This is a genomic window from Marinobacter profundi, from assembly GCF_002744715.1.
Classification (GTDB): Bacteria; Pseudomonadota; Gammaproteobacteria; order Pseudomonadales; family Oleiphilaceae; genus Marinobacter; species Marinobacter profundi.
The window spans coordinates 172,079-228,700 of record NZ_KZ319370.1; the positions used below are offsets into that span (position 1 = coordinate 172,079).

Here is a 56,622-nt window from a genome sequence, read left to right on the forward strand (position 1 = left end):
CCGCCGATCTACCTGGGTTTCATCGCCGGCGTGGAGAAATACGGCAAGGAAATGCTGGCGTTCAGTTCCGCAACTTCCGCCCAGGGCCAGTTCCTGCATTATGGCCGGCAGCCGCTGTTCCTCAACGTCGGAGCCGCCTCTGCGGTCTGGCGGGGGCTGAGTCTGGGGGCGTCGGCCCGGGTGACCCTGCACGCCGGTGCCGAGTTGCGTACCGTCAGTGACCTGGCGGGCAATACCGAACAGGAGAAGCTGTCGGTCAACGCCGAGCCGTCCATTCGGATGATCTATTCCGCCAGTGCCGACCTTGGTGACACCTTCTGCCCGGATCGCGATTGCCTGCTGAGTGGCTGGGAAGTGGCCGCCAGCTATCGTACCAGCTCTGATACCAATACCACGGTGGATGCCGGGGTGGTGATTCCCGGGCTGATTCCGGCTTCCGATCCGCTGGAATTCACCATCAGGACCTACGACTCCTACCAGCCGGAAACGCTTGCCCTCGGGGTGCAGTACCGGGGTGACGGCTGGCGCATCGGCGGCAGTGTGGAGCAGCAGAACTGGTCGGGGCTGAGCGACAAGTTTGACGGCGACCAGGTCCGTGACCAGGCCAATGTCCGCTTCGACGATATCCTGGTGCCGCGGATCGGCGCCGAGTACCAGCTCAGTCGCCATTTTTCGCTCACCACCGGCCTCGCCTTGCAGCCGTCACCACTGGAAGATGGTCTGACCCCGGATGTGAACTACTACGACAATGACCGGCTGATTGCCGGTATCGGTCTGGCGGCCGAGTACGACAGGACCCGGGTGCTGGCCTACCCCGTGCGCCTGGATATCGGCTACCAGTACCATCGGATGGACGATCGCGAGTTTACCCTCAGCACCATCGGCCAGGACAACGCCACAGTCACCAACGGTGCGGTCACCGCGGGCGGTGACGTCCATGTGGTTGCCGGCTCCGTCACCCTGAAGTTCTGAGCCGGAGGCCCGCACCATGACATTCCGTACCCGTGTTTTGCTGAGCACTGTGCCGCTGGCCCTGCTGGCCGGCTGTGGCGGCGAGTCGTCCTCGATGATCATGCCTGAGGCCGCGCCCACCCTGACCTACAGTTATCCCGCCGATGGCCAGCGCGAGGTTGCTACCCGTGCCGACCTAGTACTGCGCTTCTCGGCACCGGTCCCGCAGCCGGTGCTGGTGCTGGAGGATACTGCCGCCGGTACGCCGCTGAGCCATACCCTGACGCCGGTTGATGACGGCCGTAGCTGGGTGATCAGTCCCGACCAGCCGCTGGCGCCGGTCCAGCAATATCGCTTGCGACTGGCCGAGCCGCTGCAGGCCGGCGACCACCAGATCGACCGGCTGGACCACGACGGTGAGCTGGTGTTTACCACTCGCGCCAGCAGCAATACCTTCCGCAGTATGACCGCCACCGGCAGTGGCTTTGCCGTGGAGCAGATGATGCCCGACGGCGATCACTACCCGGTGATGGACTTCTCCACCCTGCGACTGACCCTGAGCCAGGCGATCCATCCCGATGCGGTGGTCTACGGCGAGTCGGTGCGGCTCGAGGACAGCACCGGCAACCTGGTGCCGGCCTTTGTCATCGCCCGCGGCCGCCACCTGGTGATTGACCCGCTGGCCGCGCCTGGCGCCGACAGTGACGAACTCACCGCCGGTGAGCAATACACCCTCATCCTGCAGGATCTGCCCAATCTCTATGGCGACGAGCTGGTCAGCATGGCGCGGAGTTTCGTGCCGGCGGAATCCGGTCCCACCGAGGTGCTCTACCAGACTGCCACCGTCAACAGCAGCAGCCAGGACCTGCGTTCGAAACTCAATGGCCAGCCGGTCAACGGCATTGCCCTGAGCTCGGTGCTGCTCGGAAACACCCCGAATTCCTGGCAGACCGGGGAGATGTGGGCGGAACTGGCGTATAGCCCGAATTTCCCGGAAATGACGCCGCTGCGCATTCCCCGGGGCACCCTGCTGAGCAGCACCTCGCTGGACGTCAACGTGGGCGGCGTCGTGCCGCTGATGACCGCCGCCGGCGTACAGCAGACCGGCGACATCCATGTCACCATGACCACGGATGCCATTGGTTACCTGTATCGCAACCCGTTCAGTGACGCCGACGATGCCCCGCGCCATGTCCGCCTGTTCATGGATGTGGCGATGAGTACCGCCGAGGGCCAGCCCAACTCGGCGCTGTCCCAGGACCTGCTCGGCCTGGAACTGGTCGGCGTGGCCATGATTCGCAACGGCACGCTGGAGATCGATGCCCTGAGCATGGTGGAACCGCGCCTGCTTGGCCTCGAAGACGCCGCGGCCCAGCTGGCGTTCAGCATCCGCGCCGAAACCGTTGATCGTGCCCAGCAGAATGCCCCGGCGCCGTTGGCCGACAGTCGCGGCCCCGAATTGCTGAGCTGGATGCCGGATGAGACTGGCAGCGGCGTGGTCGCCGCGCACCGGCCGGGGGATCCGGTCAGCCTGTTCTTTGATGAACCGGTGGATCCGGCCTCGGCCCGGCAGGGCGTGCGTTTGCTGGTCGACGGTGAGGAACCGGTGGAGGCGGTGGACGTCAAGGTGGATGGCACCACTGTGACCTTGCAGCCTGCTGGCGGGCTCGATCATGGCAGCCACTATACCGTGGCGGTCAGCAGTGCCCTGACCGACCTGGCCGGCAACGCCAGCCGAGAGCACAACCTGAACTTTACCATGCCTGCGCTGGCCAGCCAGACGGAGGCCTCGCCGCTGGCGGTGACGACCTACCCCGGTTTCCCCTGTGTGACGACCGGCCTGGACCTGGTCAACCACCGCCATGGCCGCTGCACCGGTACCCTGGACGGCTATGGCAATCCCCATAACGGCGCCGACGACCCCATGCCGGTGACCGAGTTGCCGGCGAACCGGCCAATCCTGGTGACCTTTTCCCAGACCATGGACCTGGCCTCTATCCGGCTGGGCGAAACCCTGCGGGTGGAACGGGTGACCGGGCTGGGCAACGGGAGCGGCAGTGATGTGGAGGCCGAGCCGGTCCCTGGCCGGTTGGAACTGAACCACCAGAAGGTGCGCTTCTATCCGGACCAGCCCTGGCAGCCGGGCAGTTTTTACCGCTATACCCTGGTGTCCGAGGCGTCGGCCTCTCCCGACTGCGGTCAGGCCATCTGTTCCCGCGCCGGGCAGTCACTGGAAACCAATGCGCTGGAAGGATTGAGCAAACGGGGTGGCCCCGACCTGACCATCTATTTCCGCGGCGGCGAGGCGTCGGAAACCGTGTTCCTGCCGTTGCGTAACCTGCCGGTGCGGGACGTCAACGCCGACAATGTGATTCAGTGCGGGATCGTCGACGAAACTAACAGCGATGGCGTGGTAATTCGCCAGCGCTACGCCCGCGACTGTACCGAGGCACCGGATGTAGTGTTCGACGGTGCCGGTAACCCGCTGACACCGCCCCAGGCAACCCGGGTAATCAGCCCGAGCCGGACCGATGCCCGGGTGGGCTGCAACCGCGACCGGGAAAGTCTCTTCCACGGCTGGATCGAGACCGACTGCCCCGAGTTCAAGTTCATCTACCAGACCGGGGCGCTGAATACCGAAGTGGTCGGACCGGTAGATCCGGACAATCCGGCCGCCGGCGTGCGTGTGCTGTTACACCCGACCCTGCTCACCACCACCTCGCTGACGGTCAATGCCAAGGTGCTGTCGGACCTGATCTGGGCGGAGACCCCCACCGGTCCGCAGGTGATCCGGATGCGCTATGCCGATGACGGTCAGGGCAACCGGACTGCCCTGATTCCCGGGGTTATCCGTACCGGTGAAGATGGTTACCCCGAGTTCAAGACCGAAGTGGACCTGTACCTGGATGCTCCGGACCTGCACACGCCGCTGGGCCTGCCCCACAACCAGCACAGCATCCCGCTGTTTCTCGACCTGCTGGGCCGGGTCCGGTTCCTGGAGGATGGGCGCCAGGTGATCGAACAGTACAATCAGCTGGCCCAGACCATTCCGGTCAGCGTTGGCGGCCTGGTGAACTTTGACCTGGAGATCCCGGTCAACGGCCTGCGGCTGACCTACCTGTCGCCGCCGGTGAAGGAGCTGTCCGGTTTCGCCGGTACCCGTTAGGGTAGAGCGCCTGATCGCTGCACACTGTCCTGATTTATGGACAGTGTGCGGCATTCCGGACATCCGGTTGCCGGCCACTCTCCACCGGCGTCACGAACGCCGCCGGCCGGTCCTGTGTCCGGAAATCCGGAAGCGGGCTGCCCGGAAAGGCCATCATTGCTGTTAAATCCCTTTTGTATCAATGGCCTGAAGAATTGGCATGGCAGCCGCATGGGCCTCCCTGGCCAAGGCTGCCGGGCGGGGCTGACGTGGTGCTCCCGCCGCCAACGAACAACAACAAAAGGGATTGATTATGAACCGATTTCTGCAGGGTTCGCTGCTTGCAGCGAGCGTCATTGCCAGCACGCTGACCGTTGCGGACGAGGTCCGCCCTCCGTTCAATCAGCGCCCGGCATTCCTCCTGGGCGAGGTCAGCCAGCATTACTATGACGGCATCACCGACGACCTGCTGACCGCCGGCCTGGGTGCGTCCGGTCTGGCGAGTCCGACACCGCCCGGGTTTGTCGAGCCGTTGCAACCGGGCCCGCAGGAGCTGCGGCGGCTGGCGATCTACAACAATTACCGCGCCCTGGTGGATACCGTGCCCGGTGGCGGTTATGGCGTGTTTTTTGGCCCCCAGGTGGGAGGCAGTGGTTCCGGGCTGATACCCGGTCATGAGTATGTCGCCTACATGACGGTACCCGGCAGTGAGGTTTCGGTGACGGTGATGGCCCAGGTACCAGACAGCTTTGACCCGCGCCGACCGTGCATGGTGACAGCGCCTTCATCCGGTTCCCGCGGCATCTACGGTGCTATCGGCACGGCCGGCGAATGGGGCCTCAAAAAAGGCTGTGCGGTGGTCTACACCGACAAGGGCACCGGTACCGGTGCCCACAACCTGGCCAGTAATGCGGCCCAGCGCATCGATGGCACCCTGAGCCAGGCGGACGAGCCGGTGCTGTTCCGTGCCGGGCTGAATGACCCGGCGCGGGCGGATTTCAACGCTGCCTGGCCGGACCGATTTGCCTGGAAGCACGCCCATTCCAGGGCCAATCCGGAAGCCGACTGGGGGCGCCATGTCCTGCAGTCCGTGGAGTTCGGCTTCTACGTGCTGAACCGGCGCTTTGGCCGTGAGCTGGGCAATAACCAGACCCTGATGACCATCAACCCCCGCAACACCCTGGTAATTGCGTCCAGTGTGTCCAACGGCGGCGGCGCTTCGGTGCGGGCGGCGGAGTTGGACGAGCGCGGCCTGATCGACGGCGTGGCGGTGTCCGAGCCCAACGTTAACCCCCGCCCGGATTCCGGCTTTACCATTCGCCAGGGTGACGGGCCGGTGATCAGCGGGCACAGCCGCAGCCTGCTCGACTACACCACGGCGCTGGCGCTGTACCAGGGCTGTGCCAACCAGGCCCCGGGCATTCGTGATATCGCCCCGCTCAACGGGGTGTTCAACCCCCCGGCGGTGGGCGCCAACATCTGCAGTGCGCTGGCCAGCCGCGGCCTGGTGAGCGGCGTCGGCACGGATGAACAGGCGGCCGCTGCGCTGCGCATCCTGAACGAGGACTTTGCCATCCAGCCGGAACAGAACCTGCTCGCTCCGGTGCATTTCGGGCTGTCAGTGGCCCAGAGCATTGCGATGACCTACGCCAATGCCTATGGCCGGACCGGGGTTGACGATCGCCTGTGCGGCCTCAGCCTGGCGGCGACCGATGCCTTGGGCGCGGTGACCCCGCTGGACCCGGTGCGCGAGGCGGCGCTGTTTGCCACCAGCAACGGGATTCCGCCCACGGCGGGTGTTAACCTGGTGTACGACGCGGCCGCCGGTCAGCCAACCCTGCTGGCCGCCAGCACGTCGCCCGGTACCGGCTTGCCCGACCACGGTTTCGAGGCCCTGCTGTGCCTGCGTGCGCTGGCGGCCGGGCAGGATCCGCAAACCGGCGAGCCCCTGCAGGGTGAAGCGGCCGACCTGGCCCAACGTATTGCCGCCGGCATCGATGCGGTCCGGGCCAGCGGCAACCTGCGCGGCAAGCCGGCGGTGGTGGTGACCGGCCGTGCCGACGCCATCCTGCCCATTAACCACACCTCGCGGCCCTACTTTGGCCTCAACCGGAGGGTGGAAGGAGAGGCCAGCGGGTTGTACTATTACGAAGTGCTGAATGCCCAGCACCTGGACGTCCTCAATGGATTTCCGGGTATCGCCGAGCGCTACATCCCGTTGCACCACTACTACTTCCAGGCACTGGACCTGATGTACGACCACCTGCGCCACGGCACCGCACTGCCGCCCAGCCAGGTGGTGCGGACGGTGCCCCGGGGCAGTCTCACCACCCCGCTGGCAGCCGCCAACCTGCCCGCCATTGCCGCCACGCCGGCGACAGCAGACCTGATCGAGTTCGCCGACAACCAGGTCCGCATCCCGGACTGAGGAGCGGCTTCTTCGCCCCCGGCGGGACGCCCGGACGGGATTGCGGTCCCGCCCGGGCGTTTGCCCGCACCCGGGGGGCTTCATATACTCCGAATGGCAGGCGCCTGGCACTTCCGGCGCGCAGCAGGTTCTGTATCATGCACAAGACACTTCCCGGCGGTACCCAGCAGATGACACAGCTTTTTGCCAAGAAGGACAAAACCGGGCTGACCCGCGACCTTATCGAAGCCCTGTTCCCGATGTTCGAGGAGGCCAGTGCCGGTGCCATCGCGGTGGACCGCGAGGCGCGCATCACCTGGATCAACAGCAGCTACTCCCGGCTGCTGGGGATTCCGGAGCCCGCGGCGGTGATCGGCTTGCCGGTTCGCCAGGTGATTCCCCACACCCGGATGCCGGAAGTGGTGGAGACCGGCAGCCCGCTGCTGCTGGACATCATGGAACACGACAAGCAGCAGCTGGTGGTGACCCGCCTGCCGTACTTTGACGATGCTGGCACGCTGATGGGGGCGGTGGCCTTTGTGCTCTACGATGACCTGCAGCCTCTGACCCCGCTGGTGAGCAAGTACCGCCGCCTGCACCAGGATCTGGTCGCCGCCCGCAAGGCCCTGGCCCGGCGCAGCCGTGGTACCCGCTACAGCCTGGGGGACTTTGTCGGTGCCAGCCCGGGCGCGCTGGAGGTCAAGCGGCGGGCCCGGCTGGCAGCCGGCCGCGATATGCCGGTGCTGCTGCTGGGGGAGACCGGCACTGGCAAGGAGGTATTGGCCCAGGCGATCCATTCGATGTCCGGCCGCGCCGAAGGACCCTTTGTCGGCGTCAACGTGGCGGCGATTCCGGAAAATTTGCTGGAAGCAGAATTTTTCGGGGTCGCGCCGGGCGCCTATACCGGTGCTGATCGCCGCACCCGCGACGGCAAATTCCAGCTGGCAAACGGTGGCACCCTGTTCCTCGATGAGGTCGGCGATATGCCGCTGCCACTGCAGGCCAAGTTACTGCGCGCCCTGCAGGAGGGCGAGATCGAACCGCTGGGTTCCAACAAGGTGATCTCGGTGAACGTACGGGTTATTGCGGCAACCAGTCGCAATCTTGAAGCCATGATCGCCGAGGGCAGTTTTCGCTCCGACCTGTATTACCGCCTCAATGTCCTGGAGATCGGCATTCCGCCATTGCGGGAACGCCTGGCGGACCTCGGCGTTCTGTGCGAAGCCCTGCTCGAGGATATCTGTGAGGGCCCGGAGTTGCGGGGCGAGATGACTGATACGGCGATTGCAGCCCTGTCAGGTTACAGCTGGCCAGGCAATATCCGGGAATTGCGCAATGTGCTCGAACGGGCGCTCACCATGAGTGAAGACAGCGGTCTTCTGGATGCCGACGCCATCTTCAAGGTGCTGCCGCGCAACGGTGTCCGGCTGCCGCCGGCCCATGCCAGCCGCCCGGCCCGGCCACTGGCCGAGGTGCTGGCGGAAGCCGAGTCCGATGCCATCGAGGCTGCCCTGGTGGCCTGTCGTGGCAACCGGTCGCGTGCCGCGCGTGCCCTCGGCATTTCCCGTTCCGCGCTGTACGAGAAACTCAGCAAGATGTCCTGATTTCAGGACACCTGTCTTCTTTTCCGCACAAAAGTCTTCGACCTTGGTCTATAACTGTTCGGAATCCCGGACGGTCGCTCTTGCCAGGGTCGAGGCAGCTATTCCTATCTCACTGATTTACCGCTATTTATTGCCGATGGCATGGACCCTGCTTTATCCACTGCGCAAGACGTCAGAACAACGCAGAAAACAAGACTGGCGCTTACTGTTGGACCCAGGACCCTGTCCGTCCTGTTTCCTGCGTTTTCTGGCTGAACTTCAGACCAGGCCTGCCCGTGCGTAGCACCGTCAGGCCAAAGACAACAACAAGAAGGACTCTCTTCATGTCGATCAAACAGAAGCTTTCCCGTCTGGCCTGTGGTGTGTCTGCCGCAGCCGTTCTCTCTGGCAGCCTGATCGCCACCGACGCCCTGGCCGCTGAAAAAGTGCGCTGGCAGGTGCCGCTGGCCTTCCCGTCTCATCTGGTTGGTCTCACCACGCCCGTCAAGCATCTGTCCGAGAGCCTGAAGGCGATCTCCGATGGCGATGTCCAGCTGCGGTACTACGAGCCGGGCGAACTGGTACCGCCGTTCGAGATCATGGACGCGGTGGGCAGTGGCAAGTATCCCGCCGGCTATACCTGGGTAGGTTATGACCAGGGCACCATTCCGGCACTGCCACTGTATTCCGGTGCGCCATTCAACATGGAGCCGCCGGCTTACCTGGCCTGGTACTATGAGGGCGACGGCCGTCAGTTGCTGGAGGAAATCTACGCCGAGCGCAACATCCATCCGATGCTGTGCAGCATCATCGGCCCGGAAGGGGCCGGCTGGTTCGCCAACAGCATCGACGGCCTGGACGACTTCAATGGCCTGAAGATCCGCTTTGCCGGCATTGGCGGCAAGGTGCTGGAGAAGCTGGGCGCGTCGGTCACCATGGTGCCGGGTGGTGAAATCTACCAGGCCCTGGAACGCAAGACCATCGATGCCACCGAGTTCTCCCAGCCGGCCATCGACAAGATGCTGGGCCTCGACCAGATCATCAAGAACTACATCATGCCGGGCTGGCACCAGACCCTGACCACCTCGCACCTGCTGGTCAACAAGGATGTCTGGGAAGGCCTCAAGCCGGAAACCCGCGCCCTCGTCGAGATGGGTTGCGAATCAGCCACCCTCAAGGGGTTTGCCCAGAGCGAGTGGGCCCAGCCTACCGCGCTGCGGGATTATCAGAAGGAAGGGGTGAAAGCCCAGACCCTGCCGGAGCCGGTGCTGCGCGAACTGCAGAAAGTCACCAACGAAGTGCTGGATGAGATCGCCGCCAAGGACGAGATGTTCAACCGTGTGCTGACCAGTCAGCGCGAGTTCATGGAACATCACTCCATCTGGCACGGCAAGGGCTACCTGCCGCGGGATTTCTACCAGTACGACTGATCAACGGAAGATGATCATGGCGGGCAAGGCGCTGACCTTGCCCGCTCCTTCCCTTTACTTCCGGAATCTCCGAGGTTGTTGTGACTGAGACCAATCTGCCCCAGGGGGCGCCGTCGGCGGTGCCCGATGATGACTATTTGCCTGCCAATGCGCTGTCCTGGCGGCTGGACCGGCTGGTGGTGGCGGTAGGCCGCCTCAGCTCCTGGCTGTGGATCGGGGTGCTGGTGGTGGTGCTGGTGAACGTGTTTTCCCGCTACGTGCTGTCGGCGGGCTCGATTGCCCTCGAGGAATTGTCCTGGCACCTGTTCGGGACGGCCACCATGCTGACCCTTGGCTACGCGGTGGTACGGGATGATCACGTCCGGGTGGATGTGCTCAAGGAGAAGTTCTCCCTGCGCGCCCAGACCATCATTGAACTGGCCGGTATCCTGCTGCTTGCCCTGCCCATCATCTACCTGATGATTGACGCCCTGGTGCCCTATGCCTGGAAGGCGTGGCTCTATACCGAGCGGTCCCAGGCGCCAAGCGGGCTGCCCTATCGCTTTATCTTCAAGAGCATGCTGCCGCTGGGCCTGGTCTTCGTGATGATCGCACTGGTTTCCCGTGCGCTGCGTTGCGCGACCTACCTGTTCGGTTTTCCCCGGGCAGTCCGGCCACCGAAAGATGACCGCGTCAGCGGCCATCCCAATCCCTGAGCGAAGAGGCTGCAGTCATGGGAATTGAAGCCATTCTTGTTATTGCCATGTTCGCCAGTTTCATGGTCCTGCTGCTGCTGGGCTTCCCGGTTGCGTGGTCGCTGGCGGGTATCGGGCTGGTGTTCGGGGTGATCGGCCATGTCATGGTCGAGTATTTTGACTCCGATCTGTGGTTTACCTGGCAGGGCACCATCGGCGTGCTTGACGCCAGGATCTACGGCATTGTCGCCAATGAACTGATGGTGGCGCTGCCGATGTTCATCTTCATGGGGATCATGCTCGACCGTTCCGGCATTGCAGAGAAACTGATGCACAGTCTGGTGCGGGTGCTGGGGCCGCTGCGTGGCGGTTATGCCATTACCGTGGTGATCGTGGGTGTCCTGCTGGCCGCTTCCACCGGCATTGTGGGGGCCTCGGTCGTGTTGCTGGGCATGTTATCCCTCGGGCCGATGATGCAGGCCAACTACAACAAATCGCTGGCGGTAGGCACAGCCTGCTCGGTGGGTACCCTGGGCATTCTGGTGCCACCGAGCATCATGCTGGTGTTGATGGCGGACCGCATGGGCACCGCCGAGGCCTCGGTGGGCAAACTGTTCATGGGAGCACTGGTGCCCGGCGTGATGCTGGGGGTGATGTATATCCTCTACATTGTGATTGCGTCCTGGATCAGGAAAGACCTGGCACCGGCCCCGAAGAACCGCCAACCCCTCGATGGCCGGGCGCTGGTTGACGTGTTCTGGGCCGTGATGCCGCCGATGGTGCTGATCATCGCGGTGCTGGGTTCGATCTTCTTCGGCATCGCCACCACCACCGAGGCTTCGGCCGTGGGGGCCGGTGGGGCCTTGCTGATGGCACTGGTGAGCAAGCGCCTGGATATGGCCACCCTGAAGGAGTCCTTGTACCAGACCAGTCGTACCACCGCGTTCATCTTCGGCATCTTCATCGGCGCCACCGTGTTCGCCTCGGTGTTGCGGGGCCTGGGTGGTGACGGCGTGATCGAGGATGCCATCACCGGGTTGCCGTTCGGCACCACCGGGGTGCTGCTGACGGTGTTGTTCATCACCTTCCTGCTGGGATTCTTCCTCGACTGGGTGGAGATCACCCTGATCATCCTGCCGCTGGTGGCCCCGGTGCTGTTCAAAATGGGTGTCGAACCGGTGTGGTTTGCCATCATGTTTGCCATTTGTCTGCAGACCTCATTCCTGACACCGCCCGTAGGCTTCTCCCTGTTCTATATCAAGGGAGTGTGCCCGCCAGGCATTACCACCCGGCATATCTACCTGGGCGTGTTGCCGTTCATAGCCCTGCAGTTGCTGGCCCTGGCCCTGGTGTTCTGGTTCGAGCCACTGGCCACCTGGCTGCCGAATGAGGTTTATGGCGGGCCCTGACCGGGGCCCGGCTTTTTTTCCGCTAGACTTTCCATAAATAACAACAAGGAGACAAAACCATGCGTCTCGAAAACCGCATCGCATTGATCACCGGCGCGGGCCGGGGTATCGGCCGGGCCATCGCCGAGGCCTACGGCCGTGAAGGTGCAAAAGTCGCCGTCGCCGACCTGACACTCGAGTCCGCCCGGGAAACCGTGGCGGCCATCGAGCAGGCGGGCGGTACCGCCATGGCACTTAAAATGGATGTCACCAACGAAGAAGAAGTTGACGTAAACGTAAACTATGTGGTTAAACAGTGGGGCGGTCTGGACATCGCTCTGGCGAACGCCGGCGTCCAGCACATCGACCCGGTGCACAAACTCGCCTTTTCCGACTGGAGCAAGGTGATGAGCGTGCATCTCGACGGTGCCTTCCTGGTGACCCGTGCCGCGCTGAGGCACATGTACCAGGGCGGTGGCGGTACCATGCTGTACATGGGGTCGGTGCATTCGCTGGAAGCCTCACCGCTGAAGGCGCCCTATGTCGCGGCCAAGCACGGCATGCTGGGACTGTGCCGGGCGGTGGCGAAGGAGGGTGCCGAACACGGGGTGCGGAGCAACATCATCTGCCCGGGGTTCGTGCGCACGCCCCTGGTGGACAAGCAGATACCGGAACAGGCCAGGGAGCTGGGCATTTCCGAAGAGGAAGTGATCAGCAAAGTCATGTTGAAGAACACCGTGGACGGGGAATTCACCACCCTGGAAGACGTGGCGGAACTGGCCGTTCACCTGGCCGCTTTCCCGTCCGCTGCCCTGACCGGCCAGTCCATCGTGGTCAGTCACGGTTGGCATATGCAGTAACACTCAGGAGAGACGGATGAGCAATACAGAACAATCACCGGTAGTCTGGTCTCCCACGGAAGACACCCTGACGCACTCCCGCATGGGCCGGTTCAAGGCCTGGCTGGAGCAGCAGGGCTTCGGTCCGTTTGCCGACTACCATGCCCTGCACCAGTGGTCCATCACTGAGCTTGACACCTTCTGGCAGAAGGTCTGGGACTACTGTGGCCTGGTCTGCGACACCCCCGCGGACAAGGTGCTGGGCAAGCGGGAAATGCCCGGCGCCGAGTGGTTCCCCGGCATGGAGTTGAACTTTGCCGCCAACCTGCTGCGGCTGGCGGACGGTGACCATGCCGGCCACGAGGCCGTGGTGGCTTACTGCGAAACCCGCCCGGTACTGCGCAAGACCTACGCCGAACTGAAAGCCGACGCCGGCGCTCTCGAAGCCTTCCTGCGCAGCAAGGGCATCGGTCAGGGCGACCGGGTAGCCGGGGTGGTTACCAACGGCTACGAAGCCCTGGTGGGCATGCTCGCCACAACCAGCATGGGTGCGATCTGGAGCTCGGCATCACCGGACTTCGGCATTGGTGCCATCCTCGACCGTTTCGGCCAGATTGAACCGGCGGCGCTGATCGTGGTGAACGGTTACGGATATGGCGGCAAGGTCTTCGCCCGCCAGCAGGACTTTGCCGGACTGATCGACGGCCTGTCTTCCCTCCGGTGTGTGGTCAGTGTCCAGCAGCTGCCGGACCAGGCCCCCATCCCCGGCCCCCTCGTCACCACCTGGGATGACGCCCTGGCAGCCGGTGCCGGCCAGGCGCCGAGCTTCACTCCGCTGCCGTTCAGCCATCCGGTCTACATCCTTTACTCCTCCGGCACCACCGGCAAGCCCAAGTGCATCGTTCACGGTGCCGGCGGTCTGCTGGTTAATCATGCCAAGGAACTGATGCTGCACGGTGACGTCGGCCCGGAAGACCGCTTCCTGTACTTCACCACCTGTGGCTGGATGATGTGGAACTGGCAGGCTTCGGCCCTGCTGACCGGTGCCGCCGTCATCACCGTCGATGGCTCCCCCGGTTACCCGAACCTCAACTTCCTCTGGGAAACCGTAGCCAAAGAGCGGGTCACCCACTACGGCACCAGCGCCCGTTTCATCGCGGGCTGCCGCAAAGCCGAACTGCAGCCGGCCAGAACCCTGGACCAGAGCCCCCTGCGCGTGGTGTTTTCCACCGGTTCACCGCTGCTGCCGGAAGACTACGACTGGGTCTACACCGACGGCGCCCCGAACGTCCTGCTTGGCTCCATCGCCGGCGGTACCGACATCTGCGGCTGCTTCGTTGGCGCCACCCCGTTGCTGCCGGTACGCCGGGGCGAAATCCAGTGCCGCTTCCTCGGTGTGGACGCCGTTGCCTACGGCGACGACGGCCAACCGGTCAGCGACGGCCGCGGCGAACTGGTCTGTCGCCAGCCGATGCCCTCCATGCCGGTGTGTTTCTGGGATGACCCGAACGGCGAGCGCTACCAAGACGCCTACTTCAACACCTTCCCCGGGGTCTGGGCCCACGGCGACTTCATCGAGTTCACCGAACACGGCGGCGCCATCATCTACGGCCGCTCCGACGCCACCCTCAACCCCGGCGGCGTAAGAATAGGCACCGCCGAAATCTACCGCCAGGTGGAAACCATCGGCGAGGTCAAAGACAGCCTCGTGGTTGGCCGCCAGATCGACGGTGACGTCGAAGTCGTCCTGTTCGTGGTCCCCGCCGACGGCCAGGCCGTCACCGATGACCTGGTCAAAACCCTGAAAACCCGAATCCGCGAAGGTGCCAGCCCGCGGCATGTGCCCAAATACATCGTTGAAGTCCCCGACATTCCCTACACCCGCAGCGGAAAGAAGGTGGAACTGGCGGTGGCCCGGCTGATCAACGGCTCGAACAAAGCCGACAACCGGGATGCCCTGGGTAATCCGGAAGCGCTGGACCTCATCAGGGAGAGGTTGGCTGCAGTAGGCTTGTTGCCGGAATGATCAGGGTTGTTTTGTTGACAAAGTGACGGCTTTCATCGCTGAGCAAAGGGTTGCGGAACCCCGCTCAGCAGTCCGATGAGCGGTGGGGCAAAGGCCTCCCAAAACTGTGCGGAGCCATGGATGGCGGAGCCCAAGCGCCACATGGATGTGCCGCAAGGAGCGTGTTTTGGGAGGCCTTTGCCCCACCGCGACCGCACCAAAGTCGGAAAACCCGATAAATTTTAGAAAGTTTCGTAAATTCCCGCCATTTCATGAGCCGGTAACCGAAGATCCGGTATTATCCGTACGTTCTTATACTAAGATCGTAATCAAAATTCAGTAAAAAATGCTATCTTAGTAGCCCTATCAAAAGTTCCGCATCAGTCATTGCTCCGGTCGGACGTTCACAAGACGCCTGACTGTGCCATGACCGTCCTGAACCCACCCAATAGCCTGAGGACGAAAATGACATCATCCAAAGCCAAGATTGTCTACACACTGACCGACGAGGCGCCTGCCCTCGCTACCCGGTCACTGCTTCCCATCCTGGAAACCTTCGCCAAGCCGGCTGGCATCGAGTTCGAAACCAGCGACATTTCTCTCGCGGCGCGTATCCTGGCGAACTTCCCGGATTACCTGGAAGAAAATCAGCGGGTTCCGGATGCTCTGGCCGAATTGGGCGAATACACCAAGGATCCGGACGCCAACATCATCAAGCTGCCGAACATCAGCGCCTCCATCCCCCAGCTGCGGGCAGCCATCAAAGAACTGAACAAGCAGGGCTACAAGGTTCCGGAATTCAAGGAAAACCCGGAAACCGACGAAGAGAAAGACATTCACGCCCGTTACTCCAAAGTGCTCGGCAGTGCCGTCAACCCGGTGCTCCGGGAAGGTAACTCAGACCGCCGTGCCCCGGCTGCCGTCAAGGCCTTCGCCCGCAAGTTTCCCCATTCCATGGGTGAGTGGAGCCCGGCCTCCCGTACCCACGTGGCCCACATGCGCGGCGGCGATTTTTACTCCAGCGAGCAGTCGGTAACCCTGGACAAGGCGACCAACGCCCGCATCGTATTCGAGAACAAAAAGGGCGAGCAGACCGTTCTGAAGTCTGATCTGCCGCTGCTGGAAGGCGAAGTGCTGGACGGCATGTTCATGAGCAAGAAAGCGCTGGTGAAATTCTTTCAGGATGCCATCGAAGACTGCGAAAAGACCGGCGTCATGTTCTCCCTGCACGTGAAAGCCACCATGATGAAAATCTCCCACCCGATCGTGTTCGGTCACGCGGTGAAGGTTTTCTACAAGGAGTTGTTCGACAAGTACGGCGAACTGTTCCAGGAAATTGGTGTTAACCCCAACAACGGCCTGTCTTCGGTGATCGAGAAGATCAAGCAGCTGCCGGAGTCCAAGCAGGAACAGATCCAGGAAGACCTGCACGCCTGCTACGAGCACCGTCCGGAAATCGCCATGGTCGATTCCGTCAAAGGTATCACCAACCTGCACGTACCGAGCGACGTGATTGTCGATGCCTCCATGCCGGCGATGATCCGTAACTCCGGTAAAATGTGGGCCCGTGACGGCAAGCTGAAGGACACCAAGGCGGTGATGCCGGAGTCCACCTACGCCACCATCTACCAGGAAGTGATCAACTTCTGTAAGACCCACGGCGCGTTCGATCCCACCACCATGGGTACCGTGCCGAACGTGGGCCTGATGGCGCAAAAGGCTGAAGAATACGGCTCCCACGACAAGACCTTCGAAATCAAGGAAGACGGCGTTGTGCGTGTGGTCGCCGAAGACGGCACCGTGCTGACCGAACACAATGTCGAGCAGGGTGACATCTGGCGCGCTTGCCAGACCAAGGACCTGCCGATCCGTGACTGGGTCAAGCTGGCGGTCAACCGTGCCCGCTCCAGCGGTATGCCGGCCGTGTTCTGGCTGGACGACGAGCGTGCCCACGATGCCCAGCTGATCCAGAAAGTCGAAAAGTACCTGGCAGAGCTGGACACCGAAGGCCTGGAAATCCACATCATGTCTCCGGTTCGTGCCATCCGCTGGACCATGGAGCGCCTGATCCGCGGCCTGGACACCATTTCCGTGACCGGCAACGTGCTGCGTGACTACCTCACCGACCTGTTCCCGATCCTGGAGCTGGGCACCAGCGCCAAGATGCTGTCCATCGTTCCGCTGCTCAATGGCGGTGGCCTGTACGAGACCGGTGCCGGCGGTTCTGCGCCGAAACACGTGCAGCAGCTGATCGAGGAAAACCACCTGCGCTGGGATTCCCTCGGTGAGTTCCTGGCGACCGCGGTGTCCCTGGAAGAGCTGGGCGAGAAGCAGCACAACGCGCGTGCCCGCCTGCTGGGCCAGACTCTCGACAAGGCCACCGAGCGCCTGCTGGAGAACAATCAGTCGCCGTCACGGGTGACCGGTGAGCTGGATAACCGTGGCAGCCACTTCCACCTTGCCCGTTACTGGGCCGAGGCGCTGGCCAACCAGGACGAGGACAAGGAGCTGAAAGCGTTCTTTGGCAAGTTGTCCAGCCAGCTGGAAGCCAACAAGGACAAGATCCTGGAAGAGATGAGCGTTATCCAGGGTCATCCGGCGGACATCGGTGGTTACTACCACGCGCCGGCGGAGAAGGTGTCGGCGGTGATGCAGCCGAGTGCCACCCTGAACGAGATCCTTGCCGAGGCCCGTGCTGCCGTGAACTGATTACGGTAACGCACCACCAGAAACCCGGAACGCAGCGATGCGCTCCGGGTTTTTTGCATCAGGGGCGCGGGTCATCGTCGTCGCCGTCGGCTTCCTCTTCGTAGCCTTGACCGGTTTCGCCGGCATGGCGCAGCTGGACCAGGGTCAGCGGCGGACCCACCAGCTCGAAAATGACCGTGGCTCCGATCACCAGCGGCAGGAGATAGGTGAGCTCAGGCAGTCGCTCGGTGGCGACCAGCGCCAGCCCCAGTGCAACCCCGGCCTGGGGCATCAGGCAGGCGCCAATGCGCTTGCGGGTATGGCCGTTGGAGCCGGCCAGGTAGCCACCGATCTGCCCGCCAACCAGGCGCCCGGCCACCCGCGCGCCGACATAGGCCAACCCCAGCATGCCCAGCGTCGGAAGCAGGGACCATTCCAGCTGATAGCCCGCCATGAAGAAGAACAGCGCAAGAAACGGCTCGGAAATTCCCTCAATGGAGCGGAACGGCCGGATATGGTGGCGAGCCTGGTTGGCAACCACCACGCCGAGGGTCATGCAGGTCAGCAGGTAGGACAGCTCGAGCAGACCGGCAATGCCGGCGGCCACGAAAACAAAGCCCGCGGATTCCAGCAGCATGGGCTCGCCGGGACGCAGGCGGCCGGTCAGCCAGGCCATTGGAAATCCCAGTACGATACCCAACAGAACAGAGCCGCCGACCTCGATAAACCCCTGGGCCAGGCCCTCGCCGGTGCCATTGTGGCTGCTTCCCGCCAGCAGCTCCGCGGCCACCAGGGCAAGACTGAACAGGATCGCGCCCCAGGCATCGTCAATTGCCACGACCTGGTAGACCAGCCGGGTCAGTGGCCCCCGGGCACCGGCCTCGCGCATCACGTCGAGGGTCGCCGCCGGTGCGGTAGCGGTGGCAATGGCCCCGAGCAGCAGTGCCGCCGCCGGACTACCGGTGACCAGCCACACCGCCACTGCGACGCACGCGGCTGTGCCCACGGTGACTGCCAGGCTGACGATGAGCGCTTCCCGGCCTTCGGCGAGATTCCTGACCGACATCCGTTCGCCCAGCAGGAACCCCACCATCGCCAGCGTCAGCTGGGTGATAAAGCCGAAGCTCTGGTCGCTGCCTTCCGGCAGCAGCGCCAGCATGTCCGGCCCGGCCAGGGCCCCTAGCAGCAATAACAGGGTTACCCTGGGAACATGAATCTTCTGGCCCAGGCCATGGGCGGCCAGTGCCAGCAGCAGGGTGCCGCCAATCAGTAGCAGGTCCGTGGCGTGTTGCACTCAGGCCTCCTGTTGCAGGGGCGTAAGGCGACCGCCGGTCAGGGTCGCCAGGTCCGCGGGCGCCAGCTCGATTTCCAGGCCCCGGCGACCGGCACTGACGAAGACGGTGGCAAAGGCTTCGGCAGAGGCATCGATAAAGGTCCTCAGGCGCTTCTTCTGGCCCAGCGGACTGACCCCGCCAAGGACATAGCCGGTGCTGCGCTGGACCTCCTGGCGGTCTGCCATGGCGGCCTTCTTGGCGCCGGCGGCCCGGGCAATCTGCTTCATGCTGAGCATGGCGGTGACCGGAACCACCCCGACCACCAGTTCCCCGGTTTCGGTAGCGACCACCAGGGTCTTGAACACCCGTTGCGGGTCGACAGCCATTTTCTCGGCGGCCTCGGTGCCGTAGCTTGCACTGGCCGGGTCGTGGTCGTATTCGTGGATACGGTGGTCGATGCGGGCTTTGCGGGCGGCGTTGATTGCAGGGGTCATGGTGACGGTAGCCTGTTTTCGGTCGGTGTCCTGTCGGATGATACGTTACCCGGACGTCACTGCGTATCCCCGCTGCCGTTTGATCAGCGCCGTGCGGCAATGATCGACGGCAGGCCGGCCGCAGGCTATGGTTGCAGAAGAATCGATGACGGATTGCAGCATGAAGGAAGCAAGAGGCCACTACACGCCGTTCTGGCGTACCCTGTGGATCGTGTTGGTATACCTGCTGGCGGCGGGTGCCTGGATTACCTGGTCGGACAACCTGGCCGAGCGCTGGTTCACCGACCCTCATACCCTGTCGCGGGTGCAGACCTGGAAGGGCGCGCTGTTTGTTGCCGTAACCGCCGGGTTCCTGTTCGCCGCGCTGTACCGCCAGCTCCGCAGGGACCGCCTGGTGGAGAGGGTGCTCAAGGAGCGGGAGCGTCAGCTTGCTACCCTGATGGACAACCTGCCGGGTATGGCTTACCGCTGCCTCAATGACCGGCACTGGACCATGAAGTTTGTCTCCAGCGGCTGCTATGAACTGACCGGTTATCGACCGGATGAATTGCAGGATAACCAGCTGCTGTCCTACGCCAGTCTGATTGATCCGGAGGATAACGCCCTGATTCAGTCGAACATTGCCGAGTCGATTGTGCAGCAGCAGGCGTTTTCCCTGGAATACCGGCTGACCCGCAAGGATGGCCGGCAGATCTGGGTCTGGGAGCGGGGCCTTGCGGTCGAGGATGGCAGTGAAACCATTCTTGAGGGCATCGTGCTGGATAACTCGGAGCACAAGCGGCTGGAACAGGAACTCGCCGAGCAGGCCATCCGCGACCCGCTGACCGGGCTGATCAACCGTCGCGAACTGTCCCGGCTGCTCAACGAGGAGATCCGCCGGGCCGAGCGCTACGGCCGCCACCTGGCAGTGGCCTGGATTGACCTCGACCACTTCAAGCGCGTGAACGATCACCACGGCCACGCTGCCGGCGATACCGTGCTGCAGTGGCTCAGCCAGCTGCTGACGGACAGCATCCGCAGTGTCGATGTGATCGGCCGGGTGGGTGGCGAGGAGTTTGTTGCGCTGTTCCCGGAAATGGATCTGGAAGAGGCCATGGAGGCCGCCGAACGGCTGCGCAAACTGGTCAGTCACCAGGGTGTAACCCTGGCCGACGGGCTGGAAGTACGGCTGACCATCAGTCTCGGAGTGGCGCTGTATCCCGATCATGGCGGTACCGCCGAGGAACTGTGTATCGCCGCCGACCGGGCCATGTACCGGGCCAAGGAAAGTGGCCGCAATCGCGTGGTGCTGGCCGGGCCGGAGTCCTCTGCTGCACCGGCCGGCATGCGGGAAGTGTGAACAATGACGCAAACCGCGGACCGCTTCGGCCAATGTTCCGCGGTAGCGGGGCTAGAATGATAGTCAGCCAATAACGATATTCGCCAAGGTGTACCCGATGAACCAGCTTGCCCGCCGCGCACTGCATACCAGCCTGATCCCGGATGATCTTTCCACGGTGACTTTCCGTGATACTGCCGGCGAGAATCCGGCAGCGGTCGGGGTCAGTGAAGAGGCGGTTGAGGCGATCTGGCGTGGTGTTGAACGGGTTTACCGCAGCGGGGTTCATCCCGGCATCCAGCTGTCGATCCGCCACCGCGGTGAGCAGATCCTGCACCGGGCCATCGGCCACGCCAGTGGCAACGGCCCCCACGACGGCCCCGGGGTGGCGCGGGTGCCGATGACCACCGACACCCCGATCTGTTATTTTTCCGCGTCCAAGGCGGTGACCGCCTTGCTGATGCACATGCTTGCCGAGCAGGGCCTGGTCAACCTGACCGATCCGGTGTCCTATTACTGTCCGGAGTTCGGTCGCAATGGCAAGCGCACCATTACGGTGCACCAGATTCTGTCCCACCGCGGCGGTATTCCCGCCATTTCGCGGGAAACCCCGATCGACGTATTGTGGGATCGGGAGGAAATCTGGCGCCTGCTCTGTGATGCCCGGCCGGTAGAGGTGGACGGTGCCAAGGTGGCCTACCACGCCATCACCGGAGGCTTTGTACTGCAACGGGTGCTGGAGCAGGTGACCGGCGACACCATCGAAGCCTTCCTTGACCGCCATATCCGTAAGCCCATGGGAATGCGCTGGTTTACCTACGGTATCGAACCGGACCACGTCGGTGACCTGGCACTGAACTATGCCACCGGTCCCACGCCACGCTTTCCGCTGTCCTGGATTGTCAGCCGGGCGCTGGGTGGCGACATCCATACCGTGGAACGGGTCGTCAACGATCCACGCTTCCAGGAGGCGGTGGTGCCCGCCGGCAATCTCTGTGGTACCGCGGAGGAAATGGGCCGGTTTTTCCAGATGATGCTCAACGGCGGGGTGTGGAATGGCCAGCGCATCTGTCGGGAAATTACCATTCGCCGGGCCATCCAGCAGTTCGGTTCGTTGCAGATCGACCGGACCATGATGGTTCCCATGCGCTTCAGCGCCGGGATGATGCTGGGCGGCAATCCGTTTGGCCTGTGGGGGCCGCAGAGCCGCTACGCGTTCGGCCACATCGGTCTGATCAACAAGCTGTGCTGGGCTGACCCGGCGCGGGATACTTCGGTCAGCCTGCTCAATACCGGCATCCCCATCCTCGCCCATCACCTGCCCGCGCTGGCACGGTTTGTCTACACCGTCTGTGACCGGTTTCCGTTACTGCCAGAGCAGAGCCGGCCGCTCGCCGTGGCCTGAGGGCGGCGCTCAGACGGTCCGCAACTGGGCTTCCAGAATCCCCAGCACTGAGGACAGGATGTCACGGAAATCGGTCAGGGTCTGGGTTCGCTGGAGAACCTCGTCCCGCTGGTCATCCAGTTGCTCAAGCCTCGGGACCACCCGCCGGATGCCTTCGGTAATTACCTCGTAGGGGTAGTGGTGATCCATCACGTCCAGCTTGTTGAGCTCGGCAACTTCCTGGTGAAAGATGCTGATGATGTCATACAGCATATCTTTATGGCGGATGCTGCTGGCTTCCCAGTAGGCGTCATCGAGCAGCTCCAGCAAGGACAGGTATTCCCTGAGGGTATCGGCTACGGAGGTCTGGTTCATCGGCTCACCCTGTCTGGCTTCCGGCCCCCGGGAGGGACTGGTTGTGGCGGTGTTTTCGGCAACATCTTCCGGCAACTATAGCAGGGGCGGCCGGAAGTTGGATTCCGGGCGGCAGGCAATATATGAAACTCTGTTCATTGTTATTGTGTTCTGTCAGACAATTGGGCAGACTCTGAGCAATGGAATTTTCTCATTGGATGAGCAGAATTATGGATAAATACCCTGAAGGGCTGCCGCGGCCCGAGCGACAGCGCGACGTCAACCTCGACCACCATGACAGTGTTCGCTGTCATGTCCAGCAACGCCTCTGCGACGAAGTCGCGCAGCTTGAAAAGCGCATCGAAACCCTCCGGCTGACCCGTTCGCCCCACGCTGCCATCATGATCTCTGCCTATGAGCGGATGGTCGACCGCAAGCGCGGTTTCATGAAGAGTTGGGACCTGCCCGACTAGCGTCCCGCCGGCAGTGCGCTACTGACGCTCCGCCACTGCCACCGTGGCATAACGGAGCCATTCCTCGCCCGGGACCTGATGGCTGCAGTGGGCCGGATTGTCGGCACCGCTGGCCAGTGTCGCCGGTTCGCCTTCGGACATAAAAACCACCAACTCTGCCTGTGGATAATCCAGTGTGACCAGGACGCAGTCCGGATTCTGGCCGGCGACTGTCAGTCCTTTAGTGTTGCTCAGGTAGAGGGTATCGGTTTTCAGTCCGCTGAACTCCTGGCGCAGTTCCATGGAGCCGTAGCTGCGGCTCAGGTAATCCACCGTTGCGAATTCCGGGCGGTTATAGCCGAACGCGGAAAAACTGGTGGCGTCGAACTGCGAGCCGGCCAGCAGGCTGACCAGTTCAGGAGGTTCGGCGGTTTCGTCGTCCGCTGCCGGCTGCGCCACATACTGGATGGTGCGGTAAACCTTCTCGAAGCCCGGTTCGTTGTCCGGGCCCAGCGGGTTGTAGGTCCAGGCCAGGGTTTGGTAGAGCCAGACCCGGTCTGCCAGCGCCGCCCGGGCAAGGGTTGCCTGCTGGTCGGTAAAACGGATCATCGCGCCCGCGGGGCGGGTGTTGTAGGTGGCGGCCTCACCGGCGTCGATGCGGTCACTGATGTAGCTGCGGCCCTCCTGGAAGTTGGTCACCTCAGCGGAGGCGATCACCTGGTTCATCAGGTCGAGGGGGTTGCGGACCCTGTTGTAGTCGATGCCGTTGGCGGACCGGACGCCGCCAATGAAAACATCAATGTGGCTGCGCAGGGCCTCCGCCAGGGCGCGGGCATCGGCATTGCCGGGGTCGGCCGGCTCGATGCCCCGGTAGAAATCCCGGAACCGGGTATGTTCCAGGTTCGACGGCCGGCCCTCCACGTCGGTCAGATCAAAGGTGGAGAACACCAGATCCACGTTGGTGGCCGGGTTGAAGGCGCTGTCGCCACCGTCGTCCGGACCGCAGCCGGCCAGCAGCAGGGTAAACGCGGTGATGACCGCAAACAGGCGGTTATGTCTCATAATCTGCGGCCTTGTAATGCGAAAATGGCGCTAACGGGTTAGAGTAATTCGTACGGTACGGGAGGCGTTCCCCCGGGCTGGCAAGGCTGTGGGCCAGATGATCCATGACAATAACCAATAACACAGGCGCATACCCGCGCGGAGATCACATTTTGCGGCAACGGCCCGCGGCCAGCGCTGCCCGGAGACTGACCGCTGCCGTTGTCGGCCTGCTGCTGTGCCTGTTGCTGGCAGTGGCGGCTACACCGGTGCGGGCGGTGGAACCCTGCCAGGATGCGGTGGTTACCGTCACCGGTGCTACCCGGGTGCTGGATCTGGCGGGCTGCCTCTGGTACCTGGAGGACCCGGGGCACCGGCTGACCCTGGCCGACGTCCAGGATGGCGCCAGTCACCCGTTCACCCGCCATGAGACCGGGGTGCTCAATTTCGGTTACACCGAGTCGGCCTACTGGGCGCGCTTCGATCTGCGGGCGGGGGCCCAGGCGGACAACACCGACTGGATCCTCGAACTGGCCCTGCCGCTGGTGGATGAGGTGACCCTGTACCTGGTCCGGGATGGTTATCTGATCGACCAGCGCAGTGCCGGCTATGAAGGGGACTGGTCACAACGGGATCTGGCGGTGCCCAACCCCACCTTCCGGCTGACCCTCGAGCCGGGCTCGGATACCCGGGTCTACCTTCGCATTGTCACTGCCAACACCTTCCGCCTGCCGATAACCCTGTGGCACCTGAACAGTTACATTGAGAAGGTGTCGGTGGATGAGGCGGTGCGCGGCCTCCTGCTGGGCAGCATTCTCGCCATCCTCGCCTACAACCTGTTTGTCGCCGTGTCGGTGCGTGAGCGCAGCAACATCTACTACGTGCTGTACCTGGTGTCGGCCACGGTATTCATCGCCACCGAACAGGTGCACGGTACCCAGTTGCTGGACGGCCCGCCGGCGCTGCTGCACAAGAAATACCTGCATTTCCAGATCATCATGACCTGGTTCTGGGGCCTGCTGATGGCGCGCTCCCTGCTGGAAACCCGCGAGCGGGCACCCGACCTGGACCAGATCATCCGGCTCTGCATGGCCTCGGTGCTGGTGACGTTTGTGCTGGCGCTGTTCCTGCCCTACCACATTGCCATGGAATGGATTGTAGTGGGTTCGGTGCTGCTGAGTTCGCTGATGATCGTGGTGAGTTATCTGTCCTGGCGTTACTACAACCCGGCGGCCAGGGCCTACTTCTTTGCCTGGACCATCGCGCTGGTCGGTTTCGGGGTCTATGCCCTCACCGTCATGGGGTACCTGCCACTGAACATTTTCACCGGCTATGCTCCGCAGGTCGGGCTGACCGGGCAGATCATCCTGTTTTCCTTCGCCCTCGCCGACCGGATCAAACAGGTCCAGGGCCAGGCCCTGAACTGGAGCGAGCGGGCGCTGGCCAACCTGCGGCGTTACCAGTCGCTGTTCGATAACGCCATCGAAGGGGTCTTCCAGATGTCCCTGGAGCGCCGTTTCCTGACCGCCAATCCGGCGATGGCCGGCATGCTGGGGTTTACCAGCAGCCGCGAGATGATCCGGGCCACCGGTGACGTGCTGACCGCCTGCTTTGCCGACGAACGGGTCCGGCACTGGGTGATCGACCAGCTCCAGCATACCGGTACGGTGAAAGGCATCGAGGCCGCCTACCGCACCCATCAGGGCCAGGAACGCTGGGCCACCATCTCGCTGCACACCGTGTACGATGCCAGTGGCGTGCCGCTGCACCTGGAGGGAACCTGTATCGATGCGACCGAGCGCCACCAGCGCCAGCGCATCGAGAAGGAGCGTGAGAACGAGCGCATGGAAAAAGAGCTGGCTCGCAACTCGGCGGAGGCCAAGAGCCAGTTCCTCGCCAATATGAGCCACGAAATCCGCACTCCGCTGGCGGCCATCATCGGTTATGGCGAGAATCTGCTCGACCCGGAGCTGGATGAGGCGGAAAAGCGCACCAGCGCCGAGACGGTGGTGCGGAGTGGTCGCCATCTGCTGGATCTGGTCAATGACATCCTCGATCATTCAAAAATTGATGCCAACAAGCTGGATGTGGATATCGTTGCGGTCAGTCTGCCGGAACTGCTCGACGAGATCCGCGCCTTTTTCATGCCGCGGGCGCGGGAGAAGGGGCTGGATTTCCGCATTGTCTGTGAGTACCCGTTGCCGGAACGGATCCAGACCGACGCTACCCGCTTCCGGCAAATCATCATCAATTTGTGCGGAAACGCGCTCAAATTTACCGAAAAAGGATCGATCTCCCTGATTATTGGTTGTGAGGCCGAGGCCTCCCTGTTGCGGGCCCGGGTGGTGGACACCGGTATCGGGATGAAACCGGAGCAGCTGGCCCGGTTGTTTGACCCGTTCGCCCAGGGCAGCGCTGCCATTGCCCGCCAATATGGTGGCACCGGCCTTGGCCTGAGCATCTCCCGTCGCCTCGCGCAGCTGCTGGGTGGCGACATTACCGTCAACAGCCGTTACGGCGAAGGCAGTGAGTTCGAGGTTACCATTGCAACCGGCCCGCTGGACCGGGTGCGGTTCCTGCACGACGGCCAGGAGCTGGGCCGGCGCGGTACGCTGCTGTCGACGACGGTGCCGCCGCGGCTGCGGGGGCGCATACTGTGTGCCGAAGACAATGATGTGAATCGCAAGCTGGTGTCGCTGCTGGTGGGTCGTACCGGCGCCACCCTGGAGCACGTGGCGAACGGCGCCGAGGCGCTGGAGGCGGTGACCCGCGAGCCGTTTGACCTGATTCTGATGGATATCCAGATGCCGGTGATGAATGGACGGGATGCGGCGGCGGCAATACGTGAAGCCGGCATCAATACCCCGATCATCGCTCTCACCGCCAACGTGATGGCGGAAGATATCCGGGATTACCGGCTTGCCGGCTGTAACGAGCATCTTGCCAAACCCATCGACAAGGCCCGCTTTTACGATCTGCTGGCCCGCTATCTGAGCCAGGAACGGGCCGGCGAGGTCGCTTCCGGAGTGCGCTATCACGGGCGGGTGTTGCTGGTGGAGGGCGACCCGGCGGACCGCAGCCTGACCGGGCAGATATTGACCGGGCTGGGGCTGCAGGTCACCCCGGTTGCCAGCGGCGCCGAGGCCGTGCGTAAGGGCCTGGCCCGGTCGTTCCAGTTGGTACTGATGGCCCGCAACTTGCCGGATATGGACGGCGTGGCCGCCACCCGCCTGCTGCGCCAGGCGGGTTTCCGTGCGCCGGTGATCGCGGTAACCAATGGCCATGGCGACGGGCTTGATGACATGCTGGCCGCCGGCTGCGACGGCAGCCTCGCCCGCCCGCTGGCGCGGGCAGCCGTCGAGGTGCTGCTGGCCCGTACCCTCGGCCCGGCGGACGATCGCCTGGCGGCGACGGAGGAGGACGTGGCGGCGATCCGTCAGCTCAGTCAGCAGTTTCTGGCTGGCCTGGGTGACCGGCGCGAGGCGCTGAACCAGGCCCTGGCGCAGCGGGATGCCGAAAACCTGCAGCGCCAGGCCCACCAGCTCAAAGGTACGGCCGGTGCCATGGGGTATCCCCGGATGACCGAGCAGGCGGCTGCGCTGGAGGCCGCGGTAAAATCCGTCAGCCCGGACTGGGAGCAGGTTCGCAGCCGGCTGGCCGGACTTGATGCGATGATTGACCAGGCGATGCGGACCGGCGCGGTCGAAACCTGAAGTGATGATTCACAGGACGCAGGAAGGTGTTATGTCAGACGAAGCAAGCCGCAGTGAAAGTCAGTCCCTGAGTATGATGTACGGTACCTATGCCGATGTACTGTTTGTCCTGTTCCCGTTTCTGGTCATCGGCATGCAGCGCCTGTGGGAAGGTGACCTGTACGACGTGTTACTGCGCCCGGACCTGAGTATCGCGGCGGCCATCCTGGCAGGGCTGGCTATCGGCAAGTTTGTGCTCGGCCTGGTCGGTGAGCGGGAACTCGGTCCGTTCAAGGAGCGTATTGTTTTCTTTATCGCCCTGACCCTGTTCGTGGTGCTTGGACCCGCCATCATCCTGATCCTCAGTATTGTCGGAGGAGGCCAGCCGCCGGGATTTGTGGCCTTCGTCCAGCCGGTGTTACTGATCATTGCAATTTCGCTCTACACCACTGCGATCAGTATCAGTAATATTCTTACCCGCAGTGGCCGCCATAGCCCGGTTGTCCGACGCGACACCGCGCCCGCTGGCGGTCTGTCCGGCGGGCCCCAGAGCCTTCCGGAGCCGCTGGTGATACCCCGCCGCTCGGCGGAGGATTCGGCATGACTGGCCAGACACGGCGACCGCCGTCCGGAAGACAGGAGACGTACCATGGATAACCTCAGCGTATTGCTGGTGGAAGACGAGCCAACCATGCGGGCGGTATTGCGGGAAATGCTTTTCAATGCAGGCGCATCCCGGATCGAGGAGGCCGCCGATGCCAGTGCTGCCAGAGCGGCCTTCCAGGACCAGGTGTACCAGATCGTCATGCTCGATTTGGGGTTACCGGATGGCGACGGCCATGAGTTGATGGCGGAGTTCAAGGCGCTCAGGGCCAGTCAGCACATCGTGCTGGTGACCGCGGATGACTCCATCGAGAGCATTCAGCGCGCCATCAGTGCCGGCGCCAATGGTTACGTGGTGAAGCCGTATTCCCAGGAAAAAATCCATGACGTGGTGAATAACTACATCATGGTCCATGGCGGGGATCCCGCCTTGATCCGGGGGCTGAGCCGCCATCACTGAACGGCACAGCCCCGGTCGGCGGGTCGACCTGAATCAGGCAACCTGGCGGGCAATCCAGGAGTTGTAGCGGGTTGCCAGGGCGCGGACGTAACGGGCTTCGGCGCCGTCGAGATTGCCCAGCACACCCTTGAAGATCCAGCCGCGTTCGTAAAGTCCGAGTACCCGCTGCTCGTCATCCAGGTTGACCCGCTGGTTCAACTTTTTGCAGATTGCATCCAGCAGCGGCAGTTTTTCCGGGCGCTTGATGGGCCCCGGGCGGTTGCCGGCCGGCTGGTTCGCTGCGCGTGTAGGTGGATGTCTTCTCATGGTGTTCTCCTTGTCGTTTTGCCACTGCAAAAACAAAAAACCCCGGGACTGGGCGGACCGGGGTTCATCACGGAGAGTTCGACCCGGTCGCTCATATGGCTCCCGGGACTGACCGAAAGCCGTTAGCTGTCTTTCACCATTGCACACACAACCGGCAGACGGCGGCTATGGGCGCCCCGGTGGGTGATCTGGACAGTGCAAATAGTTGGCATTGCTACCTCTTCTGAAACCGGTCGACGGAGGGCTGGAACAGCGCCCGGCAACCAGAACGTCAAGCTGCTGAAAACGACTTCGATACTTGCCACAGTGTATAGCCTGGCCGTGGCTTTGCAAGAGCGATCATGGCAAGAGTGATCAGGCTTCGGCAAACCCCTACAGACGCTGTGGTACGGTGTGGTCATAATTCTCACCGTCACGTGTTTTACGTTGTGCAATCCTCAGCACCAGCCACCGGTTGTGGGGTGTTGAGTGGATCTCTCCTATTTTTTTCGAGCGGCCTTCGGGCCGCTCTTTTTTTTGCCCCGGCTGACCCTCTCCTGCCCCCTTCGGAAACTTCGTAGCGGCTAGTCCCTACAGCCCTGAAGCCGCCGATTGGCGATAATTTGCACACTAACTGATCATTCATCCTGATGATATTGCAGAGGTTGAAACCGAAGAAAATGCCTGACGAACCCGGAGCTGCCAGAAAACTTCGTTCGCACATTGTTGTTGAAATCGTGCTGGTTGCCGCCTTGCTGGTCTATCTGGTGATGGCCCAGAGCCGTGTGGTAGGGGATGACCTGTCGTTTACCGTGGTGGGTGCCAGCCTGATGGCACTGGTGACTTACTGGACCCTCAATACCCTGCGTGATGGCCTCGAGCTGATCGCGGTACGGGCCCGGCGCATCCGGCACTGAGCCGGCAAGGGCATCCGGTCAGGCTGGCCGGCTCTGCCCGGGTACCTGCAGGGCCGGCGCCGGCTGGCTGACCTGTTGCCAGGTTTCCCGCAGAATCAGTGCATCATTGGCGGCCCGGTGGACCGGGAGGCCAAGATCACTGATGACCTGCTGGCGCACGGCGGGCCAGCTCTGGACCTGCGGCGAGGTCAGCAGCATCGATACCGATTCAAGCTGGAAGCTGGGAGTGAGTTCCGCCGCCCGATACAGGCGGTGCAACCAGAAGCTGTCAAATGTCCAGGCGTCACAGTACACCTGGCCAGCCAGCAACTCGTTGAGACCCTGCGCCACTTCCCGTACTGCAATGCCTTCCCGCTCCAGAGTGCTGCGGCTGATACCGTGGATACGCTCGGCGCTTTCGGACCAGTCCTGCCAGATGACGTGGGGGCGGATCAACCAGCTGTGCAGAGAACCGTCGCCCAGGCACACACCGACTTCGATCGGGTAACTGGCGATCAGATCAAGACTGGATGCCTCGAAATCGATAAAGGACGGAGTGGCTTCGGTTATCATGCCGCCTGGTTTTTGTTGGTGTTCGGATGTCAAAGTGTACCCCTACGATCCCGCCGACGCGAACCCATCGTGTCATCGGACTGTTACAATACGTCCATTGACTGTTATCCCAGCTGAATTCGGGTCCGGAGTATTAAATGTCTGATACCGTTGTTGTGATCTACTCGGGAGGTATGGACTCCTTTACCCTGCTGCACCTGGCCCGTGCCCGGGGTTACCGGGTTCATGCCCTCTCGTTCAACTATGGCCAGCGCCATGTCCGGGAACTGGACTGCGCCGCTGGGGTTTGCCACCAGCTCGGCATTCCCCACCAGGTGCTGGACATCACCGCGCTCAGTGCGGTGATGGCCGGATCGGCGCTGACCGGCGGCGATGAGGTGCCGGAAGGCCACTATGAAGAGGCCAGCATGAAGGCCACCGTGGTGCCCAACCGCAACATGATCCTGTTGTCCCTGGCCACGGGCTATGCGGTGACGGCAGGCGCCGGGGCGGTGTGGTACGGTGCCCACGGCGGTGACCACGCCATCTACCCGGACTGTCGTCCGGAGTTTGTCGAGAAGATGGATGCGGTATGCCGGATCGCCAACTATGAGCCGGTTGCCATCGAGGCGCCATTCATGGCCATGGACAAGGGCCAGATCCTCGGTGAGGGCCTGGCGTTGGGGCTGGACTACAGCCAGACCTGGACCTGTTATAACGGCCGGGAAAAGGCCTGTGGCCGTTGTGGTTCCTGTGTCGAGCGCCTGGAAGCCTTCGCCAGCCATGGCCTGACGGACCCGCTGAGTTACGAGGTGGAAGCCTGATGTACCGGGTCAAGGAGGCGTTCTATACCCTTCAGGGCGAGGGTGCGCAGGCCGGTCGGGCGGCGGTGTTCTGCCGTTTCAGCAAATGCAACCTGTGGAATGGCCGCGAGCAGGACCGCGAGAGCGCGGTATGCAACTTTTGTGATACCGACTTTGTCGGCACCGATGGCCAGAACGGCGGCCGTTTTGCAACGGCTGACGAATTGGCGGATCACATCCGCCGCCTGTGGCCGGATGCTCCAGGGCGACCCTATGTGGTGTGTACCGGTGGCGAGCCGCTGTTGCAGCTGGATGATGCCCTGATAGCGGCCTTCCATGCCCGCGGCTTTGAAGTCGGCGTGGAAACCAACGGAACCCTGCCGGCACCGGCCGGCATCGACTGGCTGTGTGTCAGTCCCAAGGCGGATGCCGAGGTGGTCATCCGCCAGTGCGACGAGCTCAAACTGGTGTTTCCCCAGCCGCTGGCGCCACCGGAACGCTTCGAAGGCATTGCGGCCAGTCACTACTTCCTGTCACCGATGGCCACACCGACGGTAACCGAGCCTGAGCTCGATCCGGTGCGACAGCGCAACACCCGATTGGCCACGGATTACTGCCTGGCCCATCCGCGCTGGCGGCTGACCCTGCAGATGCACAAGATCATCGGTATCGACTGAACCCCGCCGGCGAGGACCGGGCGGGCGCTTCAGGCCATGGCCCGCAACCGGGTGGTGGCCGGCGTTACCGGAATCCGCGACAGGGTACGGTGATGACTGGGACTGATGCCGGTCCAGCGCTTGAAGGCGCGGGTAAAGTTGGCGGCATCGGCGTAACCCAGGCTGTCGGCAATCTGGCTCAGGTTCATGCCGGTATTCTCCAGCAACTCCCGCGCCCGCTCCAGCCGCACCTGGTCCACCAGATTCTGGAAGCTGGACTCCTCTTCCTGCAGGCGTCGCTTCAGGGTCCGCTCCGACACGAACAGAGTACCGGCAACCCGCGCCAGTTTGGGGGGGAACGGGTGGCTGGTTTCAATGACCCGGCGAACCCGGCAGGCGAAGCCGGCGTCTTCGGTGAGCTGGTGCAGGGCCTCTTCGCACTGGGCTCGTGAGGTGGCAGCCAGCTGGTCATCGGAGAACTTCAGCGGGGCACTGAGCTGGGCGGTGGGGACCAGGAAGGCATCTTCGGTGGCGTTGAAGCGTACCGGGACGGCTATCCGCTGGCGGAAACGCTGGAAATAGGCCGGTTCCGCACCACGGCGGCGGATCTCCGAACCAGGAACCGCCACACCGGTCAGCTGCACTCCCATGGTGACGCAGCCAAACAGCATCGCATCCATGATGAACCCCTGCAACGGACCCAGGTCGATGCTGCAGGACACCTGGAATACCGCGTGACGGCCCTCGGTGCGGCGGGTCACCCGCAGATGGGGAGCCCGCAGTGTGAGGTAGCGGCTCATCAGGTCCAGCGCTTCGCCCAGGGTGCGACTGCTCATGACTGCGGTGCCCAGAGCGCCGTGCAGCGGCATTTTCATTTCTCCGGCCAGCATGATGCCCAGCCCCGGCTCGCCACTTTCGATAATCGCCCGGGTCACGAACTCACTGGCCTGGGCCTGGCTGACCCGCAACTCGGTGGATTTCAGTCGGACCGGGTCCAGTCCCACCCGCAGCAGCAAGGCCTGCTCGTCAACGCCGATGGTGTTTAACAGCTCAGCCAGCAAGTGTAGATAGATAGCGGGCAGGCCCAGATCCTGGTTATGCGAAGCTGAGGCGCGCATGTCTCTTTCCTCGTTGGTTCTGATTTTTATTGTGTCGCTAACAGGCAGGAAGTATGACCGGATTGGCCATGGCTACCCATGGCTTGGTTGACGGGTCAACAGGATACATAGGCCAATTGGCGGATAAAGCCGGTCAGTGCCCGGGCAGAGGCACCGGGGGCCTCGATCATCGGCAGGTGACCGACGCCACGGAATACCCGGATGTCGGCATGGGGCGTGTGGGTGCGGAAGTAATCCACACAGCGGGTCGGGGTGATCACATCACGGTCGCCCCACTGCACCTGCAAGGGGATCCGCGATTGGCCCAAATAACGGGCTGGCGCCAGGGCATCCGCCACCATGTCGGCAAAGATATGGCGCAGGCTCTCGGTGCGCCGGAGCAGGTCAGGCGCCAGCAAGCCGGTCATCGCCACGCCCATCGGAGTGGGCTTGCCGTTACCGACGCTGTTGAACATGCGATAGACGCTCTTGAAGTCCCCGGGTATCAGTATGGCGTCACGGTCCGAGGTAAAGGGGGCGTCAATGTCGACGCCGGCATGTTCCGGGATGCCGGCACTGTTGAGGAGGATCAGCGAGCGGGCCTGTGGTTCCATGCGATGGGCCAGTACTGTCGCAATAGCACCACCCATGGAGCTGCCAACCAGGTGCACGGCGGTCAGCCCGAGGCCATCCAGCCATTCCCGCAGCCGCAGTGCCTGGGCTTCAAAGCGGTAGCTGGCGTCGGCGCGGTAGTCGCTTTCGCCGAGACCGGGAAGGTCAGGGACCAGCAGGTGCCAGTCCATGGGGAGCCGCGGCAGCCAAAGGCCCCAGTTTTCTTTCATTGCGGCAAAGCCGTGCAGCAGGACCACTGTCGGCCGGTCCTGGCCGGGTGAACCACGCTCCAGCCATACCATGCGGTGGCCATCGACCAGGGTTTCTCGACGTTTGGCCCGGGCCAGCCAGCGGTGACCGGTGCGGGCCAGTGGCCACAGATCGGGGGTCGGCAACATAGCAGCGTGCTCTCAATTAGGAATGGTTTGCCGAGTTTACCCCGTTGCCGTGGGCAGACCTTGGCTGCCATGCCGCCTCGGGCGGGCGTTTCAGCAAGCTGGCGACGGACCGGTTGTGGCGTCAGAGGGCCAGGTCGGTAATCAGGGGATCGTGGTCAGAGGATCGCCAGGGGCCGGTGGCGGCAACGGCGCCGCGATAATCGAGGTCCGCCGACTCATCGGCATTGATCCGCCAGCTGGTGGTCTGCAGCACCCGATCGGCCAGTCCGGTGGACGCCAGGCTGTAATCCAGGGTGCCACTGCGGCCCCGGTAGCGGTAAGTGTAGGCAGAGTCACCCTGGAAGTGACGCAGCAGGTCGGTATAGCCGGCATCGGTAAACCGGGTGATGGCAGTTTCCCGGGCATAGGCGTTGAGATCGCCGGTTACCAGGGTTCCCGCCAGGCCCCCGGGGTCGGTCAGGCTATCGAGCCAGCGTATCATCGTCTGGGCCGCCCGCTCCCGGCGCCGGGCATAGCAGCCCTGGCCGTCCTGTTGATCGCGATTCGCACCGCTGGCGCCACGACAACTCTTGGATTTCAGGTGAACCGCGACAATTCGCACGGCCTGCCCGCCGCCGGCGGGGCGGAAGGCCTGCGCCAGCGGTGGCCGGCCCAGTCCGGCCCAGATCCCTTGGCCGGGCTGCTGTGGCGTACTGACAGGAACGATCCGGTCTGCGCGAAACAGCAGGCCGTTGCGGATGGCGTCGCCGCCATTACGCTCTCCTTCACTCCCTCCTTCAGCCCCGGCCCGGACAAAGCGCCAGTGTTGCCCCAGTGCCTGCGCCAGTTCCGCGATGGCACTGTGCTCGCCGTAGCCGTCATTTTCCAGTTCGGATAGTGCAATGACGTCGGGATCGGGCGCCGTCAGGGCGGCAACCAGGCGCCGGCGCTGGTCGGCAAACTGACTCCCGGTTTCTGCGCCCCGCGCGGTTGGAAAACCACCGTCGCGGCCGTTGCCGTTAAAGAAGTTGTGCAGGTTGAGACTGAGCACCCGCAGGTTGCTGCCGGCAGGCCGGGCTGCAACCTGCTGTTCAACCGCGGCGGCGCGCGGATTGGTGGGGTGAAACACCGGCGCCTGCTGCGGTTGCAGGCGCCAGCCATCGAAGCGGTAGTCGAGGATGCCGGTCAGGCCGCTGATCCGGGTTCCGCTGCGTACCCCGTAACTCGACCAGGGCGCGGGAGCCGGCCAGGCCAGTGACTCCGGATAGCGGGTGGCGCGGTTGTCATCAAGGTGCAGGCGCTGGCGTTGCTGTTGGCGCAACAGCTCGGCGGCACCGGCGCCGGGCGACAGGACCTGGGTCGGTGCGGGTTGGCTGGCCGGTGCCAGCGTCAGTTCGCCATAGCGGTGAAGGTTATGGTTCTCCACCACGATCAGGGGCTCAATGAAACTGACCCGCATGGCTTCCAGATGTTCCGGCGCACGGTCTCCGGGCCAAAGGTGGCTGAGCCGGACCGGTGGCGGCATCGGACCCTGGCCGCAGAGCCTGAGGGTCTGCACCGCGGCAATTTCCGTGAGGCCGTGATACTCGCGGACCGTACCGGTTACCCGGACCCGGTCTCCCGGTTGGCCGGTTTTCCGGTCGGTAAACACAAACAGGGCATCCGAGGTTGTCGGGTCATCGTCGGTTTCGGCGGCGGCCTGCTGGAGATAGAAACCGCGAAAGCCGCCAGAGTGGCGGCTGTCATGGGTGAGGATGCCTTCCACGGTGACCGTTCGCCCCAGCAGCGGGGACTGGGTGCCCCGACCCTGGACGGCGGCAATCGGGGTGGCACCGGTCCTGCAGGCATCTGCCATTACCTGGGTGGCCAGCAACAACAACAGCAAGAGGGACCAGCGCATCAGGCGGGGCTCGGGCAATGGGACATGGGCCGAGTCTAGCAGATCCTTAATGCAGTCCGGCAACCTCCACCGCGGGGGTATTGCGGGCGGGCAGCCAGGGCGAGAGGTTCTCGCGATTGGCCAGTTCAAGCTGGTGAACCATTGGGTCGCCGCGGCTTTCCCGTGGCGGAATGCCCATCAGCGCCAGCAGATACTCCACCAGCGCGGCGCGGGAGTCGAGGATCAGGCGCTGGTCTTTCATGCCGAAATCCGCTGCGATAATGGCGCGCTGGGACTGGCTCAGACGCTGGTCCGGGCGCAACTCCACCGTCACCATGCGGTTCCAGTCGTCATCCTGGGAGGAGGTGTGGCGGCTGCGTTCGCTGCTGACTTCCGGGGTGCCGCGGAAGCGGCTAAGGGCAAAGTCGTGGAAACCCTGGCGCTGTTCACACCAGGCCCGGACATGCCAGCGCTGACCGCTGCAGACCAGGGTATGGGGTTCAATGGTCACCGGTGTCGGCTCCGGCCGGATCAGCGAGACGTAGTCGGCATCAAGCTGGCGGTTCTGCCGGGTCGCCGCGATGATGGCGCGAACCACCGCGGGATCCGCGCTGCAGCAGGGCGCATTGATCATGGTGCTGTTGGGCAGGCTGATATCCAGCGACTCAAAGGTCTGGCTCAGGGCGTCGTAGCGGGACAGCAGATCGATATATTCACCCGGCAGCCCCTTGGTCACCACCGGCCGGAAGCTGGCGGAGGGTACATAGCCCTTGAGATGGCGATCATAGACCAGATTGCCGGGGGCAAGTTCGCGGAGGTAGGTGTTGATGTCCTTGGAAGCCTGCTGTCGTCCGATTCCGAAACCGTGACAGATATGATTGGTGGTCAGTCGCCCTTCCCAGAGGGCAATGATTTCAATCAGTCGGTAGCGAAGCAAAAGGTCCCAGCGAATGGGCCAGTCCGTTTTTTTCATAGGCTTGGACTCTTTGAGTTGGCTGAGCGTGACTCATGAAGAGCTTCATGGTAGCAGCATTGATTGGTGGCCGTGAGTTACGTCACCTTAATGTAAAATACTGTCAAAGCGGGCTATGACTGGGCTGGCGGGCCGGTTTTCGCGGGTCTCGGCAAGTGCGTAGTGGAGTCACCGGAGCGTGACTGATGTAATGCCGGCACAGCAGAAATCACTTGGTGCTGCTATGTTTTCCTGAGCCATTCACCTGCAATCCGGAGCCCGCTGGATGACCCGCATGGTCACGTCCCTGTCCGCCCTTATTCTCAGCATTGTATTGCTGGTGAGTGGCAATGCCTTCCTGATGACCCTGCTGGGTATCCGCATGAGTATCGAGGCGGTTGATCCGGCGACGATTGGCTGGGTCCTGGTGTGCTACTCCATCGGTTTCGTGCTCGGGACCCTGTATCTGCACCGGGTCATTGGCCGGGTCGGGCACATCCGGGCCTTTGCGGTGTTTGCGGCGCTGGCAGCGGTATCGGCCCTGCTCTATCCGCTGGCGGTGTCGGCGATTTTCTGGGCATTCCTGCGGGCACTGTCCGGATTCAGTATTGCCGGTGTGCTGGTGGTGATTGAGAGCTGGTTCAGCAGCCGCGCCACCAATGCAAATCGCGGTGCCCTGTTTGCGGTTTACCAGATTGTTTTCTACCTGTCGGCGGCCGGAGGCCAGCTGATTGTCAATGTGGGGGATCCGGCCGGTTTCGTACCCTTTACGCTGGCGGCCATTCTGCTGACCCTGGCACTGATTCCGCTGTCCCTGACGCGAATGGAAGCGCCCGCGATCGAGCAGTCTGAACGCCTGTCGTTTTTTACCCTGGCGCGGGAGTCGTCCTCGGGGGTGGCCGGGGCGCTTATTTGTGGGGTGTTGATCGGTGCGTTTTATGCCATGGGTCCGGTCTATGCCACTCTGGTGGGACTGGACGTTGGCCAGACCTCGACCTTCATGGCCAGTGCCATCGTTGCGGCGATGCTGCTGGCCTGGCCCCTGGGGCGGATCTGCGATCATTACGATCGGCGCCGGGTGATGCGCTGGGTGGCGCTGGCCGCCGGCCTGGCCTCCCTCGCCGTTGCCTTCCTCGGTGCCGAGCAGCGCTGGCTGCTGACCTTGCTGGTGGGCCTGGTCACCGGTTTGTCGGCGTCCATCTACCCGATTGCCGTGGCCATCACCAACGACCGTATGGACAGCAACCGGATTGTCGCGGCCAGTGCCACCCTGTTGCTCAGTTATGGTATTGGCAGCGTCATCGGTCCGATCGTGTCCGCCGAGCTGGTCAGCTGGCTGGGCCCCCACGGCATGTTCCTTGGCAATGCCGGGTTCCTGCTGGCCCTCGTCGTGGTGACCAGTTACCGCATCAGCCATACCCACGATATCCCGGTGGCCGAACAGGAGCATTTTGTTCCGGCCATGCCGGAGTCCTCGCCGGTGCTTACCGAGATCGATCCCCGCAACGAGGAATTCCATGAATCTCCGGAAGCTACGGAGATTCGCGAAGAAGCCCTGCAGAAAGCGGGCTGAGCTGGCACGACCGGCAGCACTCTCGCCGGTCATTTCCTGCGCTTTGTCACCTGCAGCGGGGCAGTTCGGCCCCGTTATGCGCCGTTCTCTCGGTTTTTCCCCATTTTGATTTTCTCTGTTATTCTGTTTTCTTATCAATGATTAGCTTACTATTAGTGAATTCTTGGCTGTAAGCCAGTTCCACCGCTGTTTACCGGAGTCCCAGGTCATGAGTATGAGAGAGCAGTTCCCCTTCGCTGTTGCACGTGTCACCCGGCGCTGGCGCAAATTGCTGGATGAGCGTCTGAAGGACATGGGCGTGACCCAGGCCCGCTGGACCACCATGGTCTATCTGCAGGAAGGCGGCGAGGGCCTTACCCAGCGCGAGCTGGCCGGGCTGATGGCCATCGAGAACCCGACGCTGGTACGGTTGCTGGATAGTCTTGAGGAACAGAATCTGATCGAGCGCCGGCCGTGCCAGCACGACCGGCGTGCCCGCCGCCTGTTTCTGACGCCGTCCGGTGAGTCATTCATGGACGACCTCAATGCGCGGGCGGCACAGTTGCGGGCGGAGATGCTCGACGGCGTCACCGACGACGAGATCGAGTGTGCCTTGCGGGTGTTCCGCAGGATCATGGAAAACGCTGAACGGCAGAAGTAATTGCTGAACGGCAGACGTCATTGCTGCCGGCCGTTGAGCACTCCGGAGGTGCTGTTCTGGGCAACCATACGTTGGAAGCATTACAGGCCCGCTATGGCGAGCGCTGGCGCTGGCTGGCGGTAGCAACAGTCATGCTGGGTACCATGGCGACGGTGCTCAGTGCCACAGTCGTGAATGTTGCGCTCCACGATATCATGCTGGAGTTCGGCATTCGTCAGGGCCAGGTGCACTGGCTGGCCACCGGCTTCATTGCGGCCATGACCACCACCATGCTGGCGTCGAGCTGGTTACTGGATCATTTCGGTATCCGCCGGACGCTGGCCGTCGCCATGCTGTTGTTCAGCATTGTCTCCGTGCTTGGTGGCTTTGCCAGTACCCCGGAACTGCTGATCCTTGCCCGGGTTGCCCAGGGCGCGGTGGCCGGGCTGATGCAGCCGATGGCGATGTTCCTGGTATTCCGGATTTTCCCCCGGGAGCGTCGCGGCCAGGCCATGGGCATCTATGGCATGGGGGTGATCCTTGCGCCGGCCCTGGGGCCGGTGCTGGGCGGTTTTCTGGTCGACCAGTTCAACTGGCGATACGTCATGTTCGCGCCTGCCCCGGTGACCCTGCTCGGGGTCTTCATGGCGCTCCGTTTCCTGCCCCTGAAGCCACAACAGGCTGACCCCTACCCCTTCGACCTGCCGGGGCTGGTGCTGCTTGGCCTGGCCATCGTGTCCAGCCTGGATGCCCTCAACCGGTTGCAGCAGCCCGCGGGCAGCGAAGTGACCATTGCGGTGCTGGCCGCCGTGGCGCTGCTTGCCCTGGTACTGTTTGTCTGGCGCGAACGGCGGGCCCGTCATCCGCTGCTGAACGTGGCACTGCTGAGGCGACGCAGCTTCCTTTACGCCAACATCGGCGCCCTGGCGCTCGGCCTGGCGTTATTCGGCTCTACCTACCTGATTCCGCTGTTCGTCCAGACCGCACTGTCCTATTCCGCTACCGAGGCCGGTCTGCTCATGCTGCCGGCAGGGATTGCGCTGGGCATTACGTTTCCGCTGGCCGGGCGTCTGGCGGACAAACGCAGCTCACGGGGGTTGATCCTGTTCGGTATCACCCTGTTTGCCCTGTCGGCGATGCTGTTTGCGGTGTCCGGCCTGGAGCTGGCTTTCGGCTGGCTGGCGTTATGGACCATTCTTGGCCGCATCGGCCTGGGCTTCATGTTGCCGGCCTTGTCGACCGGAGCGCTCAATCCGCTGGAGCCCCATCAGCTGGGGGCGGGCTCCAGCACCATTAACTTCACCCGTCAGCTGGGCGGTGCTTACGGGGTCAACATTGTCGCATTGAGTATTGAATACGGCGACCATGCCGCGGGCCTGCCGACCATCGGCGCGTTCCACTCGGCCTGGTGGCTGGTAGCGCTGTTTGTCGGCCTGGCCGCGGTGCCGGTCTGGCGGATGAAAGTGTGATGCCGCGGGTGGGAAATCGGAAAGCCTGTCCGTTTCGTAACCCCTTTTTATCGGCTTGTCAGCCGTCAACGGTGGACAAGGCAGACGTCAGCCCGCGAAAATAGAGGGTCAAAGGCCGGGTGTTCATTCCGGCAGCAAGAGGATTCGGAGTCATGAGGTTGAGAGAGTTTCTGGCTACCCTGGTTGTCTGCCTGTTGCTGGCAGCAAATCTCCAGGCAGCCGCACAGGCCCCGGCGACAGCGCCGCAAACCGGTGGGGAGCAAGGGGAGCCGCAGCAGCCCCGGTCGCCGCTGTTCACCGTGGAGGGGGACCTGGCGGGTACGCTGTCGGTATTCACCACGCGCTATGAAGATACCTTTGCAGCGATAGGTAACTCGCTCAGCCTGGGTTACCTGGAACTGGTCAAGGCCAACCCCGGGGTAGACCCGTGGCTGCCTGGCGAAGGGACCCAGATTACCCTGCCACGGCAGTACGTGCTGCCGGATGTGGAGCGCAAGGGTATTGTGATCAACCTTGCGGAATACCGGCTTTACTACTTCACTGAACAGGGAGTACAGGTGTATCCGGTAGGCGTGGGTACCGATGACAATCCGTCCCCGCTGACGGATGCCCAGGTTACCATGCGCCTGGAATCACCGGCCTGGTATCCGCCCGCGAGCATACGGGCTGAGTATCAGGCGTCCGGTGACTACCTGCCGCGGATGATTCCGCCCGGTCCGGGCAATCCGTTGGGCTCCCATGCCCTGTTGCTGAGTGAGGAAGGCTACCTGATTCACGGCACTAACAAGCAGTTCGGTGTGGGTATGCAGGTCAGCCACGGCTGTTTCCGGATGTACAACGAGGACATCTCGCGCTTCGTCTATGAAGTACCGAAGGGCACCCCGGTACGGGTGATCCGCGAGCCGGTCAAACTCGGTATGAGTGGCAGTGAGGTCTGGTTGGAAGTGCACCGTCCGAACGAGGAGTACACCGACGAGGATCGAAACCGCCTGTGGCAGGCCGTGACAACGGCTCTGGAGGAATTCCGGGAGCAGCGGCCGGAGGTGGAGCTGAAGCGGCGGGCCATTGAACTGGCGGTGGACCAGGCGGATGGTATCCCCCGCATGGTTGGTGAGCGCGTTACCCGGGTTGCTGCCGATGGCACCGGAGCACAACCTGAAAGCGATGGTGCCCGTGAGGCCAGTGGAGAACCGGTACAGCTCTGGTTCTAGCCGGCCATAAGGCGTCACGGGTACGGTTTCGGGAGGAATCATGATGAATGATCAACCCGGGCGATACCCGAGAACGGGGCGTTTGTTCTGGTCACTGGTGGCAGTTGCCCTCGGGGCTGTCCTGCTGCTGGGCGGCGAAGCCCGGGGTGTGGCCGCCGACAACAATGGCGCCCGCGGCGGGCTTCTCCTCAGTATTGACGGGGCTATCGGCCCGGCGACCATGGATTATGTGGTCCGGGGTCTCCGCCGGGCCGAGGACGAGGGCGCTGCCCTCGTCATTATCGAACTGGATACCCCGGGCGGCCTGGTCGAATCCATGCGGGGTATCATCAAGGAAATCCTCCTCTCCCCGGTCCCCGTTGTCAGTTTTGTCTTTCCCGAGGGTGCCCGCGCCGCCAGTGCCGGTACCTATCTGCTGTACGGCAGTCACGTGGCCGCGATGGCGCCGGCCACCCACCTCGGCTCTGCCACGCCCGTTCAGATGGGCGGCCTGCCGGGCAGCCCGGAGGAGCCGGCCAGTGACGACCAGTTTCCCCAGACCGAAGGCGATTCCGGCAAGCGCCGCGGAGGCAGCGCGATGGAGCGCAAGGTTCTGGAGGATGCCGTCAGCTACATCCGTGGGCTTGCCGAACGCCATGGCCGCAATGCCGACTGGGCCGAAGAGGCCGTGCGCGAGGCGGTCAACCTGGGCGCCAGCGAGGCGCTGGAGAACAACGTTATCGATGTGGTGGCCCGCAGCCTGGATGACCTGCTGGCTCAGCTGGACGGCCGGACCGTGCGCATGGCGGACGGTGAGCGCACCCTTGAAACGGCCGGCCTGGTGCTCAGTCGCTTTGCGCCGGATTGGCGAACCCGCCTGCTGTCGGTGATTACCGATCCCAACGTCGCCTATTTCCTGCTGATCATTGGTTTCTACGGCATTATTTTCGAACTGGCCAATCCCGGCGCCATGGTGCCTGGGGTGATTGGCGCCATTTGCCTGATCCTCGCGTTGTTTGCGTTCCAGGTGCTGTCGGTCAATTACGCCGGGCTGGCGCTCATTCTGCTGGGGCTGGCGTTTATCGTCGGCGAAGCGTTTCTGCCCAGCTTCGGTATGCTCGGGATCGGCGGTATCGTGGCCTTTGTTATCGGGTCGGTGATCCTGATGGATGGCAGCCACCGGGATATTTCCCTGCCCACCATCGGCGGCACGGCGGCGGTCGCCGGCGGGTTTATCCTGTGGACGGTGACCCGCTTTATCGGTTTGCGCCGTCGCCACCCGGTCAGCGGGAGGGAACAGCTCGGTCATGAAGTAGCCGTTGCGCTGGACACCTTTGCCGCCGATGACGGGGGGTACCGGGGGCATGTCCGGCTCAGTGGTGAGCGCTGGAACGCGGTGTGCGCCGAACCGGTGAACGCGGGTGATCACGTCCATGTTACGGCGACCGAAGGGCTTACGGTGACGGTTGCACGGGGTAACCCGCAGCCCTGACCAGCCTGCGGTGTCATGATCGGATACAGACCAGGAGGCAATATGATCGGTGAACTGATTCCTTACCTTGCGCCGACAGTGGTGCTGCTGCTGATTCTCGGGTCAGCCATCAAGATCCTGCCTGAATACGAGCGGGGCGTGGTGTTCTTCCTGGGCCGTTTCCAGGGGGTGAAAGGGCCCGGCCTGATCATCATTATCCCCGGGATCCAGCAAATGGTACGGGTCGACCTGCGGGTCGTCACCCTGGATGTGCCCAGTCAGGATGTGATTTCCAGGGATAACGTGACGGTTCGGGTCAACGCCGTGCTGTACTTCCGCGTGGTGGATCCCGAGCGGGCCATCATCCGGGTGGAAGATTACAACGCGGCGACCAGCCAGCTGGCGCAGACAACCCTGCGCTCGGTGCTGGGCAAGCATGATCTCGACGAGATGTTGTCCGAGCGGGACAAGCTCAACGCGGATATCCAGGAAATCATTGATACCCAGACCGAGGAATGGGGCATCAAGGTGGCTAACGTGGAGATCAAGCATGTCGATCTGAACGAGTCCATGGTGCGGGCAATTGCCCGTCAGGCCGAGGCGGAACGGGAGCGGCGGGCCAAGGTCATTCACGCGGAGGGCGAGTTACAGGCGTCGAAAAAACTGGTGGAGGCGGCCGATATCATGTCGACCAATTCGGGGGCGATGCAGTTGCGTTACATGCAGACCCTGGCGGATATGAGCAACCACAATGCCACGACGATTGTGTTCCCGTTACCACTGGATCTGGTGAAGACGTTCCTCAAGGACTCCCCGGCAAAGGATACCCCCGCCACGCCGGGTGACAGTTGAGGCAGGTGTCCGCCCACAAAAAAGGCCGGTGAGTAACCGGCCTTTTGTCGGTCGCAACAGCCCTTACTTCTGGCTGGCGCGCTCCAGCATACGCTTGGCACGCTCGTTGGCTTCGTCGGCAGCCTGTTGGGCGGCACGAGCAGCAGCCAGAGCTTCGTCTGCAGTCTGCTGGGCAGAACGTGCAGCGCTAGCAGCGCTGTTGGCGGTGTTCAGAGCGTTTTCGGCAGTCTGCTCGGCAGAAGTCGCAGTTGCGTTGGCTTCGTCGAGAGCAGCCTGGTCAGTAGTGGCACAGCCGGCAGTTACGACGGTGGCCAGAGCAAACCCTGCAATAGTCAATTTACGCATATCAAATCCCCTTATTGGTCATTTTACTTCCTGTGATCCAGAAGTCAGTGTAGCCGACATCCTGTCGACTCGCGCCGATAGGCAACGACTACCGGAGTCGTGAAACAGTGTAAAACACAATCGAGCAAAATGTTAACTAACGATACGTAAAACTTCTGAGGATATGACAACAACTTAATGCTCAGGGGAGGATGCGGATGGGGGTACCGTCGGCGACCAGTTGCCAGATTTCATCCATCTCTTCGTTGGTGACTGCAATGCAGCCATTGGTCCAGTCCAGCCCTGCATACGCAAACGCCATGTCGCCGGCCTCGTTGGGCAGGCCGTGAATCATAATGCTGCCACCGGGGTCCAGGCCCCAGGCCCGGGCCAGTTCGGCGTCACGCTTGTTCGGGTAGGAAATGTGGATGGACTTGTAGAAATCGCTGTTGGAATTACGCCAGTCCAGCAAATACTCGCCTTCCGGGGTCCGTTCATCGCCCTCGTAAAGCTTGTGTCCCTTGGGATTTTCGCCAAGGGAGATGCGGTAGCTGCGGACGACGTCTTCGCCGTCAAGCAGGTACAGGCGGCGCTCACCTTTGCGGACCAGGACTTCGCTGATATCGGCGGCGATCTCCAGCTTGGCGGGCTTGCTCTCCGGCATGCGCATGTCGGCCCGGGCAAGCAGGTCGGTAGCAGCGGCGGTGATCGGCAGCAGCAGGCTGGCGGTCATTAACAGCAATGTCAGGAAGCGTCTGGCAGTCATGAAATTGGCTTACTGAAGATTAATGTGGATCTGGCACAGTTTATAGCATAGCCCGCAAGCCAGCTGTTAAGAGGTTTTGTTAACTTTTTGCGTTATCTCTTATCTCGACGGGCTATTTTGTGAACTGTCCATCTTCAGGCCGACCTTGGTGACCTGGTCGGCTTCGGTTGCCCGTGCCACCAGGGTTACCGGACCGAGTGTGACGGTATCGCCCACCACCGGGTGACCCTTGGTGCGCCGTGCAAAACACTCGGCCAGGGACAGCTCCGGTGGCAGCTCGTCGAACTCGATACCATAGACCTGTTCGACGTCGCCAAGCAACGCGTCGCCGTTGAGGACAAAGTCGCCAAAGAAGGCCCTTTCCGCCAGGTGCTTGGGCGCCTGGCGACCGCTCATCACCTTGCCGAGTTCGGTCAGCGCCGCGGGGGTGGCAAACATGGCCACGACATCACCGGAACGGACTTCCAGGTCCGGCCTTGGCTGGTAACAGACCCGGTGGCGGAATACCCCGGCCACCGCGGTGTTCTCCGGCAGCCTGAGCTGGCCGAGGGGCCGCGCTGCCTGCCAGATTTCACCCCGCAGCGGGAACAGCATCAGTTCGTGGTCGCCGGTGGCCGGAACGTCCAGCGGCAGCCGGCGGTAGGGGTCTTCGCCCGCCGGCACTTCCAGCCGCAGTTTGCGGGCCAGCGGTGCAAGGGAGGTGCCCTGCACCACCAGCGACACCAGCACGATGAAGAACGCCACGTGGAAAATCATCTGGGCTTCCGGCAGGTCGGCGATGATGGGGAACAGCGCGAGTACGATCGGCACTGCTCCGCGCAATCCGACCCAGCTGATAAAGCCCAGTTCCCGCCGGTTGAAGCCGAAGGGCCAGAGGGTCACCAGCACGGTCAGTGGCCGGATCACGAAGATCAGCGCCAGGGCAAGTACCAGGCCGCCGCCAGCCAGCCCGAGCAGTTCGGACGGGGTCACCAGCAGCCCGAGCATCAGGAACAGGCAGAGCTGGGCGAGCCAGGCCATGCCGTCATGGACTTGCAGGATCATCGGCATCATCCGTACGGACTGGTTGCCGATGACCACCCCGGCCAGATAGATGGCAAGGAAACCACTGCCACCGAGGGCGTTGGTGCCGGAAAATACCACCATGCCGGCAGCCACGACCAGCAACGGATAGAGCGAGGGAGTCAGGCGGATCAGGTTGGCCAGCCGGGCGATTGCAAAGCCCCCGGCCACCCCGAGAATGGCTCCGATCCCGAACTGTTTGACCAGCATCACCAGGCTGTCCAGGGCAGCGTTGCCGCCACTGCTGGCAATCAGGGTGACCAGCATCAGGGTGAGGAAAATGGCCATCGGGTCGTTACTGCCCGATTCGATCTCCAGGGTGGCGCTGACCCGCTCGTTGAGGTGCAGGCCGCGTCCCTGCAGCAGCGAGAACACTGCCGCCGCGTCGGTGGAGGAGATGATCGCGCCGATCAGCAACGCGGTCATCCAGTGCAGGTCGAAAACCCACCAGGCCACCAGTCCGGCGCCAAAGGCGGTAATGAACACCCCGAGGGTGGCAAGCATCAGTGCCGGGCGCAGGCCGACACGAAAGGTTTCGGCGCGGGTCCGCATGCCGCCGTCCAGCAGGATGACCCCGAGCGCGAGGTTGGCGATCAGGAAGGCCAGTTCGAAGTTGTCAAAATTGACCCCACCCGGGCCGTCTTCCCCCATCATCATGCCGACGACAAGAAAAATCAGCAGCACCGGCATGCCTACGCGGCTCGACAACGGACTGAGCACAATGCTGATAACCAGCATCAGTGCTCCGATCAGGGTAAAGGTAGGGTCCATGGCTACTCCGCTTCTGTTGCCCCGATGATAACAGGTCAACTCCGCGGCGGGCGCCCTCTGGCAGGGTACACCAGGAAAATTTTCGCAGGCCCTTGTCCGCGGGCCGGCGGGCAGATTATAGTCTGCAGGACGTGGCCGGTCGTGCCCTGCTGCGGGTGTAGTTCAATGGTAGAACGGCAGCTTCCCAAGCTGCATACGAGGGTTCGATTCCCTTCACCCGCTCCATCCCCCCCGGTAAAGCTGCCGCTGTTTCCCTTCCCGATCGGTTTTTGTTTCCAGTCCTTGCATCAGTGCAGTTTGAGCCGTGGGTGCATGGCCCGGCTGATCCGGTCCATCAGCCAGATAATGCCGGTGCGTACCACGCCGTGCAGCGCCACCTGGTGCATGCGATACAGCGAGATATAGAACAACCGGGCGACCTTGCCTTCGATGTACATGCTGCGGCCGGACAGGTTGCCCATCAGGTTGCCCACGGTGGTGTAGCGGCTGAAGTTGATCAGCGAGCCATGGTCGTTGTAGACGAACGGCACCGCGGCCCCGCCTTCGAGGCGACGGCTGAGGGTCTTGAACAGGGTGTCCGCCTGCTGGTGGGCGGCCTGGGCCCGGGGTGGCACCGGGCGTTCCGAGTCCGGTTGCGGGCATGCGGCACAGTCGCCAAGGGCAAAGATATTGCTGTCGCCGGTGGTTTGCAGGGTCTGCTCGACCACCAGCTGGTTGCCCCGGTTCACTGCCAGTCCGTCGAGCTCGGCGAGGAAGGCCGGCGCCTTGATACCCGCCGCCCAGATGGTCATCTCCGAAGCCAGTTCGGTGCCGTCTTTCATCACGATGGTGCCGGCCCGGACCTCACTGACCGGCTGGCCGGTCAATACCTGCACATGCTGGCGTTCCAGTTCCCGGGTTGCCGCTGCGGATAACCGCCCCGGCAGGGCGGGCAGGATGCGGTCGGCGGCTTCCACCACGGTGATGGAGACGTCCTGCGAGCGCAGGTGGTTCATGCCGTAGACCGGAAGCTCACGGGACGCCAGCCGCAGCTCCGCCGCCAGCTCGACCCCCGTGGCACCGGCCCCGATGATGGTGATCGGCAGCTCATGGCGCTTACCGGCGAGGGCCTCGTGGTTCTTGCGCAGGAAGGCATTGAGCAGCAGTTTGTGGAAGCGTCGGGCCTGCTCGAGGCTGTCGAGGAACAGGCAATGCTGCTGGGCGCCGGGGGTGCCGAAGTCATTGGCGGTGCTGCCCACGGCCAGGACGAGGGTGTCATAGCTGATCCGGCGTTCGGGTACCACCTCGGCGCCGTCGTCGTCGCGGAACGCGGCAATGACGATTTCCCGGGCTTGCCGGTCCAGCCCGCTCATCCGCCCCAGCTGGAATTCGTAGTGGTGCTTGCGAGCATGGGCGCGGTAATTGATTTCGTTGGCGTTGGCGTCCAGGGAGCCGGAGGCGACTTCGTGCAGCAGGGGCTTCCAGACATGGGTCAGCCCGGCGTCCACCAGGGTAATGCGGGCTTTCTTGCGCTTGCCCAGTTTATTTCCCAGACGGGTGACCAGTTCCAGGCCACCGGCACCGCCGCCGATGACCACAATATGATGCAGGTTATCCATAACAGCTTACCTTGAAGTGAAGACAGCCAAGGGCTCTGGGCCAGAACCCTTGGCTTTCTTCACGGTACGGCAGGACATGGTGGCAGTGGGGCGTAATGCTAACGCGTCGCGCCGGGACGGACAATTCTCCCGATGGCCCGGAAGGCCTGTGCGACTTTGTGATGACGTCAATGGTGCGATCGCGGGCACGGGGCATCCGCCCGGAGTGGCCTCCGGACGGGTGTTGTGGCGCCGGTGCCGGTTACATCAGGCGAACGCTGCGGATCTGAGACAGCTCCACCGGGATGTCCATGTTGCCGCCATGAACATACTGCCGTAGTTGGATGCGCTGGCCATCGACCCTGAGGATCCGGCCCTTCATGGTGCGGCCGCCGACCAGGTTCAGGCTGACGTCCTTTTGCAGGTGGCGGGCCAGTGCGGTGGCAGTGACGGCGACGGTGTTGCGGGTTACGGCAACCGCGTCACTGGCGGATCCGCGGCTGGCCTCGCGGCTGTCGTCCCCGGTCACGGCTTCGGCCTTTGCCATTGCCACGGCCTGCAGGGGCAGGTTTGCCGTGCCGATTTTCGGGTTCAGGCGCTGGCTGAGATAGACCGGATCGGTACTCAGGTAGTTCTCGGTCAGATCCAGCCGCGGAAATGGCGCGATTTCCAGCAATAAGGTGTTACCGGGCTGCTCCAGGTAATCCCGGTAGGCGTCCATCACCGTGGTGCCGGGATCTATGGTCAGCGCCTGCCAGTTCTGGCGCCAGGCGGTTAGATGCTGCTCGCGGAATTCTGCAGGACTGACGTCGGTCTGCCTGGCGCAGAAGTCGGCGACCCGGCGCAGATAACCCCGGTCCTTGACCTCCAGGCTGGCAAAACTGAGTCGGGAGGAGCGGGCAAAGGCGGGGGTGGCGCCGACGTTATCAAGGCTCATGTCGTTGTCGAACACCACCTTGAAGGTGACGGCGGCCTGGCCGCGGGTCTCGAACTCGCCCTCGATGGCAAAGCGGGTGCCGGCGTCAGTTACCCGGTAGCCCAGGCTGGTGTCCCAGACCAGGGTGCTGTAGCCCATGGCCGCCAGGTCACCTGCGTCGAAGTGATCGCGGTCACCGCAACCGGCGGCCTCGAAGCGGGCAAAGGGGTTGTCGCCGCCGGCTTTCGCCAGTAGGTCGAGGTATTCACTGTCAATGTCGAGGGCGACGCCCTGCACCGACAGCTGCATGTGATCCGGAATCTGTTTCTCCCGGAGCTGGCCGCCGAGTCGGAACAGCACCCAGGGGTTGCCGGTGTCCAGCTTGACCCGCTCCACGGTAATTTCGTCCGGTGAGCTATGGGGTTGGAAGGCCATGTTGGCAATTTCAACGCTGCCCGACGGGTGCAGCGTAACGTCGCCGTACACCAGTTCACCGATCGGAGACAGCTGGGTGGCAATCTGGTCCAGCCCTTCGGTTATGTCCCGTTTGATCTGGTAATGGGAATAGAACAGCGCACTGGCGATGACCACGACAAGGATCAGAAAGGTACGTTTCATAAGGTTCCTGCAGGGGGTTCCGTTTCCGGACTCAGCGTCCATTGCTGGCCCCGCTGATAACCGGCGGGCCTTGCGGAATCATACCTTACCGATTTGTAAGTTTCCAAGGCGGCAGATTTTATAGCTTTCGGACATAAGGCTGTCCGCCGGGAGCTGGCCAGGCGTCGCGCTGGATTGCTGGCGCAGCAGCGATGTGGCCGCCACGTGGAGTTTTCCGCCCAGGTGGACTAGCCTGAACGAGGCGCTGATGCGTTATCGTCCAACCCAACTCCAGAGCAACCGGGAGAATCCCGTGACCACTGTCCGCCTTATTGTTGTTGTAGTCGCTGCTTTGTTCAGTGGCCTGGTGAATGCCGCTGACGGGATGACAACCCTGAAGAGCCCCCACAGTGCCAGTGAAACCATGGATCGACTCGAGGCCGTCATCAAGGAACGGAATCTTGGAGTGTTTGCGCGTATCGACCATGCCGCGGGCGCCCGCAAGATCGGCAAATCACTGCGGCCGACGGAAGTGATTATCTTCGGAAATCCACAGGGTGGCACGCCGTTCATGGCGTGTGCCCAGACGGTCGGTATCGATCTGCCGCTGAAGGCTCTGGTGTGGGAGGATGAGTCGTCACAGGTCTGGCTTGGTTATAACGAGCCGGCCTACCTCGCGCAGCGGCATGGCGCGGTTGATTGTCCGGTGGTCGAAAATCTGGCCAAGGCGCTGGACGGCATCGCCCGTGCCGCCGTCGCCCCATAGAGCCTAAGGGGAGGTCACCGGGCTGACCTCAGTGATGCAGCCGGTAGGGCTCCAGCAGTAACGCCATATCCTCTCCCAGTTGCCGCACATGGGCGGCGGTGACGTCCCGTTGGGCAAACGAACGTAAGCCGATGATCTGTGCCTGCAGCAAGCGGGCGAGGCGCGGGCAGTCGGTGTCCGGTTTCAGCTCGCCGCGGGCTTTGGCCGTCGTGAGTACTTCGGCCAGGCGTGTTTCTATGGCTGCGAGAATCCCGTTTACCTGATCACCCAGCGGACCGTCGGTATGACTGGTCTCCAGCAGCGTTTTGACCACCATGCAGGCCCGCGATGGCACCGTAGCGCCCGGAGCGCAGGCCGCGGCAATGTTACGGAGGTAATCCTGCAGGCCGTCGATGATGGCGTCGTAACCGGCCAGGTGGTCTGCCAGTTCCTTGCCTCCCCGCTCGGCATAACGTGCCAACGCTTCCGCAAACAGCCCGTCCTTGCTGCCAAATGTGGCATAAATGCTGCCCGGGCGCATGTCGAGAGCCTGTTCGATCTGCTTCATGGATGTGGCGTGATAACCCTTCTCCCAAAACAGGGCAACGGCGTGATCCAGGGCAATCTGGCGGTCAAAGCGTGGAGTTCTGGCCATAACGGTTTGCTGCGTTTGGGAATTTGAACGGACGATCAATTATATCTTGAACGCTTGCTCATTAACAGGTACGGTGAGGCTGTATTTGAATGAGCGCTCAAAAAAGGAGAATGCCATGACAGGCTTTACACTTCACGACCAGAACTCGGCTCCTGACGCTGCCAGACCGCTGCTGGATGATTCCAGGAAATCATTCGGGATGATTCCGGGTCTCCATGCGGTGATGGCCGAGGCGCCAGGGGTGCTGGAGGGCTACAAGACGCTGCACCGGCTGGTGCTTGAAAGCAGCTTCGACAACGACGAAAAGACCGTGGTGTGGCAAACCGTGAATGTCGAGCATGGCTGCCATTACTGCGTACCGGCCCATACCGGCATTGCCAGGATGATGAATGTCTCCGATGACATCACCAACGCCCTGCGGGATGAAGCCCCGCTGGCGGACGCCCGGCTGGAAGCGCTGCGCAGTTTTACCCTTGCGGTAGTCCGTAAACGGGGTGAGGTCAGCCGCGAGGACCTGCAGGCGTTCCACAACGCCGGCTTTACCAAACGCCAGGTGCTGGAAGTGATTCTGATCGTGTCCCAGAAGGTGATGAGTAACTACATCAATCACATTGCCGAAACCCCGGTCGATGAGCCTTTCCGCAAGTTCGCGTGGCAAAAGAACCGGTAGCGGGCCATCGTGGGGTCACTCAGCTCAGTCGCGTCACCTTGCCCATCAGCTTGCGCCAGTCGATGGGGAGGCGGGCTTCAAGCTCGGCGAGCAACGGATCCCGTGAGTTCAGTGCCTCGAAGTGCCGTTTGCTGGCATAGATCACGGTGTTGTTGCTCCTGCTCCGGAACAGCAGCACGTCCGCAAAATGGATTTTCAGTTGCCGGAAAAACGGGCTGGCGTGGTCCGGCGTGCGATGATAATTGAGCGCCAGCCAGCCCTCGGCGGACAGGGCCCGGCTGCACTGGGTAATAAACTGGCGCTGGGCCTGGGCAGGGCTCATGCGCTCGGCACTGTACAGGTCTGCGAGAATGAGATCGGTGCTGCTGTCGGGCATCTGTTCCAGGGCGTTGCGGGCATCGCTGATGGTGACCCGCAGCCGGTCGCTGTCCGGCAGGCTGAAGAATTCCCGGGCAACGTCCAGTACTGCCTGCCGTAACTCGACCGCATGCACCTGGCACGCCGGTAACAGGTGATGCAGCGCGCTGGCCATGACACCGCCACCGAGGCCCAGCACCGTGGCGTGTCGCGGTTGCCCGAAGGCCACCGGAAGCAGCATCGCGCGGTTATATTCGTGCACCGGAAGCCACGGCGAACGGCGGTCAATCTTGCTCTGCTCAAAGATTGTGTTGAAGGTCAGCACCCGGTGCCTGCGGTAATCCACCACCAGAATGCTGCCGAGCGCATCCCGCACGTGGTGAACGATTTCGCCCTGATTGAACATGTCAGCGCCGGCCGGTGCACGTGGTTTTCGTGCGATCGGGGGCAAAGCTGGCGGGCTGGCGGGTCAGGTTGGTCATGGTTGCTTCCCGGTGAAGGTTCCTGTGGCGGATCATGATAGCAAGTCTCCAACGATATCACCGGTTTGCGTTGACGCTCTGCTTATTCTCACGGCTCTGCTAATCTGGACAAAGGTACGAACCGGCTGTTAAAACCGGGCCACTGCACGCGAAACAGTCCAGAGCCAAACATTTCAGAGCCAAACATTTCAGCAACAGGAGCATGAAATCGTGAAGATCGAGGTACAAGGCATCGAAGACGGCCAGCCGATTCCGGAAAAGTTCGCCTTTGGCGTGTATAACGCTGAAAGCCACATGAGCTTCGGTCCCAACCGCAATCCGGAGGTCTCCTGGTCAGATGCACCGGCGGGCACCAGAAGTTTTGCCGTGATCATGTTTGATCCGGACGTGCCGAGCCGGGCGGATGACGTGAACCAGGAAGGCAAAACCGTACCCGGGGACCTGCCACGGGTAGATTTCTTCCACTGGTTGCTGGTCGACATTCCCGCCAGCGTCAATCGCATTCCGGAGGGCCATGACAGTGATGGCGTTATTCCCAAGGGCAAGGACCACGGCCCGGGACCGACCGGTGTCCGTGGGGTGAATAACTACACCCAGTTCCTCGCCGGTAATGCTGACATGGCAGGGACCTACGCCGGTTACGATGGCCCCTGCCCGCCCTGGAATGATGAGCTGTTGCACCATTACCACTTTGAAGTCCATGCGCTGGATGTGGACAGCCTTGGGCTGACCGGGGAGTTTGATGGCAACGATGTACGCGAGGCGATGAAAGGCCATGTGCTGGCCAGCGCCAGAGTGACCGGTACTTACACCCTGAATCCGGATCTCCGTTAACCGCATCCGGAGGTGAGAAGTAACGCCCGGCCATCGTGCGGTAGCCTGCCGGCCGGGCTTGAACTACGGATTAACCGCTCAGCCCGTTGCCCCCCCGTTGTCATCCCCCGGGCTCTGGAGACAGGTTGTCTTGTTGCCGCATTCAATATCATCACTGCTGACACCTTCCGCGTGGGCGGTTGCACCCATGGCGAAGGCGAGCAGAACGCCGAGTAAGGTCAGGATTCTCATGGTGGTGCCCTCCGTATGGCTGGTGGCCATCCTCCGGGTTGCCCTGAAGGCAGGTCCTGGAGAATGGTGTTCGCGGTATGGACACATCAAAGTGCGGAACGTTACACCATCACTGGCCTGGTGAGCGGGCTTGATTAACCGGTCTCGCGCTGAGCTGCTCCAGGTATCAGGCTGCGGTCAATCACTGGCGGGCTGTCCTTGAGTGACTCGGCAAACCCGGAGCAGAACGGGCGACCATCCTGTCCAGAGCTAATGGTTGTCTGTACCCGAAACACCCGGTTGATCAGGGCTTCGGTCACGACTTCCCGGGGACTACCGATGGTGTCGAGCCGGCCGCGGGTCAGAACCGCAATCCGGTCGGCAAATTGCGCAGCCTGATTGAGATCATGCAGTGACATCACCACGGTTAGTCCGTGCTGGCGGTTCAGGGTAGATAGCAATTCCAGCACTTCCAGCTGGTAGCCCCAGTCCAGGAAAGTCGTCGGTTCATCCAGCAGCAGGATGTCGGTACCCTGCGCCAGGGCCATGGCAATCCACACCCGCTGCTGCTGCCCTCCGGAGAGTGCTTCTACCGCTCGTTCTGCCAGGTCCGAGACTCCCGTCATGGCCATTGCATCGATGGTAGCCTTGTCATCGGAAGTCTGATTCCGCTGCCACCATTTTCGGTGGGGGAAACGCCCCAGAGCGACCAGGTCCCGAACCTTGATGCCTTCCGGCACAATCGGTTTCTGGGGCAGCATGGCGAGCCTGAGAGCGAGTAGGCGCCGGTCCCATTGCTGAATCGGCTGATCGTCCAGATAGACCTGGCCTGACCTGGCCGGCAGCAGCCCCGCGAAACTTTTCAGCAGGGTACTTTTACCGGAACCATTGGGACCGAGCAGGCAGGTGATCCCGCCTTCGGGAATGGATAGGGATAGGTTATCCACAACCGGCTTGTCGCCGTAAGCAAGTGAGAGATGCTCGGTTCGTAACATGGCAAGCTCCGGCTTCAGGGTTGATGCGACAACAGGTAAAGAAAAAACGGCACGCCAAGAATGGCGGACACCACACCGACGGGTACTTCGTAGGGAACAAACAAGGTTCGGCCAAGTAAATCCGCCAGAACGGCCACTACCCCTCCGAGCAGTACACATAACACCAGCTGAACGGGAAGGTTGGCGCCTGCCAGCCGGCGGCAGATGTGGGGTATCAGCAGGCCGATGAAGCCAACGGGGCCGACAACCCCGACAGCACTGGCTGCCAGCAGGGTCGCAATGAGCAGGGCAAAGGCGCGCCAGCGATTCAGCCCGAGGCCCAGAGTGCGTGCGTGTTGATCGTCGAGCTGCATCACATCCAGTGGGCGTATGAGCAACCCTACCCCGGCCAGCCCGATGAGCGTCCATGGCAACAACGCACGCAGATGTTCCCATTCCGCGCCGTACAATGAGCCGGCTAGCCACTGGGCAACCAGTTCGGTGTGGGCATGGCCCCAGAATGCAAGGGCGCCGGTGGTCAGTGCGTGTAACATGCCGGCAATGACGGCGCCGGTCAGAGTCATCTTGACTGGCGACAGAGTGCCGTGTCGCAGGCCGAGGAAGTACACCGCAAGGGCCGTCACCAATCCGCCCACCATGGCAAACAGGGGTAAATACTGAAGCGCGAATGATGTATTGCTGTACGGGTTGGCGCTGGAAACCATCCAGTCGCCAATGATGAAGGCGAGTACGGCAACCAGACTGGCGCCTGCCGAGATGCCGAGAATGCCGGCCTCTGCCAGCGGGTTGCGGCTCAGTAACTGGAGCAACCACCCGGACAAGGCAAAGTGAATACCAATTATTGCGCCAGTCAGGGTGCGTGGTAGCCTGAGTTCGAGCACCACTCGCTGGATATGTTGCGAACTGTCGCCGGTCAGTCCCGCCCACACCTGGGGCCATGTCAGGTCCACCGCCCCCGATTGGACTCCCCCCAGGATCACCAGTACCAGGCAAAGTCCGCCGGTCAGTAGCAGTGTGGCAACAGGGCTCGTACTTGGCAGGCGAATCCCCCGGCGGCCTGCGCGCGGAGGTGTCGTTACTGGATTGGTCACCTTACGTGCTCCGGGATGAAGTTCGGGCGTTGAGCAGATAGATCAGCCAGGGCGCCCCGATAAGAGCTGTCAGCATTCCCACAGGCAACTCCTGGGGGAAGGCCAGCTGTCGTGCCAGGATATCAGCGGCCAGTAATAGCAGCCCTCCGAACAGGGCACTCAGCGGCAGCCAGTGCTGGATCTGGTTGCCGATCAATCGCCTGGCAATGTGTGGCGCCACCAGGCCAATAAACACGATCGGACCGGTGAAGGCGACCAACGCTGCAGCCAGTAGCAGAGCCAGCAACAGGAAAGTCAGTCGCCAGCGCCCGACGGCCAGTCCCATAGCCAGCGCCAGGTCATCATCAAGGTGCAGTAAGCGGAATGGCCGCTGCATAACAAGCAGGGCGGCGAGAGGAAGCAGCAGCCATGGCAGCACCAGCTGGACCTGAAGCCATCCCCGTCCCATCAGACTGCCGGCGAGCCAATAGTAAAGCTCTGCCGCTTCGGCTCCTGACACCAGCAGAAGACCGGTGGTCAGTGCGGTGGCCAGCGACGTGACGGCGATTCCGGCAAGTACCACGCGCTCGGGCTGAAGTTGCCGCCGGCCGGCGATGGTGAAGGTCAGCACACCACCCGCCAGGCCACCGGCAAGAGCCATCAGTGGCAGCCACAGGGCGCCGGGCGTACTCAGGGTGCGAAGAGAAACCACGGCCAGAGCGGCAGATGCGATTACGCCGGTCAGGCCGGGTGACGCCAGGGGGTTCCGGGTAACGCCTTGCATAACCGCGCCGGCAACCCCCAGAGCCGCTCCACCCAGTATGCCGAGCAGATTTCGTGGCAGGCGTAACTCCATCACGCTGATCCGCGTCAGCAAATCGCTGCTACCATCCATAGCGGCCACCACCAGGGCTGGCGATAGCCAGCGAGATCCGGCCATCAGGCCAACGACGAACAGCACCATCAGGAGCAACACCGCCGCTCCGTAAATGGTGGAAGGGCGAGCGGGCAATTCGTCGCCCATCATCTGTCAGCCTCGGTTGCAGTTTCGGGCAGCAACAGACGCTGAATATCGTCAAGTATCCGTTCCCGGGCTATAGGCCCGGCGCCTTCTTTCCAGTAGTGC

50 protein-coding genes and 1 tRNA gene (2 of these 51 only partly in view) are annotated in these 56,622 nt (G+C 62.6%); 29 read left to right on the forward strand and 22 right to left on the reverse strand.

What is annotated here, in order from left to right; genetic code table 11:
* The 10 genes from CLH61_RS08820 to CLH61_RS08865 all read left to right on the forward strand — a co-directional run.
* On the forward strand, positions 1–972 hold the 3' portion of the coding sequence (locus CLH61_RS08820; protein ID WP_322868224.1) for an outer membrane protein transport protein. The gene continues 375 nt to the left of window position 1, outside the view; only the last 972 of its 1,347 coding nucleotides appear in the window; its start codon lies beyond the left edge, outside the window; the stop codon is at positions 970–972.
* A gap of 16 nt (positions 973–988) precedes the next feature.
* Positions 989–4,117 (forward strand): Ig-like domain-containing domain, encoded by a 3,129-nt coding sequence (locus CLH61_RS08825; protein ID WP_099614358.1) that lies wholly within the window; start codon positions 989–991, stop codon positions 4,115–4,117.
* 292 nt (positions 4,118–4,409) lie between these two features.
* Entirely contained in the window at positions 4,410–6,524 is a 2,115-nt protein-coding gene (locus tag CLH61_RS08830; protein WP_099614359.1) for a 3-hydroxybutyrate oligomer hydrolase family protein, read from the forward strand.
* A 170-nt stretch (positions 6,525–6,694) separates the two neighbouring features.
* Positions 6,695–8,107 carry a sigma-54 interaction domain-containing protein gene (locus CLH61_RS08835; protein ID WP_099614628.1) on the forward strand — a complete coding sequence of 471 codons (1,413 nt, stop codon included), beginning with the start codon at positions 6,695–6,697 and terminating at the stop codon, positions 8,105–8,107.
* A 323-nt stretch (positions 8,108–8,430) separates the two neighbouring features.
* On the forward strand, positions 8,431–9,516 hold the full coding sequence (locus tag CLH61_RS08840) for a TRAP transporter substrate-binding protein (RefSeq protein ID WP_099614360.1): 1,086 nt from the start codon (positions 8,431–8,433) through the stop codon (positions 9,514–9,516).
* Positions 9,517–9,596: 80 nt separating this feature from the next.
* A complete protein-coding gene (locus CLH61_RS08845) occupies positions 9,597–10,211 on the forward strand; it encodes a TRAP transporter small permease subunit (RefSeq protein ID WP_211289091.1) in 615 nt (204 codons plus the stop codon).
* A gap of 17 nt (positions 10,212–10,228) precedes the next feature.
* Positions 10,229–11,599, forward strand: a complete 1,371-nt coding sequence (locus tag CLH61_RS08850; protein WP_099614361.1) for a TRAP transporter large permease — start codon at positions 10,229–10,231, stop codon at positions 11,597–11,599.
* 59 nt (positions 11,600–11,658) lie between these two features.
* Positions 11,659–12,438: a 3-hydroxybutyrate dehydrogenase gene (locus CLH61_RS08855; protein WP_099614362.1), complete on the forward strand. Its 780-nt coding sequence runs from the start codon at positions 11,659–11,661 to the stop codon at positions 12,436–12,438.
* A gap of 16 nt (positions 12,439–12,454) precedes the next feature.
* Positions 12,455–14,443, forward strand: a complete 1,989-nt coding sequence (locus tag CLH61_RS08860) for an acetoacetate--CoA ligase (RefSeq protein ID WP_099614363.1) — start codon at positions 12,455–12,457, stop codon at positions 14,441–14,443.
* 444 nt (positions 14,444–14,887) lie between these two features.
* The gene (locus tag CLH61_RS08865) at positions 14,888–17,131 is read left to right on the forward strand and encodes an NADP-dependent isocitrate dehydrogenase (protein ID WP_099614364.1); all 2,244 of its coding nucleotides are present in this window, start codon (positions 14,888–14,890) and stop codon (positions 17,129–17,131) included.
* 58 nt (positions 17,132–17,189) lie between these two features.
* Here the strand turns inward: CLH61_RS08865 and CLH61_RS08870 are convergent, their stop codons facing one another.
* Positions 17,190–18,404 carry a cation:proton antiporter gene (locus CLH61_RS08870; protein ID WP_099614365.1) on the reverse strand — a complete coding sequence of 405 codons (1,215 nt, stop codon included), beginning with the start codon at positions 18,402–18,404 and terminating at the stop codon, positions 17,190–17,192.
* The gene (gene ybaK / locus CLH61_RS08875; RefSeq protein WP_099614366.1) at positions 18,405–18,878 is read right to left on the reverse strand and encodes a Cys-tRNA(Pro) deacylase; all 474 of its coding nucleotides are present in this window, start codon (positions 18,876–18,878) and stop codon (positions 18,405–18,407) included.
* Positions 18,879–19,038: 160 nt separating this feature from the next.
* On the opposite strand from ybaK, the gene CLH61_RS08880 reads away from it, so the two are divergent.
* Both CLH61_RS08880 and CLH61_RS08885 read left to right on the forward strand, forming a co-directional pair.
* A complete protein-coding gene (locus CLH61_RS08880; RefSeq protein ID WP_099614367.1) occupies positions 19,039–20,217 on the forward strand; it encodes a sensor domain-containing diguanylate cyclase in 1,179 nt (392 codons plus the stop codon).
* Between the two features lie 97 nt (positions 20,218–20,314).
* Positions 20,315–21,601 carry a serine hydrolase domain-containing protein gene (locus tag CLH61_RS08885; RefSeq protein WP_099614368.1) on the forward strand — a complete coding sequence of 429 codons (1,287 nt, stop codon included), beginning with the start codon at positions 20,315–20,317 and terminating at the stop codon, positions 21,599–21,601.
* A 9-nt stretch (positions 21,602–21,610) separates the two neighbouring features.
* Here the strand turns inward: CLH61_RS08885 and CLH61_RS08890 are convergent, their stop codons facing one another.
* Positions 21,611–21,955, reverse strand: coding sequence for a hypothetical protein (locus CLH61_RS08890; protein ID WP_099614630.1), 345 nt, complete (start codon positions 21,953–21,955; stop codon positions 21,611–21,613).
* A gap of 209 nt (positions 21,956–22,164) precedes the next feature.
* Here CLH61_RS08890 and CLH61_RS08895 point away from each other — a divergent pair, with 209 nt between their 5' ends.
* Positions 22,165–22,407 (forward strand): hypothetical protein, encoded by a 243-nt coding sequence (locus CLH61_RS08895; protein WP_099614369.1) that lies wholly within the window; start codon positions 22,165–22,167, stop codon positions 22,405–22,407.
* A gap of 18 nt (positions 22,408–22,425) precedes the next feature.
* Here CLH61_RS08895 and CLH61_RS08900 read toward each other — a convergent pair whose 3' ends face one another.
* Positions 22,426–23,448, reverse strand: coding sequence for a hypothetical protein (locus CLH61_RS08900; RefSeq protein WP_228152579.1), 1,023 nt, complete (start codon positions 23,446–23,448; stop codon positions 22,426–22,428).
* Positions 23,449–23,552: 104 nt separating this feature from the next.
* Here CLH61_RS08900 and CLH61_RS08905 point away from each other — a divergent pair, with 104 nt between their 5' ends.
* Genes CLH61_RS08905 through CLH61_RS08915 form a run of 3 tightly spaced genes read left to right on the forward strand, consistent with a single transcriptional unit; the run spans position 23,553 to position 28,182 of the window.
* Complete coding sequence (locus CLH61_RS08905) at positions 23,553–27,140, forward strand: 7TM diverse intracellular signaling domain-containing protein (RefSeq protein ID WP_099614370.1); 3,588 nt, start codon at positions 23,553–23,555, stop codon at positions 27,138–27,140.
* A 31-nt stretch (positions 27,141–27,171) separates the two neighbouring features.
* A complete protein-coding gene (locus CLH61_RS08910) occupies positions 27,172–27,723 on the forward strand; it encodes a hypothetical protein (protein WP_099614371.1) in 552 nt (183 codons plus the stop codon).
* A gap of 45 nt (positions 27,724–27,768) precedes the next feature.
* Positions 27,769–28,182 (forward strand): response regulator, encoded by a 414-nt coding sequence (locus CLH61_RS08915; protein ID WP_099614372.1) that lies wholly within the window; start codon positions 27,769–27,771, stop codon positions 28,180–28,182.
* A gap of 33 nt (positions 28,183–28,215) precedes the next feature.
* Here CLH61_RS08915 and CLH61_RS08920 read toward each other — a convergent pair whose 3' ends face one another.
* A complete protein-coding gene (locus tag CLH61_RS08920) occupies positions 28,216–28,488 on the reverse strand; it encodes a hypothetical protein (protein WP_099614373.1) in 273 nt (90 codons plus the stop codon).
* 659 nt (positions 28,489–29,147) lie between these two features.
* Here CLH61_RS08920 and CLH61_RS08925 point away from each other — a divergent pair.
* Entirely contained in the window at positions 29,148–29,384 is a 237-nt protein-coding gene (locus CLH61_RS08925) for a hypothetical protein (RefSeq protein ID WP_099614374.1), read from the forward strand.
* An 18-nt stretch (positions 29,385–29,402) separates the two neighbouring features.
* On the opposite strand, the gene CLH61_RS08930 is transcribed toward CLH61_RS08925, so the two are convergent.
* Complete coding sequence (locus tag CLH61_RS08930) at positions 29,403–29,936, reverse strand: 3'-5' exonuclease (protein WP_099614375.1); 534 nt, start codon at positions 29,934–29,936, stop codon at positions 29,403–29,405.
* Between the two features lie 137 nt (positions 29,937–30,073).
* Between CLH61_RS08930 and queC the strand changes: the two genes are divergently transcribed.
* Both queC and queE read left to right on the forward strand, forming a co-directional pair.
* Complete coding sequence (gene queC / locus CLH61_RS08935) at positions 30,074–30,739, forward strand: 7-cyano-7-deazaguanine synthase QueC (protein WP_099614376.1); 666 nt, start codon at positions 30,074–30,076, stop codon at positions 30,737–30,739.
* Positions 30,739–31,395, forward strand: coding sequence for a 7-carboxy-7-deazaguanine synthase (gene queE / locus CLH61_RS08940; protein WP_099614377.1), 657 nt, complete (start codon positions 30,739–30,741; stop codon positions 31,393–31,395). The genes queC and queE overlap by 1 nt, the downstream gene beginning before the upstream one ends.
* Before the next feature lie 29 nt (positions 31,396–31,424).
* Here queE and CLH61_RS08945 read toward each other — a convergent pair whose 3' ends face one another.
* The 4 genes from CLH61_RS08945 to CLH61_RS08960 form a co-directional block, all read right to left on the reverse strand.
* The gene (locus CLH61_RS08945; protein WP_099614378.1) at positions 31,425–32,492 is read right to left on the reverse strand and encodes an AraC family transcriptional regulator; all 1,068 of its coding nucleotides are present in this window, start codon (positions 32,490–32,492) and stop codon (positions 31,425–31,427) included.
* A 95-nt stretch (positions 32,493–32,587) separates the two neighbouring features.
* Entirely contained in the window at positions 32,588–33,481 is an 894-nt protein-coding gene (locus CLH61_RS08950) for an alpha/beta fold hydrolase (protein ID WP_099614379.1), read from the reverse strand.
* A gap of 121 nt (positions 33,482–33,602) precedes the next feature.
* Positions 33,603–35,360: an ExeM/NucH family extracellular endonuclease gene (locus CLH61_RS08955; RefSeq protein ID WP_099614632.1), complete on the reverse strand. Its 1,758-nt coding sequence runs from the start codon at positions 35,358–35,360 to the stop codon at positions 33,603–33,605.
* A gap of 46 nt (positions 35,361–35,406) precedes the next feature.
* Entirely contained in the window at positions 35,407–36,312 is a 906-nt protein-coding gene (locus CLH61_RS08960; protein ID WP_099614380.1) for a helix-turn-helix transcriptional regulator, read from the reverse strand.
* Between the two features lie 265 nt (positions 36,313–36,577).
* Between CLH61_RS08960 and CLH61_RS08965 the strand changes: the two genes are divergently transcribed.
* From CLH61_RS08965 to CLH61_RS08990, 6 genes are all read left to right on the forward strand, one after another.
* Positions 36,578–37,864, forward strand: a complete 1,287-nt coding sequence (locus CLH61_RS08965; protein ID WP_099614381.1) for an MFS transporter — start codon at positions 36,578–36,580, stop codon at positions 37,862–37,864.
* 214 nt (positions 37,865–38,078) lie between these two features.
* Positions 38,079–38,504 carry a MarR family transcriptional regulator gene (locus CLH61_RS08970; RefSeq protein WP_099614633.1) on the forward strand — a complete coding sequence of 142 codons (426 nt, stop codon included), beginning with the start codon at positions 38,079–38,081 and terminating at the stop codon, positions 38,502–38,504.
* Positions 38,505–38,635: 131 nt separating this feature from the next.
* Positions 38,636–39,952 (forward strand): MDR family MFS transporter, encoded by a 1,317-nt coding sequence (locus CLH61_RS08975; RefSeq protein WP_407657568.1) that lies wholly within the window; start codon positions 38,636–38,638, stop codon positions 39,950–39,952.
* Between the two features lie 152 nt (positions 39,953–40,104).
* Positions 40,105–41,163, forward strand: coding sequence for a L,D-transpeptidase family protein (locus tag CLH61_RS08980; protein ID WP_099614382.1), 1,059 nt, complete (start codon positions 40,105–40,107; stop codon positions 41,161–41,163).
* A gap of 40 nt (positions 41,164–41,203) precedes the next feature.
* Positions 41,204–42,634, forward strand: a complete 1,431-nt coding sequence (locus CLH61_RS08985; protein WP_228152580.1) for an NfeD family protein — start codon at positions 41,204–41,206, stop codon at positions 42,632–42,634.
* A gap of 42 nt (positions 42,635–42,676) precedes the next feature.
* Positions 42,677–43,465 carry a slipin family protein gene (locus CLH61_RS08990; protein ID WP_099614384.1) on the forward strand — a complete coding sequence of 263 codons (789 nt, stop codon included), beginning with the start codon at positions 42,677–42,679 and terminating at the stop codon, positions 43,463–43,465.
* 63 nt (positions 43,466–43,528) lie between these two features.
* On the opposite strand, the gene CLH61_RS08995 is transcribed toward CLH61_RS08990, so the two are convergent.
* The 3 genes from CLH61_RS08995 to CLH61_RS09005 form a co-directional block, all read right to left on the reverse strand.
* Entirely contained in the window at positions 43,529–43,810 is a 282-nt protein-coding gene (locus CLH61_RS08995) for an Lpp/OprI family alanine-zipper lipoprotein (protein WP_099614385.1), read from the reverse strand.
* Positions 43,811–43,991: 181 nt separating this feature from the next.
* Positions 43,992–44,555, reverse strand: coding sequence for a L,D-transpeptidase family protein (locus CLH61_RS09000; protein ID WP_099614386.1), 564 nt, complete (start codon positions 44,553–44,555; stop codon positions 43,992–43,994).
* 99 nt (positions 44,556–44,654) lie between these two features.
* Positions 44,655–46,388 (reverse strand): potassium/proton antiporter, encoded by a 1,734-nt coding sequence (locus tag CLH61_RS09005; RefSeq protein ID WP_099614387.1) that lies wholly within the window; start codon positions 46,386–46,388, stop codon positions 44,655–44,657.
* Positions 46,389–46,539: 151 nt separating this feature from the next.
* Here CLH61_RS09005 and CLH61_RS09010 point away from each other — a divergent pair.
* A tRNA-Gly gene (locus CLH61_RS09010) sits at positions 46,540–46,613 on the forward strand.
* 62 nt (positions 46,614–46,675) lie between these two features.
* Here the strand turns inward: CLH61_RS09010 and CLH61_RS09015 are convergent.
* Both CLH61_RS09015 and CLH61_RS09020 read right to left on the reverse strand, forming a co-directional pair.
* Positions 46,676–47,986, reverse strand: a complete 1,311-nt coding sequence (locus CLH61_RS09015) for an NAD(P)/FAD-dependent oxidoreductase (RefSeq protein WP_099614388.1) — start codon at positions 47,984–47,986, stop codon at positions 46,676–46,678.
* 241 nt (positions 47,987–48,227) lie between these two features.
* Complete coding sequence (locus tag CLH61_RS09020) at positions 48,228–49,499, reverse strand: hypothetical protein (protein ID WP_099614389.1); 1,272 nt, start codon at positions 49,497–49,499, stop codon at positions 48,228–48,230.
* 292 nt (positions 49,500–49,791) lie between these two features.
* Here CLH61_RS09020 and CLH61_RS09025 point away from each other — a divergent pair, with 292 nt between their 5' ends.
* A complete protein-coding gene (locus CLH61_RS09025) occupies positions 49,792–50,244 on the forward strand; it encodes a DUF302 domain-containing protein (protein ID WP_228152581.1) in 453 nt (150 codons plus the stop codon).
* Between the two features lie 28 nt (positions 50,245–50,272).
* Here the strand turns inward: CLH61_RS09025 and CLH61_RS09030 are convergent, their stop codons facing one another.
* Positions 50,273–50,878: a TetR/AcrR family transcriptional regulator gene (locus CLH61_RS09030; protein WP_099614390.1), complete on the reverse strand. Its 606-nt coding sequence runs from the start codon at positions 50,876–50,878 to the stop codon at positions 50,273–50,275.
* Between the two features lie 115 nt (positions 50,879–50,993).
* Between CLH61_RS09030 and CLH61_RS09035 the strand changes: the two genes are divergently transcribed.
* Positions 50,994–51,548 (forward strand): carboxymuconolactone decarboxylase family protein, encoded by a 555-nt coding sequence (locus tag CLH61_RS09035; protein WP_099614391.1) that lies wholly within the window; start codon positions 50,994–50,996, stop codon positions 51,546–51,548.
* 19 nt (positions 51,549–51,567) lie between these two features.
* On the opposite strand, the gene CLH61_RS09040 is transcribed toward CLH61_RS09035, so the two are convergent.
* Complete coding sequence (locus CLH61_RS09040; protein WP_099614392.1) at positions 51,568–52,311, reverse strand: spermidine synthase; 744 nt, start codon at positions 52,309–52,311, stop codon at positions 51,568–51,570.
* Positions 52,312–52,597: 286 nt separating this feature from the next.
* Between CLH61_RS09040 and CLH61_RS09045 the strand changes: the two genes are divergently transcribed.
* A complete protein-coding gene (locus CLH61_RS09045; RefSeq protein ID WP_099614393.1) occupies positions 52,598–53,221 on the forward strand; it encodes a YbhB/YbcL family Raf kinase inhibitor-like protein in 624 nt (207 codons plus the stop codon).
* A gap of 78 nt (positions 53,222–53,299) precedes the next feature.
* Here CLH61_RS09045 and CLH61_RS18390 read toward each other — a convergent pair whose 3' ends face one another.
* From CLH61_RS18390 to CLH61_RS09070, 5 genes are all read right to left on the reverse strand, one after another.
* Positions 53,300–53,452: a hypothetical protein gene (locus CLH61_RS18390; RefSeq protein WP_155522954.1), complete on the reverse strand. Its 153-nt coding sequence runs from the start codon at positions 53,450–53,452 to the stop codon at positions 53,300–53,302.
* 134 nt (positions 53,453–53,586) lie between these two features.
* On the reverse strand, positions 53,587–54,426 hold the full coding sequence (locus CLH61_RS09055) for an ABC transporter ATP-binding protein (protein ID WP_099614395.1): 840 nt from the start codon (positions 54,424–54,426) through the stop codon (positions 53,587–53,589).
* A gap of 14 nt (positions 54,427–54,440) precedes the next feature.
* Positions 54,441–55,517 (reverse strand): FecCD family ABC transporter permease, encoded by a 1,077-nt coding sequence (locus CLH61_RS09060; RefSeq protein WP_099614396.1) that lies wholly within the window; start codon positions 55,515–55,517, stop codon positions 54,441–54,443.
* A gap of 1 nt (position 55,518) precedes the next feature.
* Complete coding sequence (locus tag CLH61_RS09065) at positions 55,519–56,523, reverse strand: FecCD family ABC transporter permease (RefSeq protein WP_099614397.1); 1,005 nt, start codon at positions 56,521–56,523, stop codon at positions 55,519–55,521.
* Positions 56,520–56,622 carry the end of an ABC transporter substrate-binding protein gene (locus tag CLH61_RS09070; RefSeq protein ID WP_228152582.1) on the reverse strand. The gene runs 830 nt beyond the window's last position, so 103 of the gene's 933 nt are visible here — the last part of the coding sequence; the start codon falls outside the window, past its right edge — the gene reads right to left on this strand; it ends in the stop codon at positions 56,520–56,522. The genes CLH61_RS09065 and CLH61_RS09070 overlap by 4 nt, the downstream gene beginning before the upstream one ends.

What these genes read in the sequence shown, in the direction of transcription:
- CLH61_RS09005 (WP_099614387.1), bottom strand. Translation starts at nt 46,388, where the DNA reads ATGGACCCTACCTTTACCCTGATCGGAGCACTGATGCTGGTTATCAGC.
- CLH61_RS08890 (WP_099614630.1), bottom strand. Translation starts at nt 21,955, where the DNA reads ATGAACCAGACCTCCGTAGCCGATACCCTCAGGGAATACCTGTCCTTG.
- CLH61_RS08920 (WP_099614373.1), bottom strand. Translation starts at nt 28,488, where the DNA reads ATGAGAAGACATCCACCTACACGCGCAGCGAACCAGCCGGCCGGCAAC.
- CLH61_RS08885 (WP_099614368.1), top strand. Translation starts at nt 20,315, where the DNA reads ATGAACCAGCTTGCCCGCCGCGCACTGCATACCAGCCTGATCCCGGAT.
- CLH61_RS09035 (WP_099614391.1), top strand. Translation starts at nt 50,994, where the DNA reads ATGACAGGCTTTACACTTCACGACCAGAACTCGGCTCCTGACGCTGCC.
- CLH61_RS08895 (WP_099614369.1), top strand. Translation starts at nt 22,165, where the DNA reads ATGGATAAATACCCTGAAGGGCTGCCGCGGCCCGAGCGACAGCGCGAC.
- CLH61_RS08860 (WP_099614363.1), top strand. Translation starts at nt 12,455, where the DNA reads ATGAGCAATACAGAACAATCACCGGTAGTCTGGTCTCCCACGGAAGAC.
- CLH61_RS08950 (WP_099614379.1), bottom strand. Translation starts at nt 33,481, where the DNA reads ATGTTGCCGACCCCCGATCTGTGGCCACTGGCCCGCACCGGTCACCGC.
- CLH61_RS08955 (WP_099614632.1), bottom strand. Translation starts at nt 35,360, where the DNA reads ATGCGCTGGTCCCTCTTGCTGTTGTTGTTGCTGGCCACCCAGGTAATG.
- CLH61_RS08830 (WP_099614359.1), top strand. Translation starts at nt 4,410, where the DNA reads ATGAACCGATTTCTGCAGGGTTCGCTGCTTGCAGCGAGCGTCATTGCC.
- CLH61_RS09000 (WP_099614386.1), bottom strand. Translation starts at nt 44,555, where the DNA reads ATGACTGCCAGACGCTTCCTGACATTGCTGTTAATGACCGCCAGCCTG.
- CLH61_RS08850 (WP_099614361.1), top strand. Translation starts at nt 10,229, where the DNA reads ATGGGAATTGAAGCCATTCTTGTTATTGCCATGTTCGCCAGTTTCATG.
- CLH61_RS08990 (WP_099614384.1), top strand. Translation starts at nt 42,677, where the DNA reads ATGATCGGTGAACTGATTCCTTACCTTGCGCCGACAGTGGTGCTGCTG.
- CLH61_RS09020 (WP_099614389.1), bottom strand. Translation starts at nt 49,499, where the DNA reads ATGAAACGTACCTTTCTGATCCTTGTCGTGGTCATCGCCAGTGCGCTG.
- CLH61_RS08835 (WP_099614628.1), top strand. Translation starts at nt 6,695, where the DNA reads ATGACACAGCTTTTTGCCAAGAAGGACAAAACCGGGCTGACCCGCGAC.
- CLH61_RS08980 (WP_099614382.1), top strand. Translation starts at nt 40,105, where the DNA reads ATGAGGTTGAGAGAGTTTCTGGCTACCCTGGTTGTCTGCCTGTTGCTG.
- CLH61_RS09015 (WP_099614388.1), bottom strand. Translation starts at nt 47,986, where the DNA reads ATGGATAACCTGCATCATATTGTGGTCATCGGCGGCGGTGCCGGTGGC.
- CLH61_RS08910 (WP_099614371.1), top strand. Translation starts at nt 27,172, where the DNA reads ATGTCAGACGAAGCAAGCCGCAGTGAAAGTCAGTCCCTGAGTATGATG.
- CLH61_RS08855 (WP_099614362.1), top strand. Translation starts at nt 11,659, where the DNA reads ATGCGTCTCGAAAACCGCATCGCATTGATCACCGGCGCGGGCCGGGGT.
- CLH61_RS08840 (WP_099614360.1), top strand. Translation starts at nt 8,431, where the DNA reads ATGTCGATCAAACAGAAGCTTTCCCGTCTGGCCTGTGGTGTGTCTGCC.
- CLH61_RS08905 (WP_099614370.1), top strand. Translation starts at nt 23,553, where the DNA reads ATGACAATAACCAATAACACAGGCGCATACCCGCGCGGAGATCACATT.
- CLH61_RS09030 (WP_099614390.1), bottom strand. Translation starts at nt 50,878, where the DNA reads ATGGCCAGAACTCCACGCTTTGACCGCCAGATTGCCCTGGATCACGCC.
- CLH61_RS08900 (WP_228152579.1), bottom strand. Translation starts at nt 23,448, where the DNA reads ATGAGACATAACCGCCTGTTTGCGGTCATCACCGCGTTTACCCTGCTG.
- CLH61_RS09040 (WP_099614392.1), bottom strand. Translation starts at nt 52,311, where the DNA reads ATGTTCAATCAGGGCGAAATCGTTCACCACGTGCGGGATGCGCTCGGC.
- CLH61_RS08970 (WP_099614633.1), top strand. Translation starts at nt 38,079, where the DNA reads ATGAGAGAGCAGTTCCCCTTCGCTGTTGCACGTGTCACCCGGCGCTGG.
- queC (WP_099614376.1), top strand. Translation starts at nt 30,074, where the DNA reads ATGTCTGATACCGTTGTTGTGATCTACTCGGGAGGTATGGACTCCTTT.
- ybaK (WP_099614366.1), bottom strand. Translation starts at nt 18,878, where the DNA reads ATGACCCCTGCAATCAACGCCGCCCGCAAAGCCCGCATCGACCACCGT.
- CLH61_RS08945 (WP_099614378.1), bottom strand. Translation starts at nt 32,492, where the DNA reads ATGCGCGCCTCAGCTTCGCATAACCAGGATCTGGGCCTGCCCGCTATC.
- CLH61_RS08965 (WP_099614381.1), top strand. Translation starts at nt 36,578, where the DNA reads ATGACCCGCATGGTCACGTCCCTGTCCGCCCTTATTCTCAGCATTGTA.
- CLH61_RS08880 (WP_099614367.1), top strand. Translation starts at nt 19,039, where the DNA reads ATGAAGGAAGCAAGAGGCCACTACACGCCGTTCTGGCGTACCCTGTGG.
- queE (WP_099614377.1), top strand. Translation starts at nt 30,739, where the DNA reads ATGTACCGGGTCAAGGAGGCGTTCTATACCCTTCAGGGCGAGGGTGCG.
- CLH61_RS08985 (WP_228152580.1), top strand. Translation starts at nt 41,204, where the DNA reads ATGATGAATGATCAACCCGGGCGATACCCGAGAACGGGGCGTTTGTTC.
- CLH61_RS09065 (WP_099614397.1), bottom strand. Translation starts at nt 56,523, where the DNA reads ATGATGGGCGACGAATTGCCCGCTCGCCCTTCCACCATTTACGGAGCG.
- CLH61_RS08930 (WP_099614375.1), bottom strand. Translation starts at nt 29,936, where the DNA reads ATGATAACCGAAGCCACTCCGTCCTTTATCGATTTCGAGGCATCCAGT.
- CLH61_RS18390 (WP_155522954.1), bottom strand. Translation starts at nt 53,452, where the DNA reads ATGAGAATCCTGACCTTACTCGGCGTTCTGCTCGCCTTCGCCATGGGT.
- CLH61_RS08825 (WP_099614358.1), top strand. Translation starts at nt 989, where the DNA reads ATGACATTCCGTACCCGTGTTTTGCTGAGCACTGTGCCGCTGGCCCTG.
- CLH61_RS08925 (WP_099614374.1), top strand. Translation starts at nt 29,148, where the DNA reads ATGCCTGACGAACCCGGAGCTGCCAGAAAACTTCGTTCGCACATTGTT.
- CLH61_RS08865 (WP_099614364.1), top strand. Translation starts at nt 14,888, where the DNA reads ATGACATCATCCAAAGCCAAGATTGTCTACACACTGACCGACGAGGCG.
- CLH61_RS08960 (WP_099614380.1), bottom strand. Translation starts at nt 36,312, where the DNA reads ATGAAAAAAACGGACTGGCCCATTCGCTGGGACCTTTTGCTTCGCTAC.
- CLH61_RS08995 (WP_099614385.1), bottom strand. Translation starts at nt 43,810, where the DNA reads ATGCGTAAATTGACTATTGCAGGGTTTGCTCTGGCCACCGTCGTAACT.
- CLH61_RS08975 (WP_407657568.1), top strand. Translation starts at nt 38,636, where the DNA reads ATGCTGGGTACCATGGCGACGGTGCTCAGTGCCACAGTCGTGAATGTT.
- CLH61_RS09055 (WP_099614395.1), bottom strand. Translation starts at nt 54,426, where the DNA reads ATGTTACGAACCGAGCATCTCTCACTTGCTTACGGCGACAAGCCGGTT.
- CLH61_RS08915 (WP_099614372.1), top strand. Translation starts at nt 27,769, where the DNA reads ATGGATAACCTCAGCGTATTGCTGGTGGAAGACGAGCCAACCATGCGG.